Raw genomic sequence first — 57,671 nt, 5'->3', positions numbered from 1 at the left:
TCTTAAAACTAAGAATTAAGGTAATTTATGGCAAATCAATTAATTATTTCTAATATAACCATCTTAACAATAGCTGCCTTTTTTTTAGGTTTAGATAAAGGAGGGTTTAGAAATTTATCTGTTATATGTATGTATTTAATGTTAAATATCATCCCTTCTAAACAAGTTATTGGAATTTTAGCCCCTATTTACCTACTAGGAGATATAATTCCAATATACATATACAGAAATCAAATTAATTATAAAGCTGTTTTTAATTTTGTACCATTAGCAATTATTGGTATTATAATTACAAGTTTTTTTGCATCATTTATTGATGATAGATTATTCACTATTTTTATCTCATTTTTTTTATTATTAATGGTAATTATGATAACAATTGGAGAAATTACTAAAATTAAAGATAAAAGTGGTAGGATTGAAGATAAAATAAATAAGCCTTTAAATAAACCATTTACATTGTTTTTATCATTGTTATCTGGGATTACTACAGTTTCAAATGCAGCTGGTGCTATCACTTGTATTTATTTTTTTAGACAAACTAAAGAAAAAAAAGAATTTGTAGGATCTACTGCCCTTTTCTTTTTTTCACTAAATATAACTAAAGTAATAATTTTTATTTTCTTTTGGAAAAATATTACTTTTGAAACTTTAAAAATAACATTAGCTATGCTTCCAGGTTTATTTTTAGGAATATTAGCATCAATATATTTAATAAAAATAATACCACAAAAAATTTATAATTTTGTTGTGATATTAAGTGTTTATTATATTGCAATAATGTTATTTGTTAATAACATCATTTAGTTAATAAGTAAATTATAAAGCATCTTTAGTTTTATCTAATTCTTCTCTAACATACTTTAATAAAATTGGATCAACTTCTAAATCTTTTAAATTTTTTGATGTGCTAGATCTACCATTTTTTATCAAAGAATCATATACTTCACAAATATAGTCTACTGATTTATCAGGATCAATAATTGCAGTATTAATTATCATATCAAAACTATTTGTATTTTGATAATCAAATCTAAAATCAGACTCTACAAAATTTTTACGTACTTTATCATTTTCTAAAACATGGGTATAAGCTTCTTCATAACTTATATCATGCTCAGCCATTTGTCTCTTAACTCTAATTTCTAATGGGGCCTTTGTTCTAATATTTAATACATCATTATAATTTTCAAAAATACCAAAACCACCTCTACCAACAATTACTACATTATCAGCTTTACCAATAGCTTGTTCTGTTTTAGCTAAGAAATCTATTGTTTGCTCTCTAATTGTTAAAAACTTATCCCAAAATGTAGGTGTTTCATCATAAACTTCCTTAAATGCACTAAAACCATACTCTCTCATAATTTTTGAAATAAAAGCTTTATCTGCATAAGCCATGTTTAATCTTTTTGCAACTTTTCTACCAATATAAGTTCCTTCACTTCCCATTTTTCTTGAAATTGTAATAACGCCCATTTATACCTCCATGCATTGAGTAATTAAGCTTTTTACTAATTAGAAATAAATTTCAGCATAACTATAATAGATAATTTTTTAATTTAGTCTTCATTAATGAAATATCTCTAATCATTAAAATAATTTATCTAAACACAGTATTTGTACACAAACAATAATGTACCCTGTGATATCCTACACTTAATTATAACATATTGTGTAAAATTTGCTTAATGTTTTTTCTTAAAATTCAAATAAAAACTATTTTGTTAATAAAGGTACAGTAATACAACCATCTGTAAGTAAGCAAAAGGTAGCATTTTTCCCTTTAATTTTAGTTGCACAATTTATTGCATCTTGAATAGAACCAAAAGGTTGAATAAAAATATCTTCCCATAGTTTATTCTCTAATTCGCTAACTACATAAATATTTGCCCAAGTCATTACTTCAGCCATTTTTCCAGCTTTATGGTACCCTAATTTATAATTATTAGAAATATTTTCTAAAACTTCTTCAGGTGTACTACAAGATTTTAATAAATCGTAAAATGCTTTTTCCCCTACTCCTTCTAAACAAGCAGACACTAATATTAATATCCCATTATCTTTTAGTGCTAATTTACCATTATCTATAGCTTTTTGAGATTGATATAAATCTATATCCATAGGAGATGTTGCTACACTTATTACAATATCATATTTTTCATTTATTTCTTGTGTAAATACTTCATTAGCATATTTTATTGCTTGATCAAAACTATCAATTATATTACCAGATGTAATTTCATAAATATTATGGTTTCTATCCATAACACTCATAATTGAATATATCGGTTTATCACCTAAAAGAGATAATACATCTACCATATCTAAATGAACTGGATTGTCTTTTAGGTTTAATGCTTTAGCTCTATAATCTAATGCATGTTTATGATTTGCTTCTATAGATTTAAATGACGCAACACCTGGCATTATAGCTTTTCTACCACCTGTATATCCTGCAAAATAATGTGGTTCCACACTACCAATTACTATTAAGGCCTCATTATTTAATACTTCTTTATTAATTTCTAAAGGTGTACCATTACGACTTGTTCCAATATATTGTAAATCTTCTGCTTTTCTTGCTTCATGAGAAATAACTTTATCTTTTAAATTATCATATGTATTTCCTAGTATATGAATCAATTCATTTTCATTTGCTATACGATGGACACCTGTAGCAATCATTATAGTAATTTGTTTTTTCTTTATTATTGGAAAAATAGTTTCCAAAACTTTTGCAGTAGGTGTTGGGCGTGTTCCATCATTTACTATTATTAAAATTTTATCTTTATTATATATAAAATCATTTAATGATTTACTGTTTATAGGATTATTTAAACTTTTAGTGATTATACTTTCTTGATTTTTTACAAGAACATCTTTTGGTGAAATAATTTTAGTATCATCTTTTATTGTTATATTTACTATTTCTTTATTATAGTTAACTTTAAATTTCATTTTAACCTCAAAAAAAAGGAGTGAAAAATTAATCTCACCCCTTAATGTTTATTTATCTTAATTATTATTTTGAATTTTCCATTGCTGTTATTAGGGGTAATTTTTTACCAGATAAATATCTAACCATTGCTCCACCTGCAGTACAGATGTAATCCATTTTGTTTAAATCAGTAAATTTAGTAGTTGCACTAACACTATCTCCACCACCTACTACACTAAATCCATTTGAATTTGATATTGCTATAAGCAGTTCTTTAGTACCGTTTTCTAATATTGGATTTTCATACATTCCAGCTGGCCCATTTACAAAAATGGTTTTAGCTTCAAATATGATTTTTTTATAAGTTGATATCGTATTTTCACCAATATCTGCATATAAATAATCTAAAAGTTCACCATTTACTAATAGCTCTTTTCTTTGATTATCTTCTTCATAGGCTAAATCTTTTGGAACAACTATTTTATCTTCATATTTATCTAATAGTTTTTTAGCTTCTTTTATAAAGTTTTCTAAGCCTCTATCTTTTATAAATTCTTCAACTTTTTTACCAAGATAGATTCCTTTAGCAAGTAGAAAAACTTCTCCAGTTACACCACATGTTAGAATTTTATCAGCAATATTTTTACTTAAAACTTCTTCCATCATAGAAAATGCATCAGAAATTTTTGCCCCACCTAGAACGAAAATACAAGGAGAGATAGGATTATCTTTTATTTTTTTAAGTGTTGAAATTTCATCAAAGAACAGATATCCAGCAGCACTTGGTAATACTCGTTGAAAAGCAACCATACTTGGAGCAAATCTATGTGCTGCAGAAAATGCATCATTTACATATAAATCAAAATGAGGTGTTAATGATCTAACTAAATAATTACTTAATAATTGTTCATCACTCAACTTTACACTATTTTCAAATGTAGATAACTCTTCTCCTAAATATCTTAAATTACCTAAAATAATAAATTCACCACTTTTTAAATTATTTACTTTTTCAATTGCTGCAGGTCCACATACATCATCAATATAATCAACATTTACATTCATTTTTTTTGATAATATACTAGCATGCTCACTCAGAGATATTAGATTTTGATAATCTAAAGTATCTCCTTGATGAGCAATTATGGCAACTTTTGCACCATTTTCTTTTAAATAATTTAAAGTTCTTAGGGATTTATCAATTCTATTAGTATTTACAATTCTTTTAGTATTCACATCAATAGGTGAATTAATATCTAATCTAAGTAATACTTTTTTATTTTTAACATCTATTTCTTCAATAGATTTAAACCCTAAATTACTATTCATTATTTCATTCCTAAATATTTATTAGTTTCTTTTGTTCCTTCTTCTCTAGTATCTTGCATTTTAAGAGCTGCTCTAATTGCATCTATATTTTCAGGAATTACTACAGCTTCTTGTGGAATATTAATTGCGAACATAATATCATCACCACTATTTACAATAGACTCCTTAAACACTGCAATTTCATACATATCACCTCTTGGATGACCTAAATCTCTAGCATATTTAAATAATGAAGCATTCCCTTTAAAGCCATCTTCTAAGCTTACAACACGAATTCTTGGATGAGCATTAAAAATTTCTAATAATTCATCTTTACTAATTTTATCTTTAGTTGATACTACTGATGTAATAATGTGTCCATGAGTTACAGGTGTGTGTACTAAAATACCTGTAGCATCAATGTGTGGCATAATTGTCATTAAATCTAAAGCTTGATGGTTTGGAGCTGGAGCAACTTCTAAAGCATTAGTTAAGCCTCTATGGTAATCACCTGGATCTGCAACTCTTCTTATTATAGTAATTGCTGTTTTTTCAACACCAACTGCTCTATCAATAGAATCGATAGCTCTTATTAAACCTGTTGTATTACATGAAGTTAACTTTAAAAAATCAGCACCTATTCCTTTTTCATAGTTAGCATAACCATGGAAGAAAATATCTGCTACATCATTTTTTTCTCCACCTTGGAAAATTGCTTTTGTATTATATTTTTCATATAATTTTTTATTCATAGCCCCAACACCTGCATTGGTTGCATCAAGCATAATATCTACTTGTTGAACTAATTCTTCTAATGTACCACTTACAGGAATACCTCTATCTGTTAATAGATGCTTTTTTTCAGGTACTGCAGTAAATAGTTTATAAGGCATACCTTTTTCATATAATGCTTGAACAGGTAGTGTTGGTGCAACATCAGCAACTCCTACTAATTCCATATCTTCTTGAAGAGCTACACCGTCAGCTAATCTTTGTCCAATTGTACCGTATCCAGCAACACCTACTTTTACTTTTTTCATATTGTATTCTCCTACTTTTCTATTCTTATTTAATATCGTTTGTTATTTCACTGATTAATACAGGGCGATGTTCTTTTAATGATTTAGTTGCTGCAAGAGCAATTTCAACAGGTCTAATAGCATCGTCTATTCCACAAGTAATTTCTTTTCCACTTTGAACTGCATCTATAAATTCAATTATTTCATTTGCATATGAATCAATATATCTATCTAAGAAGAAATATAAAGGTTTCTCAGATTTAACACCTGTCTTTGAACTAATTTCAACTAAACTATTTCTATCATTTTCAACTTTAGCACAACCTTTTGATCCAAACACTTCTGTTCTTTGATCATATCCATATACAGCTTGTCTTGAATTATCAATAATAGCTAATGACCCATTTTTCATAGTTAACATTACCATTGCTGTATCAACATCACCAGCTTTTCCAATTTCTGGATCTATTAGAACTGCACCTGAAGCATATACTTCTTCAACTTCACTATTACTTAAAAATCTAACCATGTCGAAATCATGAATCATCATGTCTAAGAAAATTCCACCTGAAACTTTTACATATTCTGGATTTGGTGGCTCAGGATCTCTTGATGTAATTTTAATAACATGAACATCTCCAACTTCATTATTTATTACTGCATTTCTAACAGCATTATGATTATGATCATATCTTCTATTAAAACCAATTTGGAATAAAACATCATTTTCTTTAACTACATTCATAGTTTCGTTAATTCTATTTAAATCTGTATCAACAGGCTTTTCACAGAAAATATGTTTTTTAGCTTTTGCAGCTGCTTGTATTAACTCTGTATGAGTATCTGTTGGTGAACAAATTAATACAGCTTCAATATTTTCGTGATTAATGATTTTATATGGATCTTTATAAGTTTCTTTAATTCCAATACTTTTTGCCCATGTTTCTAACTTTTCACTCATAAAAGGATCAGCTAATGCAACTATTGTTGCGTTAGGAACTAAATTAGTTATGCTTTTTGCATGAACTTGTCCAATTCTACCTCCACCAATGATTCCAATATTTATATTCTTCATAAAAATTCTCCTATAATCCTGTATTTTCTCTAATATATTTTCTTGCTTTAATAGCATATTCTAATGGGTTAGCTTTTGCTGGATCTTGTTCAGCTTCTACAACCATCCAACCTTGGTAATCATTTTCTTCTAAAATTTTAAAAATGGCTGGAAAATCAATAGAACCATCGCCAGGAATTGTAAATGCACCTAATCTAACAGCTTCTAAAAAACTTAATTTTTGTTCTTTAACTTGTTTTACAATTTCTTGACGAATATCTTTTAAATGAACATGAGCAACTCTATCAATAAATAAAGACAAAGCTTTAACAGGATCTTCACCAGAGAAAGCAAAATGTCCTGAATCAAATGTTAAATAAACATAATCTTTATTTGTCATATCCATTAATTTTTGAGTCTCTTTGATAGTTTGACAACCTGTACCCATATGATGGTGGTAGCAAAGTTTAAAACCTCTATCTTTTGCAATTTTTCCAAGAGTATTTAACCCATTAGCTACAAGTTCCCATTCTTTATCACTAAAGATTGGTTTTTCATCGAAAACACTCAAATTTTTACCTTGAATAGAATTACCTTGTTCAGCAGGTCCAATTAATTTAGCTCCCACAGCCTCTAAAAAATCTAATTGTTTATTAAAATCGGATATTACTTCATCAAGACTTTGTGTTGTTAAAAATGAGCTGAACCATTGATTACAAATTGAAATTCCTCTTAAATCCAACATTGGTTTTAAAACTTCTGGATTTTTTGGATATTTATTTCCAACTTCACTACCTCTAAAACCTGCTAAAGCCATTTCACTTACACATTGTTCAAATGTATTTTCACTTCCTAAATCAGGCATATCATCATTTGTCCAAGCTATTGGAGCAATTGCTAATTTAACTTTCTTATTATCCATTTATAAACCTCAAACTTTTAGTATTGTTTTACTTTTTTAATTTCTTTTTTTAGATTATTTGAAGCTTGTACTACACTATCTTTTTCTGAAATTTCTGCAGTACCAACTCTCCACCAACTTCCATAAGAGCCACTCATAGAATCTTCATCAACTTTTATATCAATAAGAGTTGATTTATTACTATTCTTTGATTCTTTTATAGCTTGTTTTAATTCGTCGCTATTAGTAACTGTCCAAACATCACAGCCATAGCCTTTTGCAATAGTTGCATAAGAAACTTTCAATTTTGAACCCGTAGAATCTAATCTATTAGATTCTTTTCCTCTATAAACTAATTCACAACCAAATTTAGGAATTCCTTGAGATCTTTGAAGATTATCAATACAACCAAAACCATTATTATCAAATAACATAATATTAATTTTGATATTATTTTCTAAAGCAGTAAGAAGCTCTGAATGTAACATTACAAAAGAAGCATCTCCAACCATTGAATAAACTTCTACATCTTCTTTAGCTAATTTTACTCCAAGAGCACCACTAACTTCATATCCCATACATGAATAACCATATTCCATATGATAAGTATTTCTTTCATATGCTCTCCAGACTCTTTGCATATCACCAGGAAGAGATCCTGAAGCACCTACAACTATACTGTTTTTATCAAATAACTCATCATTCATAATGCCAAGTGCTCTAAGTTGTGAATATCTATTATTTGGGCCTAATTCAGTAGTATATAATCTATTTACTTCTTCATCCCATTTTAATTTTTCGACTAGTATTTCTTGTTTATAGTTTGATTTATAGTTCAATTTACTTAGCTTTGAATCTAAAGCATCTAATCCTTTTTTTGCATCACAAACTAATGGCAAGGAGTCCATTTTTATAGCATCAAAATCATTAACATTTATAGAAATAATTTTAGCTTTATCAAAGTCAAACAACCATTTACTTGATGTAGTAAAATCAGACATTCTAGAACCAACAGAAATAATTAAATCTGCTTCTTTTGCTATATTATTAGAAGCTGAATTACCGGTTACACCAATTCCGCCCAAATTCATAGGATGTGCAAATTCAACAGCACTTTTTCCAGCTTGAGTTTCACCAAATGGAATATTATATTTCATTGCAAAAGAGGCAAATTCACTGCCACATTCACTGTATCTTACACCACCCCCACAAATCATTAAGGGTTTTTTACTATCTTTTATTAATTCAACAGCTTTATCAACAACAACTTCATTAGCACTAACTCTACTAATGTAATGAATTCTTTTTTCAAAAAATTCAATTGGATAATCATATGATTCACCTTGAACATCTTGAGGTAAAGCTAAACATACCGCTCCTGTATTAACTGGAGAAACTAAAACTCTCATTGCATTAAGTAGTGCAGTCATAACTTGCTCAGGTCTATTAACTCTATCAAAATATCTACAAACTGGTTTAAAGGCATCATTTGATGTAATTCCAAAATCATTAAACTGCTCTAACTGTTGTAAAACAGGATCTGGTTGTCTACATGCAAAAGTATCACCAGGTAATAATAAAACTGGAATTCTATTAGTTGTAGCTAAGGCTGCTGCTGTAACTAAATTCATAGCCCCAGGTCCTATTGAAGTTGTAACTGCCATAATTTTTTTTCTATTATTTTGTTTAGCATATGCGATAGCACTATGTGCCATTCCTTGCTCATTAGAACCTTTATAGAATTTTAAGTTATGATTATTTTCTTCTAAAGCTTCTCCTAGCCCTACTACACAACCATGCCCGAAAATACCAAAAACACCATTTACAAACTTTTCTTCTCTATTATCAAAATTTATATATTGATTATCTAAAAATTTAACTATTGCCTGAGCTGTTGTTAACTTTATTGTAGATTTCATAATTATCTTTCTCCATTTATCTTTTTATTTTTCGAATTTTTTTTCTGGCCAGATTTTGACATCTTTATCTAATAACCATTTATGCTCATCCCTATAATATCTTGTAGTTGGCAACCATCTATCATCTTCTAAATGAGGAATCATCCAAATGTAATACATTGCGTACCCAGGAGCTGCAACTTGAGAATGAGTTGTATCTGGTTTTATTAATGAAGTATCACCATCTTTTACAACAAAGGCATCATCGTCTAACATGGAAACTCCAAAACCTTGTTTTGGGAAAAATTTATAATGATAAATTTCAGGTTGAGGATGATCGTGAGGTGGATAACTTGAGAATTTACCAGGATGATTTATAACTTCACCCATAACCATATTAGAATATGGTGCAATTTCACCATCAAAAATAGTTCTAACACTTCTAATTGAAGTATTATTAAGAACATCTTTACCAAAAATATCTGTCCTAACATTATCTTTGTTATATATCTTTGAAGGGAATATGGTTTCGTTTTGACATCTTTCAATACATATTTCACTATCATTTAGTGCAATAATTTTTATTTTTACATCTTTAGAAACATGTAAAACTATAGGTTCTTCATCAAAACAAGAATACCTTTCTGCAATATATTTTTTATCTTCATAAATAAATTCGATTTTTCCACTTATTAATAAATAAGCTCTTTCTAAATTGCTATCAGATTCAAAAATATCATCTGTATCTAATTTTAATATTCCAAAGTCTAATAACATTTCTTTATTTGTGCCATTTAATTCAGTAATGGTGGTATACCCACATTTAAATTCTTCGTTTCTTTTAACAATCATAATATAAATTCCTATTTGTTTTTGCAAACGTTTGTATTTTTATATAAATAAAAAATAAATGATATTTATTTATTATTTTGCAAACGTTTTCATAACTATACTTTAAAAACATATATTAAATTAGTCAAGAAAAAAATGAATTAATATATAAAATTTTACACTTTTTGAGTGTGATAATTAATTAAGTAGAGTCTCTTTCAATAAGTACAGGCTTGATACTTATTTTATTAGTGTTATCTAATGATCCTTCATTATTTATTTGCCTAAATAACTTGTCAACAGCAAAAAGAGCTAATTCTTCTCTTGGTTGGTGTATAGTAGTAAGAGATGGATTTGCATATTCACTAAATTCACTATTATCATAACCTACTATAGAAATATCATGAGGGATTTTTACATTTAATTTATTCAATGCTCTCATTGCTCCTAAAGCAATTAAATCATTTAAACCAAATATAGCAGTAGTTTTTAATATTGAATCTATATTAGATTCAACACATTCTTTTCCACTCCAATAATCTAAGGAACAAAATAATTTATTTATTGTACCACCATTTTTTATAATTTCGTCACAAAAAGCTGTTTCCCTTAATTTAAATTCCTTATGGTAATCATCAACAGCTAGAACAGTAAAATGTTTATGTCCCTTTTTTAATAAATGTTTAGCAACTATTTTACCACCTTCATAATGGTCTGTATAAACAATATCAAAATTTTCAGTTTTTTCAATTGGAGGATAGTGAACAAAAACAGATGGAACATCCCTATTTTTAATAAAATCTATAGTTTCCTCATTAGGATCTTCAATTAATAATATTAATCCATCAATTTTTTTTCTATTAATCAATCTAATAATATTATTATGATTTGTATAATGATTAATTTGATAAGTTACTATTAAATCTACATCTCTTTTTTCTAAATTTGTTCGTAATGAATTTAATAATATATTATGATATGCACTAATATTAATTTTTGAAAAACCCTCAGGTAAAACAATTGCAATTGTATTAGCTTTAGAAGTTATTAAACCTCTTGCATTTGCATTAAACTCAAAATCAAGTTCTTTTGCAATTTTATTAACTTTATATTTTGTTTTTTCAGAAACTAAAGGACTATCATTTAAACATCTAGATACTGTTGAATAACTAACTCCAGCAATAGCTGCAATATCTTTTATTGTAATATTATTTGACATACAACCTCTTATTAAATATATAACAAAGCTACAAAAAGAATAAACAATAATTAAATTATTTTATTCAAAATACATTAAATAGAAAATCACTTTTAGTTAAGGCATTCATTTAAATGCTATATAATAATTTTTTATTTATTATACTCACAATCTTTGTTAGCGTCCATAATAAGTTATCTTTAATATTATATAACTCAATCAAATTATATGAATAATCAATTTAATTATATAGAAAAATTGATATATCATAAATAATAACTACTATAATAAATTAAAAATATTGACATACCAATTATTTGATAATATCATATTTACATCAATGTGCAATGAATATTAAATTATAATTGATATATCAATTATAATTTAATATTTTGATTAGGAGAGTTATAATGGTTTATGATATTGTAATGATAGGTCATGTATCAAAAGATATAATGATTTACAAAGATAGTGTTCAGAAATTTTTAGGTGGACCTGTAATTTATTCTTCAATTGCTGCAACTACTAATAATAAGAATATAAAAGTAATCACAGTTGCAAACAAAGAAGCTGAAAGCGATTTAATGGTTATGAGTGATAATGGTGTTGATGTTACAAGACTTGACTCAGAAAAAACAACAAGTATTGAAAATATTTATTTTTCTGCTGACAAAGAAAAAAGAAAAGTAACATTACTTTCAAGAGCAACCAATTTCTCTATAGATAATATGATTGATTTTGACGCAAAAATAGTACATCTTGCAGGTTTGTTCAAAGATGAAATACCTGATAGTTTTATTGAATTTTATTCAAAAAAAGCTGAAGTTGCAATTGATGCTCAAGGACTATTAAGAGCAAGTACAAACAATGATTTATTATTTAAGAATTGGGACAATCTTGATGAATATAGTAAATATATTACATATTTAAAAACAGATGCAGCTGAAGCTGAAATATTAACCGGTGAAAAAGATAGAAAAAAAGCAGCTAAAATTTTAGGGGACAAAGGGATAAGAGAAGTTATGGTTACTCACAATACCGAAGTTCTTATTTACAGTGATGGTAAGTTCTACACAGCACCATTTAATCCTAATAATTTAAGTGGCAGAACAGGTAGAGGCGATACAACTTTCGCGGCTTATCTATCAAAAAGATTAGACTCTTCAATTCAAGATTCTGTAAATTATGCTGCTGCTTTATGTTCAATAAAAATGGAGACACCTGGACCTTTTAAAGGTACATATAATGATGTAATTGAAAGAATAAAAACTTTTAATTAAAGATTTTATTTAAAATTTGCTTTTTATCTTTTATAATAAATCTGAGGATACAAATGATTAACAAATTAACAATTCACAGCGGTGCAAATAATACTAAAGCTAACTCTATTGAATACTTATTATGTGCAATTAATTTTAAACATTCATATATAGAAGTTGATGTTAGAGTTAGCTTAGATAACATTTGTTTTTTGGCCCACGATAATCTTATAAATAACATTGAACTAGATTCACTTAATTTTAATGATGCAAAAATTTATGATGAACAGTTAATTACACTTGATCAAGCAATTAGTTTTGCTAAAAAATATAATACTAAGTTAAATATAGATATAAAAGATGACAAATATATAGAAAAAATCATATCTTGTATTGAAGAAAATGATTTTGTTAATAATTGTGTTATATCAGGTACTCATCTTGAAGGTGCTAAACTTATTAATAAAATTAATAAGAACATTAGAATAATTATCAATTTTGAAGAAGAATACTATGACAATATTGAATATTATGTAAATGAATATAAAAAAATTATTCTTTTTGGAATTAATATAAATTATCTATTATTAGATTCACCTTTATTTTTTAAACTAAGAGAATTGAATTTTCCAATTTTTACGTGGACAGTAGATAATTTGAAAGATTTTGAGATATGTAAAAGAAATGAAGTATTTAATATTACAACAAATTATCCAAATCTATTTTATTAATTAAAACTAATCTATATATGTAAGTATATAATTAATATTTCACCAATAATCTTTATATACTTATTAGTATTATATCACATCAATATCTCATTAAAAAAGCATCCAACCTTTTTGGATAATTTCTTTATAACTTAATTTAATTTCACCTCACTATTTCTTTTTAGCTTTAGAAGAGTATAAAAAAAAGTTAAAGTTATTACAACTTTAACTTTTTATTCACAATACAAAAATATTAATAATACTCAGGACAATAATCTCCCATACCTCTTGCTTGTGGCTTTAATTTTTCACTAGCTAAATGCGATGTATCTGCAACACATAAAGCTCTAGGGATTGCCCATTTAGAAGATCTTTGGTCAAAATAAATATCAGTAAGTGAAGATGGCCAACAATAAAAACCACTGAAAACTAATGGTAAAGGTATTTCTAACAAATACGATAAGAAATATAAACAAGTTCCATTATGAGTGAAAATAGCAATTCTATCATTATTTTCTTTGATAACTTCAAATCTACCATTCACTCTTTTATAACCTAGAGATAATAAAAACTCATCACAATTTACAACAAATTTTTCCCAGCTTTCTTTTACTCTCGGATTATCGAATGGATGCTTTGTATACCAATCATTTTTTGTTGGCATCTGATCATATTGTCTAATTGTTTCACCATATGTATCCCAAATACAATATTCTTGATTAGATTGAACTATCTTTAATTCTTCAGGTTCCATTAGCCATTTATGAATATTTACATCAATATTTAATAGCTTTGATGTAGGTTCTGCTGTTAATTTTGCTCTAACCATATTTGAGCTATATATTTTATTTACGCCATAATCTTTTAATCTGTTAGCTAAAACTTTACTTTCTTTATATCCATTTTCAGTTAATCCATCTGGATTATAGCTTGGATCTGCATGTCTAATAATATATAAGTGCATTAATATTTCCCTATCAAGACATCTACCTATTTAATTAAATAAATAGGTAGATATTGAATTAATTATCTTTGTTGTTGAATCCAAGCGTCTGTATCGTTTTGAGCTTGATCCATTGCTTCCATTGGAGTTTGTTCACCTAATAATGCTTTTTCAACTTGAATAGCGAAAATTGATCTTGGTTCACTTGCTCTATATGGATAACGTGGTACCCATAAATTTTCCATAGTTTTTAATACTTCAGAAATTTGAGGAATTACATTGATAGAATCCCAATCTAAAGCGCTATTAATTGTTGGAAGTGATCTATATTCTTCCCAGAAATATCTTTGGAAAGTTTCACTTGATGAGAATTTAATCCATTCCCAAGCAATATCTTTAACTTCAGATGAGCTACCAATAGCACAAGGAGAACCTGCAAACATATTACCCATATTATATTCAGGATTAACAAAAAGATGTGAAATACCAATTCTATCATCCCAATTTAAAGCTTCAATTTTTGATAAACTTTTTGGATCATCTCTTAAGTTAATTGCAATATTATTGTCAGGAGTATAAAGTTTTTCATCACCTTGTCTTGAAACATTTCCAGGTGGGCAATATTTTAGATTTTCTCTCATCCAATCAACAGCAGCAACCATTTCGTCAGTATTAAAGTTTACACTCATATCATCCCAAGAAAAACCAGAACCCCATGTATTACCTAAACCTTCACTAATATTCATAGCTGTATCAGCTAAATAACTACCACCGAAATATCTAAGACCATAGTTTTGTTCACCAGTTTTTGGGTTAATACCAGTCATCATAGCTGCTTTTGTTTCAATTTCTTCTAAAGTTGGATATTGTGATAAGTATTCTACACCCCAGTCATCAAATAATTTTTTATCATAAGAAATATATCTTGTATCACCAATAAAAGGTAAACCATATATACTTAAATCATCATCATTAGGTCCAATTGCTTCCCAACCTTTTACTTGGTTACCAATATATTTATTTAAATCAAAATTATCTTTTTCAATGTATGGAGTCAATGGTTCTAATAAACCCATTGCTGCAATTGATGCGATACCAGGAACTTGATATACGTCAGAATCGTTATTCTGTAGCATAGCAATAGTTTTTTGTGTATAACTATCCCAACCCATAATTACAAACTCAACATCAACTTCAGGATGAAGTTTCTCAAATTCTTCTTCTAGGTAATGAACACCAACTATTTTTTTACCACTAATTGGATCTGTTGTGTCTTCTTCTTTAAAAGAACCGATTAATTGAATACGTAAAGGTGTTTTTTCAACCTTTGCTGTTTGACTTTCTTCAGAACTACCTGAAGAGAAAATTGAATTAGATATTAATACTAATAATATCATTGAAAGAGTTAAAAACTTCTTTTTCATACGAACCTCCTATTCGCCTTTAATGCCACTCATAGCGACACTTTCTATAATATATCTTTGGAAAATTAAGAATACGATAATAACTGGAACAATACTTGAAGCAGACAATGCCATTGAAAGTCCAGCATATGCAGTTCCATCTTCTAGTGAGAATTTTGATAAATATATAGGTATTGTTTGTAACTTCTGGCTAGTTAATACAATTAATGGCCATAAGAAATCATTCCAAGATCCCATAAATATCAAAATAATTAAGGTAGCAATCATTGGACCACTTAATGGTAAAAATATTTTATTAAATATTTTATACTCTGTAGCTCCATCAATCCATGCAGCTTCTCTAATAGTATTTGGTAAATTATCAAAATATTGTTTTGATAATAAAACAGCAAATCCTAATTGTGGCATAGTTAAAACTAGTGGAAAGAATGTGTTTGACATATTCCAAGCACTAAACATCATATACATTGGTATTAATCGACTTTCTAAAGGTATCATCATAGTCCCTAAAACTAAAAAGAATAATATTTTTTTACCTTTAAATGTTCCCTTTGAAAATGCATAACCACCTAATAAAGCAGTAAATAATGTTGTTAAAACAGTAAAAAATGCAATTATAAACGAATTAGCATAGGCTTTAAATAAAGTTCCATTTTCAATTACTAACTTATAATTAAACATGGATGGTTCTTGTGGAATCAAACTTGGTGGAAATGGTGGCTGTAAATTTGCATATCTTTCTAATGAAACACTTATCATCCAAATAAATGGTGCAATTAATAGTATTGAAAAGGCAATTAATAAAGTAATTGCAAATATATTAAAGCTTAAATTATTTTTTTTACTCATTTAAATCCCCTACTATAATTTCATTTTCGATGACTTAATATTTATAAATGTGATAATAAATATTAAAGCAAATTGAACATAAGCTGCAGCTGATGCAACTCCAAATTCATTTCCCATAAATCCACGATTATAAATATACGCTGTCATTGTTGTTAATGCTCCACCTGGAGACCCATTCCCTCTTCCTAAAATGTAAGGTTCTGTAAATGTTTTTAAACCTTCAATAGTTCCAAGGATTAGAAGGAAAATAAAAGAATTTCTCATTAAAGGGACTGTTATATAAAAGAATGTATGAATTTTTTTTGCACCATCTATTAATGCTGCTTCATATATATCTTTAGAAATAGTTTGTAAATTAGCAATAAATATAATTATTACAAAACCAAGCCAGTGCCAAACCATCAATAAAATAGTTCCCCATCTAGCAGATCTAGCATGAGCTAAATATTGAATCGGTTCAAATCCAAATATTCCTATAAATGAATTTAATAATCCTTCTTCAGGATGTAAAACAAATATAAATATCATACCAGCAGCAACAACTGATGTTACATATGGAATAAAATATACTATTTTAAATAAGGTTTGAAAAAATGAAGATAATTCATTTATACAGTAAGCAATAACAAATCCAAGTGGTATAGAAATTAATAATTTAAAAAAACTTAAATAGATTGTTGTATATACAGCGTTCCAAAAAGTTTTATTAGTAAGAATTATTTTGTAATTTCTTAAACCTACAAAATTTTCTATTGTTCCATTGGATTTAAAAAAACTAAGTCTCAATGCTTCTAATATCGGGTACGCCATAAAAAATGCTAACGCTAATATGGTCGGAAGCAAGAAAGAATACCAAATTAAGGTTTGATTATGTTTTGTTTTAAGCAATATGGTCTCCTTTTGTTTATCAATGATATATCAATAATATTTTTTATATATATCTAATATTTATTAATGTGACTATATATTATTTCAAAAATGTAAAATGTCAAGAAAATTTATTATTTTTTTTAATTATTTTTAATCCTAATAAAAATTAGTAATAATATTTGACTTATTAACATATATGATATATAAATAATTGATATAACAATAAATTTAATTAAGGATTTAAAAATGGAATATAAATACTTATCAATAAAAAAAGATATTATTAAATGCATTAATGATAATATTTTCAAATCTGATGAAAAGCTTCCTTCTCAACTACAACTTCAAGAAAAGTATAATGCTAGTAGAATCACTATCATTAGAGTTTTAAAAGAATTAGAAAAAGAAGAATTCATATATTCCAAACCAAATAAAAAAGGAATGTTTATTAAATCATTATTTGAAAACATTAATAAATACATTTTAGTTATTTTAGGAGATATTACATCTCATTATGATTCTAACTTACTAAAGGGGATAGAAGATCAATTACATATCAATGGATATAAAACAATAATATGCAATTCAAATAGAAACTCAATAAAAGTAGAAGAATTTATACAAAGTCAAGATTTTTCTAGTATTGATGGTGTAATTTATATTCCTGCTATTGAAAATAAATTTGAAAAAAACAACAAGAAGATATTAGAATATTTTATAAAAAATAATATAAATTATGTATTAATTGATCAAAACGTAGCTTCAATTAATTCTAATATAGTAACAACAGATCATAAATTATGCTCTTATAATATAACAAATATTATGCTAAATAAGGGCCTAACAAAGGTATTAATCGGTAGTGGCGTTTATTGTTATTCAATTCAAGAAAGAATTCAAGGAATAGTTAATGCTTATAATATCAATGATAAAAAATTTAATTATTCACAAATAATTACTATTAATGATTCAAATTACCCAATAGATGAAACTCACAATTCTAAAGAATTTGAGGAATTAAAAAAACAATTAATCGCTTTCGGTAAGATAGATGCCTTTTATGCGTTAAACAACAGGATCTTAAACATTTTTTTAAAAGCAATGTTGTCATTAAATATTGATGTATCAAATATCAAATTATTCTTACACAATGAATTAAATAAACCTGTAGATCCTTATACTAATTCAATTTGCTATGTAGACCCTCATTTAACAAAAATGGGTAGAGAGTCTGTTTCGCTATTAATCGATAATATTAATAAAAACAATGATGATGTTTTTATTACTAAAATAATTAAATCAACAATACACGAGAGGTAAATTATGGCAAGCTTTACAAAAGATGGATTCAAACCAACTTACGTTGGTAACATTTTTGTAAGTGAAAATTGTTTTAAATCAAAACATTATGATGATAATCATGATATTTTGACTTATGAAGAAAATAAAGGGATATTACCAAATATAACTTGGGACAAACATGAAAATATTGTTAAAATGTATGAAAGAGTTTGGCAATTAGCTTTTGAGCATATATATTATCCTAAAAAAGGCTCATCTTTTGCTAGTGCATATATTGATACTGCATATAATAAAAATATTTTTATGTGGGACTCTTGCTTTATTACAATGTTTGCAAAATATGGAAATAGAGCATTCCCATTTCAAAATACATTAAATAACTTTTATAGTTCACAACATCCTGATGGTTTTATTTGTAGAGAAATAGATGACAGTGGAAAAGATGAATTTCATAGATATGATCCTGTAAGTACTGGTCCAAATATATTAGCATTTGCAGAAAATGATTATTATAAACTATTCGGTAATAAAGAAAGATTAAATGATGTTTTTACCCCTCTAGTTGCATACCATCAATGGTTAAAAAATAACCGAAGATGGAAAGATGGTTCTTATTGGTCTAGTGGTTGGGGCTCAGGCATGGATAATATACCTAGAGTTGATAAAAAATACCATATTAGTTATTCTCATGGTTTTTTAAGTTGGGTTGATGCAACTCTTCAACAATACATAAATGTATCTTTACTAGTAGATTTCAGCTACGAGCTTGAAAGATGGCAAGAAATATTAGATATAAATAATGAAAAGAAATCATTAAAGAATTACATATTGAACAATATGTGGGATGAAGAAAAAGGATTTCTATTTGATATTGACGAAAATGGAAATAAAATTGACACAATGCATATTGGTGCATTTTGGATTTTACATACCGATATATTAAACAAATCCCAATTAGATAAAGTTGTAAGTAAATTAAAAAAAGGTGGAGCTTTCTATAATAAATATATGGTACCATCAATTCCTCCATCTCATGAAGAATTTAAAGATGATGGTTGTTATTGGCAAGGTGGAGTTTGGGCGCCTATGACCTACACTATTATAAGTGGTCTAATTAAAAATGGTTATTATAATGAAGCTTTCGATATTTCTAATAAATGTCTAAAACAAGTAGAACAAGTTTTTAATAAAACAAATACATTTTTTGAATACTATTCTCCAACAACAGCAGATCCAGGACTATTTGCAAGAAAAGACTTTATAGGATGGACTGGATTAATACCTGTTTCAGTATTATTTGAATCAATTTTTGGAGTTATTTGCGACAAATCTAATAATAAGATAAAATGGAATATTAAATTAAAAGAAAGTTTCAGTCTTTCTAATTTACCATTTGGGAATAATATTATTTCATTAAAGAGCAAAGGTATCATAAACGATAAATTAACATTAGAAGTAGAAAGCAGTGATAATTTTATTCTAGAAGTTACTTATGATAATAAAATTTCATCTTTTAATATTACAAAAAAGAAAGAATCAATTACACTCTAATAATATTTTAATATATTTAATAACCACTATAAAATTTATAGTGGTTTTTTAGGATAAAAAAGTTGCTCTATAAATAGAGCAACTAATTCAATATAGGTAAATTGGGGGGGGTATATATTTAATTTTAAATTAAATCAATTATTTTACAATTTTAGTACCTTGATCTCCATGAAGAGCATCATAAAGGTTAGATGGATCTGTAATTAAGCCCATATTTCCAGTACTTTCTACAAAATCAACAATAGCTTGAACTTTCGGAAGCATTGAACCTGGAGCAAAATGACCTTCATCTACATATTGTTTTGCTTCATCAGTTGAAATAGTATCTAATGTTTTTTGATTAGGTTTACCGAAGTTTAAACAAACTTTTTCTACTGCTGTAGAAATTACAAATAAATCAGCACCTAATTGCTTTGCCATAAGAGCTGCAGCTAAATCTTTATCAATAACAGCTTCTTTACCACTTAGCTTACCATTTTCACCTCTAACAACAGGGATACCACCACCACCTGCAGCAATAACAGTAATTCCATTGTCACCTAATACTTTAACAGTATCAATTTCAACAATTGATTGTGGTTTTGGTGAAGCAACAACACGTCTCCATCCTCTTCCTGAATCTTCTTTACAAATCCAACCGTTTTTTTCCATTCTTTCTTTTGCAACTTCTTCACTCATAAAACTACCAATAGGTTTAGAAGGGTTATTGAAAGATGGATCATCATCTGCAACTTCAACTTGAGTAACAATAGTAGCAACTTTATTAGTTAGACCAACTTTTGCAAATTCATTATCTAAAGCCATTTGTAATTGGTAACCAATAGCACCTTGAGTGTCAGCTACACAAGAATCTAAAGGAACTGAATGTAAAATATCTGTTGAATGTTCAGCTCTTAATAAAATGAATCCAACTTGAGGTCCATTACCGTGTGCAATTACTACTCTATGTCCATCTTGAACTAATTTTGCAATATGTTCTGCTGTTTTTCTTGCTGCTTCATATTGAGATTCAACTGTTACATGTTTTGAATCTTCAATTAAAGAGTTTCCTCCAATTGCAATAACTATTAATTTACTATCCATAATTCCTCCACTAAAGTATTTTAGCTTTATCATTTTTCTAATTTTTATCTTTGTGTCTGTATAATATCACAATTGCAACAAAATGCAACACTTATTTTATTAAATTGTGATTTTTTTTAAATTTAATAAAAATACTATATAAATATTAAGATATATCATTAAAAAATTTAGTAAAAATTTAGAATAATCTAAAAATAGATAAAATTAGAATATAAATTCTACTGAAATAATAGATTTTTAAATTGTAAAAATAAATAAAGAATATATTATCCCTTCTAAATAAAAAAAATGATATAACTCTATTGTTATTTATGCTTTATTCATGTTATTAATTTGAACAAATGTTTTAGGAGAGTAACAATGGATATTGAAAAGAAAGAACTTTTTTTATTTGCACTTTTTATTACTGCTATGGTATTAGTAAATACGGTAGGAACTAAAATTATATCATTATTTGATATTAGACTTTCTGTTGGTATATTCTTTATGCCTGCCTTGTATTTAGTAACTGACATTATTGGAGAAGTTAAAGGAAAAGATAGAGCTCTTTTCTTTGTTAGAGTATCAATAATAATGTTAATTTTTCTTTTTGCTATGGTTGCTTTATGTGTTGCTATCCCACCACATTCAAGTTATCATTTAAATGAAGAATATAAACAGATTTTTGGATCAACACTAAGAATGACATTCGCTTCTTTGATTAGTTTTGCTATTTCTCAAAATATAGATATTTTTATTTTTTCATTTGTAAAAAAAATAACAAAAGAAAAACATCTTTGGATAAGAAACAATGTTTCTACTATGATAAGTCAGTTTTTTGACACAACGATTTTTATGTTCGTAGCATTTTATCATCTTACTCCTAAATTTAATGTTTCTTTTATCATTTCATTAATAATACCATATTGGATTTTTAAAATTATTTTTGCACTAATAGATACACCTTTTTGCTATTTAGGAGTAAAATGGTTAAAAAAAGAATAAATTACCACTATTCTCTTGGTGACTTTATTATTATTTTTATTATATACATAGATATTACAAATTTTTGGAGGAAATATGAAAGATATAGATCTATTAGATGAAGAAAAAGACTTACCTTCAAACCTATTTATTTTACCTGTAGGACCTGTACCTGTTTTCCCTGGCCTATTAACACATCTTATGTTTACTGAAGCACAAGATATAGATGTTATAAATAAAGCAATTAAACATGGTGGTATGATTGGATTATTATTATCAAAAGATACTACTAATGAAACAATAGAAGATGATGAGTCATTATATACAGTCGGTACGATTGCAAAAATAATAAAACAAATCAAGCTACCTGAAGGTGGTGTACATGTTTTTATTTCAACTATTAAAAGATTTGAAGTCTCTTCATTCTTAAATAGTGGAAAATACTTAATAGCAGAAGTAAATTATTTAGAAAATGAAGAATACAATAAAGAAGATTTAATTCCTTGGGCAAGACAATTATTTACTGAAATAAAAAAACTTGCTGAACAAGACCCTATGTTAAATGAACAACTTAAGTTGAATATGATTAATATAGAAGAACCTGGTAAGCTTGCAGACTTCTTAATTTCTAATTTAGAAATTTCAGGAGAAGATCAACAAGTTTTATTAGAATGTCTTGATATAAGAGAAAGAATTGAAAAATTATTAATTCATATTAAAAATGAACAAGAAATTTCTAGAATACAAAAATCCATTCTTTTCAAAGTAAATAAAAAAGTTGAAAGACAACAAAGAGAATATTTCTTACGTCAAGAATTAAAAACTATTCAAATGGAACTTGGTATGGCAAGTGATCCAAAAATGGCTTTAATTAGTAAACTTGAAGAACAAATTAAAGAAGTTGAACCATATTTCAATGATGAAGTTAGAGATAAAGTTGCAGATGAAATTGAAAAACTTAAAGGAATTGAAATGATTGTTCCTGATTTCAATGTAACTAGAAATTATCTAGAAAATATTCTAAAACTACCTTGGAAACCAAGTAAAGAAACTAATGTTTCTATAACAGCAGCTAGAAAAATTTTAAACAGAGATCATTATGGAATGATGGATGTAAAAAATAGAATTTTAGAATATCTTGCTGTCAGAGAGCTAAAAAACGATAACAAAGGTGCAATTATTTGTTTTGTTGGTGCTCCTGGTGTTGGTAAAACAAGTATTGGTAGATCTATAGCAACAGCATTACATAAAGAATATTTTAGATTCTCTGTTGGTGGTATGAAAGATGAAAGTGAAATAAAAGGTCATAGAAGAACTTATGTTGGTGCAATTCCTGGTAAAATAATCAAAGGTCTACAAACGGTTAAAACTAACAACCCTCTTTTCTTAATTGATGAAATAGATAAGATGGGCCAATCTTTCCAAGGCGATCCAGCATCAGCTCTTCTTGAAGTTTTAGACCCTGAACAAAATTTCTCATTTAGAGATAATTATCTTGATTTACCTTTTGATTTATCAAATGTACTATTTATAGCTACAGCAAATAGCATCAACGGAATTCCAGGTCCTTTATTAGATAGAATGGAATTAATTGAAGTTGGTGGCTACACTTCTGATGAAAAAGTTCAAATTGGTAAAAAGTATTTAGTCCCAAAATCTTTAAAAAAGATGGGATTAAAGAGATCTGATATAAATTTTTCGAACAAGATATTAAGAAAAATTGCTGAAGAATATTCTAGAGAAGCCGGTGTTAGAAACTTTGAAAAGAATCTTAATAAGATTAACAGAAAAGTTGCTATGAAAATTGTAGAAAATCCAGAATTAGAATTACCTATAAAAATACAAGAACAAGATGTTATTGAATTTTTAGGAATCCCATATTTTACAAGCGATAACATTATTGTTGCAAATAAACCTGGAATGGCGGTTGGGCTTGCTTGGACAGCTATGGGAGGAGATACATTAGCTATTGAAGCACAAGCTGCTAAAGGTAATGGAAAACTTCAATTAACTGGTCAATTAGGTGATGTTATGAAAGAAAGTATAAATATTGCTTATACATATCTTAAATGTCATACAAAAGAATATAGAATCAATCCTGACTTTTTTACATTACATGATATTCATATCCATGTACCTGAAGGAGCTATTAAGAAAGATGGACCTAGCGCTGGTGTTACAATGACAACTGCAATTTTTTCTTTAATTACTAACCAAGTTATTAAACCAAAACTTGCAATGACTGGTGAAATTTCATTGATGGGTAAAGTAATGCCTATTGGTGGATTAAAAGAAAAAGTATTAGCTGCTAAAAGAAATAAAATTAAAGAAATAATTATTCCAAAACAAAATAAAAAAGATCTTGATAAGCTAGATGATAAAGTCAAAAAAGGAATAGAATTCCATATTGTTGATGAAGTATCTAAAGTTTTAGAGATTGCTTTCCCTAATGATAAAACTAATGAAAGACCTATTATAAACAAGTATGATGATAATTCTTCCCAACAAGCTAAAATAATTAGTGATGCTGTTTCAACGGCAATTAAGGAGGCTTTACGTGGTTGAGCTATTAAGCCCTGCAGGTGATATTAGAAAACTTAAGACTGCATTTGATTTCGGAGCAGATGCAGCTTATATGGGTCTTCCTAAATTTTCTCTTCGAGCTAATGCTAAAAATATTGATAAAAATCAACGAGAAGATTTATTTAAGATCAAAGAATTATATCCTAATAAAAAATTATATTGTACTTTAAATATTATTTTTCATGAAGGCCAATTAAAAGATTTAAGAGAACAAGCTAAAGAATTAAACAATTGGCCTTTTGATGCTTACATAGTTACAGATGTAGGTGCAATGGATATAATAAAAAATGAAATTCCTAATGCAGAAGTTCATCTTTCGACTCAAGCAAGTTGTATTAATTCAAGTGCTGCTAAAGTCTATTCTAAAATAGGTTTTTCAAGAATAATTTTAGGAAGAGAAGCTTCTTTAGAAGATATTAAGAGAATAAAACAATCAGCTCCTGAATTAGAATTAGAAACATTTGTTCATGGAGCAATGTGTATGGCATATTCAGGAAGATGTTTATTATCTTCTTATTTCTCTTCAAGAAGTGCAAACCAAGGGGATTGTGCTCATTCTTGTAGATGGAACTATAGGCTTATGGCAAATGAAGGACTTGAAAAAGTCTTAAAAAGCGAAACATTAGCTTTAGAAGAATATGAAAGACCTAATCAATACTATCCAATCAGTGAAGAAGATGGGTTCACAACAATATTGAGCAGCAAAGATTTATGCATGATTGATCATGTTCATGAGCTAATTGATGCAGGAGTTAACAGTCTTAAAATAGAAGGTAGAATGAAAAGCCTTTACTATAATGCTGTAGTTACAAGAGCGTATAGAAAAGCTATTGATAAAGATCCTTTATTAGAAGAATACAGAAAAGATTTATTCAATATTAGTCATAGAAAATATTCTACTGCTTTTTTCTTCAATAACAAAGATGAAGATGATATTAATGTTCCAACAATTGATGGATATGAAAGAAATTTCTTATTCATTGGTATAATAAATAAAGAAGTTAAAAAAGGAATTTGGGAGTTAGATGTTAGGTTCCAAGTTAAAAAAGGACAAACTATTGAATATATCGGAAAAGATGTTTTAAACATAATTGATAACGATTATACTTTATTAAATAGTGAGTTTGAAGAAATTGACCAAATTGACCATGGAAAAGTTCAATATTTAAAAACTGATAAACCTGTAAATGAGGGTTATATTATTAGAAGATTAAATAATGGAGAAATAAAATCTACAAGAATATTAAATTCTGAAAGAACATAAATAAAAAGGCAACCTAAGTTGCCTTTTTTTGTCACTTATTGCTCAACATAAATTTCAAATTTTAAAAATGATAACTAACACCTACAGAAGGCATTATATTTACTAACCAACCACCACTTAATTTTTCTAATTCATTAGTTGTTGTATTTGTCATCCAAACAACTGGATCAAATCCTAAAGTTAAAGATCCTACAAGATTAATTTTATCCATCAATATGTATTCAAAAGCTCCAAAAGCTCCAACACCTATAGATAAAACTATATCTTCATCACCTGAAACAGTTTCTTTTCCAGCTAGTGCTGAAAGATCTAAAGCTACACCTACTTTTACTAACATATTCTCTTGAATTGGAATTATATAATATGGTCCAGATTGAATGCAAACTGCTGTTGTACTTGAAAAATCACTTACATTATCTATTTCTAATGATAAAGGCTTACCAACTCCTCCATTAGCATAAATTCCAATATTATCACTCATTTTATTTTGATAAAAAGCGGCAACACCTATTGATGAAGCTTTAAAATCACTACCAATTGATCCTAAGTAAAATAAACTACCTATAACTTGATTTTCACCGTGAGAAGCCTCTAATGGAACATTTAAGTTCATCGCTGCAAAAACTGAAGATATTGTAATAATACCTATTAAAAATAAACTGATTAATCTTTTTTTCATAAATTACTCCTTATTAATCACAAACTAAGCGATTTTAAATATAACACATAGATTAATATTTTGTAAATAAAAAAAATTTTATACTAACAAAATTTTAATTTAGTTACATTTTTGATTAATAATAGAAATAATCATTTTGAATTTATTAATACGCATATTTACCTTAAAAATAAATCGTATAAATAAATATAAAAAAAGATCATTGTTAATTATCTTAGAGATAAACAATGATCTTTAGATTAGTTTTATATATTAATTATTTTAATGATTTCAATAAAGAAATATGTTTAGTGGCTTTTTCAATTTTTTCTTCGAATTCAGCTTTTTTATTATATTCTTTATCTACAGCAGCTTTTGCAGCATTGTTAATAAACTTTTCATTAGATAATTTTCTTAAAGTACCATCTAAACTTTTTTTACTTTTAACTAATTCTTTTTCTAGTTTAGAAATTTCTTTATCCACATCTATTGCATCACCAACAAAAACAAAAGATTCAAATCCACTTCCAGCAACAGGAACAGCTTTTGAGGTATCAATAATATCATTTCTATCAATTTCTACACTACTTGCGTTTACAAAATTCATTAACAAACTTTTCTTCTCTTCAAAGAAATCTGTAGCTATAAAATCACTAGAGGCTTTAATAACTACTTTAACTTTCTTTTCTTGAGTAATTTGCAAATCTGCTCTTAGAGCTCTAATTCCTCTAACTGCATCTTGTAATGCATAAACCAATTTTGTATCTTTTTCATGAATCCTATTTTCCCTAAAACTTGGATATTCACTAATAATTAATTGATCATCTACATTAGGTAATTTAGAATAAATTTCTTCTGTTAAGAAAGAAAGATATGGATGCATTAATCTCATTGATTCAGCTAATAAATCAACTAATACGCTAATAGCTTTATCTTTAACATCATTATCATCGCTATATAATTTTTCTTTAGAAGATTCAACATACCAGTCACAGAAATCATTCCAGAAGAAATCATAGACAGCACTTGCACCATCATTAAAGCGATAATTCTTCATAGATGTAGCAACTTTTTTAGAAGCTTCATTTAGACTATTATATATCCACTTATCCATAGTATCTAATTCAATATTTTCTAAAGGAACTAAATTTCTATCTTCTAGGTTCATTAATAAGTATCTTGTTGCATTCCATACTTTATTGGCAAATCTACTACCCAATTTAAAAGAATCCATATCAATTAAAATATCTTGTCCTTGAGTAGCCATATAAGCTAATGTAAATTTCATAGCATCTGCACCATATTGATTTACAACATCAATTGGATCAATACCATTACCTAAAGACTTACTCATTTTTCTGCCTTGTTTATCTCTAACAAGACCTGTTAAATAAATATCTCTAAAAGGAACTTCTCCAACAAATTCAAGACTAGCCATAACCATACGAGCAATCCAGAAGAAAATAATATCATAACCAGATACTAATGAAGTTGTTGGGAAAAACTTATCAAAATCAACAGTCTTTTCAGGCCATCCTAAAGTAGAAAAAGGCCATAACCAAGAACTAAACCAAGTATCTAATACATCAGATTCTTGATATATATTTTTAGATTTACATTTTTCACATTCACATGGATCTTCACGAAGAACCATCATATGACCACAATCTTTACAATACCAAACTGGAATTCTGTGTCCCCACCATAATTGACGTGAAATACACCAGTCTCTAATTGAAGTTAACCAATGTGAATAAGTATTTTCCCATCTTTTAGGATAGAATCTAATTTTATCATCTTTCCAAGCTTGTAATGCTTTATCAGCCATACTTTGCATGCTTACAAACCATTGTTCAGATAAATATGGTTCTACAACATGATGACATCTATAACAATGTCCTACTTCATGATTATGCTCAGTTTCTTTAATTAAATAACCTAATTCACGTAAGTCTTCAACAACAATTTTTCTAGCTTCAGCTGCATCAATATTTCTATATTTTTCAGGACAATTATCATTTAATGTACCATCAGGATTTAAAACATTAATAATTTCTAAATTATGTCTCTTTCCACATTCCCAGTCATTAGGATCATGAGCTGGTGTTATTTTTACCATACCAGTACCAAATTCTAATGAAACAAAACTATCAGCTATTATTGGAATTACTCTATCAGTTAATGGTAATAATAATTCTTTTCCAACTAGATCTTTATATCTTTCATCTTCAGGATTTACTGCAACAGCAATATCACCGAACATTGTCTCAGGTCTTGTTGTAGCTACTGTAATTGAACCACTTCCATCAGCATATGGATATTTTACATCATATAACTTACCTGGAGTTTCTTCATGTTCAACTTCATCATCAGCTAAAGCTGTTCCACAATGTGGACAATAATTTACAAGATATTCACCTTTATAAATTAAATTTTTCTCATATAAAGTTACAAAACATTCTCTTACAGCTTTAGATAACCCTTCATCCATGGTAAATCTTTCTCTATCCCAATCACAAGAAGCACCAATAGTTTCTAATTGTTTTTTTATTGTTGAATGGTGTTTATCTTTAACTTCCCAAGTTTTTTCTAAGAATTTTTCTCTTCCTAAATCTTGTCTTCTTTTACCTTCTTTCAAAAGTTGTCTTTCAACTACATTTTGAGTTGCAATACCTGCATGATCAGTACCAGGTACCCATAAAGATGGAACACCTCTCATTCTATTATATCTTATTAAAATATCTTGTAATGAGTTATTTAAAGCATGTCCCATATGTAAAATACCAGTGACGTTTGGTGGGGGCATGACAATTGAATAGTGTTCCTTATCACTATCTTGTGGACTAAATAATCCTTTATCTAACCATTGTTGGTAAATTCTCTCTTCAAAATCTTTCGGATCATAGGCTTTTTGTAATTCAACGGCCTTCATCTACTATCCTCCTACCAAAATATACTGTTTGCTATATTACCAAAAAGTATATTTGTTAACAACAGATTACAACAAATTTTTATAAAATAAAAAATAAATACAAAAAAAAGGAGCATAAGCCCCTTTATATTTAATTTAATAATTATTTACTCATCTTGTGATAAATCTTCTAAAGGATTAACTGCCTTTACTTCTAATTTAACAGCATAACCTTGAGAATCTAAATAATGTATAATTTCTGATAAAGAATAATCATCTAGTGAACTTTTTTCATTTACACTAACTTGTTCAACTTGATTAGATTCAATAGGCATCATTACTTCAGGTAATATTTCACTTGTTTGTTTATTATTTGATCCAAACAATACAAAAGAACCAATAAATACAACAACAACAGCCGCTGCACTTGTTAATAAAGCAGGTACTAAGTTAATTTGGACCTTTCTTTTAAAAAAACTTTTTTTAACTTCAGTATTAAATCTATTATTCTCAAAAAATTTAATAACTCTTTCAGAACGTTCTCTAATATCTTCATCAGAAAATGAAGCATTTTTTAACTTATTATCTAATTCTTTTAGTTGATTCAATCGTAACTGACACCCATTACAATATGAAAGATGTTCTTCAACTTGAGTCTTCCATGGTTCTTGTAACTCGCCATCTAAATATGAATTTAATAATGCATCGTCTAAACACATAAATTAATTACTCCTGGCTTAGAATTTTTTCAAGCATTTTCCTTGCTCTAAAAACTCTTACTTTAACATTACTTTCAGATATATTAAGGGTCTCACCTATCCCTTTATAATCTAAATCAGTATAAGTTTTTAATGTAATTACCAATCTTAGTTTTTCAGGCAATTGTGAAATAGCATCCATAACTTGTTCACAAACTACATCTTCAACTAATACTTCTTCTCCTGTTTTCTCATGATGATGAGGTTCTTTTTTCACCCTATCAATCATTTTTAACTCCCTAGTTTTTCTTTTGACTACATTAATTGAGAGATTTTTAGTCACTCTGATTAACCAATATTTAGCATCATTTTCACTTGGGAAAACTTTTGCTTGGTCAAAGAATCTAGTAAAAGCTTCCTGACATAATTCTTCAGCTCTGTCTGGATTTTTCACTATATTATTTGCTACACGAAATAACATAGAGAAAGTTTTCTCGTACATAAACCTAAAATCATGTTCATTATTACTTTGTATCTTCATAACTGTTAACAACCCTATTACACTTCGGTTACATTTTTTTTGATAAAATCGGACCTTTAGGGGTATCTTTTAAAAGATATCCAAGTTTATTAATTTCTTCACGTATCATATCTGCTTTAGCAAAATCTCTTTCTTTTTTCGCAGTTATACGATTTTCTACTAATTTTAAAACATTTTCAGGAATATCATCCTTACTTTTTTCCACTTCATCAAAACGCAAACCAAAAACTTCATCGTAATACAAAATAAGAGAATACTTTTCACTTTCAAACAAATCACTCTTAATTGTTTTATATAAAACAGCCAAAGCTTTAGGCATATTTAAATTATTATTAACACAATCATCAAATTCATTTTTTAATTCAACAACTTTTTCATTTGATAATTCAATTTTATTTGCTCCATTATCTAAATATTCTTGAATTTTAGATACAATAGTTAATCTATTTTTTCTAGCTGTATCTAAATTATCAAAATTAAATCTTAATTGAGAGCGATAATGACCACCTAAAACAAAGAATCTATAATCCATTGGATCATATCCTTTAGTTTTCAATAGGGATAAAGTTAAAAAATCACCTTTTGATTTACTCATTTTACCAGTTTCATCTAATAGAAATTCACCATGTACCCAATAATTAACCCATTTATGATTAGTTGCAGCTTCACTCTGTGCTATTTCATTTGTATGATGAACAGGAATAGCATCAATACCACCACAATGAATATCAAATGATTCACCTAAATATTTCATACTCATAGCAGAACATTCAATATGCCAACCTGGATATCCTCTACCCCATGGAGAATCCCACATCATTTGCTGTTCACCAAATTTACTATTAGTAAACCATAGAACAAAATCCTTAGGATTTTTTTTATTGTTATCAATACTAACATCATCTCTAACAGCAGTTTTTAAATCATCTAAATTTTGATTAGCTAATTTACCATAATCTTTAAAAGTATCAATAGAAAAATATACATTACCACCACTTATATAAGTATGACCATTTTCTTCTAACCGTTTAATCAATTTAATCATATCACCAATATGATCAGTTGCTTTACAAAGTACATTAGGCATTACTAAATTTAAATCAGAAGCATCAGATAAAAAAGCATCAGTATAAAAAGAAGCAATTTCCCATACACTCTTACCACTTTCTTTAGCTTTTTTAGTCATTTTATCATCACCTGAGTCTCCATCATCTGTTAAATGACCAACATCAGTAATATTCATAACATGCTTTACTTTATAATTTGAATGAGTTAAAACTCTCTTTAAAATATCTTCAAAAATAAATGTTCTAAGATTTCCTATATGTGCATAGTTGTAAACAGTGGGACCACAAGTATATAAACCTACTTCTTTTTCATCTATTGGTTTAAACTCTTCTACTTTTCTTCCCATCGTATTGTATAAATTTATTGCCATGAATTTTTCCTTTCTATATGGTTACGTAATAGTATAACAAATAATAGTATTATTATAAATATAATTACAAATTATAATAATGAAAATACATAAATACATATTTTTGATTGCTATAATATCCTATCATTGATAATATATTAATCATGAATACTAATTTAAGTCATCAAGATGAAAAAATCAAGTTTGAAGAAATCATTAAAGAAAACGTTTCTTTATCAAAGTTTACAACATTTAAAACTGGTGGGATTGCTGAATATTATTGCGAACCTGGTAGATTTGAAGAATTAATAACAGCATTAAATTTTGCTAATATTAATAATTTAAAAATTAATATATTAGGAGCTGGTTCGAATGTTATAATAAGTGATAAAAAAATCAAAGGTTTAACAATTAGAACTCACAAACTATGCAGATATTCAATTCGAGGAAATATTTTTTCATGTCGGACTGGAATGTCGTTAGACAGAGCGATAAATATAACACAAAATGACGGAATGCTAGGCTTAGAGGGATTAAGTGGAATCCCGGGATCCATTGGTGGAGCTGTTCATGGTAATGCTGGAGCTTATGGTTATACTATTAGCGATAGACTATTATATATTGACTATATTACATTTGATGGAAAAACTCATAGAATGGATAGAAATGGAGAAGATTTTGGCTACAGAGACTCACCATTTAAACATATGGAAAATGCTATTATTTTTGAAGCTGGTTTTTTCTTAGATAAAAATAATTATAGTGCTTATGCTAAAGCTGTAAAAGATGAAAATACAAAAAATAGAATAGATAAAGGTTTATTAAAATACCCAAGTGCAGGAAGTATTTTTAAAAATCCGGATGGATATATTGCAGGAAAACTAATAGAGGATTGTAATCTTAAAATAAAAAATATTAATGATGCTTTTATTTGCGAAAGTCATTGCAACTACATAATGAATAAAAAAAATGCAACAAGTAAGGATATATATGAATTAAGTAAAATGTGCAAAAAAGCTGTAAAAGATAAATTCAATATAGAATTAGAATATGAAGTTCAATTTATTGGAGATTTTTCATAAAGATATTATAATTGAGAATTCAAATAAACCATTAGAAGTTAGATTAATATTATAATTTACATTTTCTTTTTTCATATTATATGAAATTTCTAATATTATTTCTTTATTTTTAACTAATAATTTTAGATTATTAATTTTTATATAAAACTCGCATAATTTATTATACTCAAAAAAAAGATGGACAGTGTTTTTTTTATATTGATAAACATTAGATACACTATAATAGTTAATATACTCTCTTTCTAAATACTTATTATAATCTATTTCATGATGTATTTTTACTATTAATTTGTTATCCATTGTTTTAAATTTATAATTAAAACAAAGTTTTGAATCAATTGTAAAATTTCTTTTAACACCTTGCCCTCCATATATTGAGATTGGATAAATTTTATCTGAAATTTTAAAATTAACTATTTTATCTTTAAATTTTATCCCATATATATATTTTTCATTCATATTTTTTCTTACAAGAAACAACAATAGTTTCTTGAATTTATAGGAAATAAAACTACTATATAATAAACCAAATTTTGAATAAGCGACTTCTTGCTTAATATCAAAATTATAGAATGAATAGTCTATATAATTTATAAAGCCATTATTAGTGAAATTTAAATTTGAAAAATCATAATAAAAAGAATTATTGTCTTCATTTTTTATAGAATAATTCACAAATTCTAGCCTTAATTTTTTGTATGAACATACTAAAGAATTTATTTTATTTTTACTAACATCAAATGATGAATAATTCGTAAAAAATTCTAAATTATCATTAATAATATTTATGTAATAATTTATAGAATTATCAACATAAATTTCACGATTAATAAACTTTGCTTCTTTTTTGATAATTAAAGAATTTACTTGAAAATTTGAGATATCTACACTATCAATTTTGTTATCTTTAAGTTTTATGTTAAATTTATTGATATTATCATAAATTGTTAAATCAAAAGAGTTCTCATTTTTTTTGTATTTCATACTAACATTTATCGAAAACAGCCCCCATGAAAATATAAATAATAGACTAAAAATAATAATAACTCTTTTGTACATATTTACTTAATAAAAATATTATTATTTTTGCATTATCTTAGTTGAATATCACTTAATTTTATGTGATAATTTATAACATATTTTTCTAAATAAAAATCTTAGACATTTTTAAGGAGCCAAACAAATGGTTATTCTAACTCTTAATTGCGGAAGTTCTTCTGCAAAATATCAAGTTTTCGACTGGACACAAAAAGACGTTTTAGCTGTAGGTGTTGTAGAAAGAATCGGACTTGAATATTCAACAATTGAACATAAAGCTAAAGGTAAAGATGAATACAATGAAAGATTCTCTTCTCCTTCTCACAAAGAAGCAATAGAACTAATTATCAAAATGCTTGTCGACAAAGAATATGGAGTAATTGATGATTTATCACAAATTGGTGCTGTAGGACATAGAGTACTACACGGTGGTGAAACATTTAAAAAATCAGCTTTAGTTGATGATCATATTATCGAAGAATTAAAAGAATTAATTCCTTTAGGTCCTTTACACATGCCAGCTAATATCATGGGTATTGAAGCTGCAAGAAAAGTTATGCCTAATGTTCCTCATGCAATTGTTATGGATACTGCTTGGCATCAAACAATGCCTGAAGAAGCTTATATGTATGCAGTACCTTATAAATGGTATGAAGACTTTAACGTAAGAAGATACGGTTTCCATGGTACTTCACATCTATATTGTGCAAAAAGAGCTGCTGTTTTATTAGGTAAAGAAAACAAAGATACTAACGTTATTATTTGTCATATTGGTAATGGTGCATCAGTTTGTGCTGTTAAAGACGGTGTTTGTATTGATACTTCAATGGGATTAACTCCTTTAGAAGGTTTAGTAATGGGTACAAGAAGTGGTGATTTAGACCCTGCAATTTTACCTTTTGTTATGAATAAAACAGGCATGAGTCCTTCTGAAATGGATACTGAATTAAATAAAAAAAGTGGTTTATTAGGTATTTGTGGACTAACTGATAGAAGAGATGTCCATACTCAAGCAGATAAAGGTGATGAAAAAGCTCAACTAGCTGTTAAAATGGAAACTCATAGAATCAAAAAATATATTGGTTCATATGCTGCTCTTCTTGGCAGAGTTGATGCTGTTGTATTTACTGCAGGTGTTGGTGAAATGGGTGAACATATTAGAAGAGGTGCACTAGAAGGACTTGCAAACTTAGGTATCGATGTAGATGTAGAAAAGAATGATAATTGTAGATGTAGAAATGGAGAATTTGACATCTCTAAAGATAATTCTCCTTCTAGAATTTATGTTATACCTACAGATGAAGAATTAGTAATGACTGAAGATGCATATGCTCTTATGAACAAGACTTATGATATTCATACCAATTTTACATATTCTTTTGAAGATCCTAATTATGAAAACAAAGCTAGAGCTAGAGCTCTTGTAAAAAATATTGAAGATAAACCTTTCTTAAAAACTATTTTAGTTAAAGCTCCAAAAGCTACTAAATAATTTAGGTTTACCTTAATTTTATTTTCAGTTTATGACTATTGTCAAAAAAAAATGACAATAGTCTTTTTTTTGCTTTCAATGATTATGTTTTTTATGATATAATGGGATTTATGAAAAATAATAACTTATCACCATATAAAATTGCTTATGAGTTAGAAAGCAAAAATATCCCATTTGCATGGGTTTCTTTATGTGATCACAAAGGTGTGGTTACTAGAACTAGTGGAAGAATGCTTGTTAAAAATGATGGCCAATATTATGGCACCATAGGTGGTGGCTTAGTAGAATATAAGGCAATCGAAAAAGCAAAAGAAGCATTAAAAGTACAAAAAGGTGGATTATTTACTATCTATCGTGATGATGAAAACAAAGATAATTATATAAAAATTTCTATCGATGTTGGTGAATCTTCTTCAAAAATGATAATAATTGGAGGAGGTCATGTTGGAAAAAGTGTAGCACAAATAGCTTCTCAATCTGGATTTGAAATTGAAATTATTGAGACTAGAGAAGAATTTACAAAACCTGAAGATTTTCCAATGGCAAGCAATATTTATCTTTCATCTAATATTACAAAGACTTTAAACGAAATTAACACTAACAATAGTGCCATTTTAGTTTTAAATAATTCTTTGCTAAGTACTGAAGATTATCAGTGTGCACTAAAATCTAATGCTTGGTATGTTGGAATTATGACAAGTAATCAACACATGTATTCTCTTATTGAAAATATTGATATAAATTCTGAAGAAAACCTAAAATTACACTGTCCTATTGGCTTAAATACTGGTGGACAAACACCTTATCAAGTTGGACTTAGCATTGTATGTGAAGTTCTAGGAGAAAAGAATAATAAATCTCTAGAAAAGAGGAATACCATTTTTAGACCAATTATTGTAAGAGGTGCTGGAGACTTAGCAACAGGAACAATTCTTAAACTTCATAGAGCAGGATTTAAAGTTATAGCTCTAGAAGTTGAAGAACCGACTGTAATTAGGAGAACTGTCTCATTTGCGCAAGCTATGTTTGATAATCAATATACTGTTGAAGATACAACTGCAATAAAATGCGATAAAGATAATATAGATTTAATATATAAAACATTAACAGATGGAAAAGTTGTAGTAGTTTCTGATAAAGATGCAACTTTAATTAAAAAAATAAAACCATTAATTGTAGTTGATGCTATATTAGCAAAGAAAAACCTAGGTACAAAAATCACTGATGCACCATTAGTAATAGCATTAGGCCCTGGTTTTGAAGTTAACAAAGATTGTCATTGTATCATAGAAACTAAACGTGGACATTATGTTGGTAACGTTTTATATAAAGGACAAGCTATAGCAAATTCTGGCATTCCTGGAATAATTGGTGGTTATGGTAAAGAAAGAGTAATTCACTCTCCTGTAGCTGGAACATGGTACAATCTTAGTAAAATTGGAGACATTGTAAAACAAGGTGATATAATTGCAAAAGTTGATGAAACTTTAATTGAAGCTACTATTGATGGAAAAATAAGAGGCTTATTAACCGAAGGTATAAAAGTTCCAAAAGGATTTAAAGTTGCCGATATAGACCCTAGAGGAGAAGAAGCAGACCATACTACTGTCTCTGATAAGGGAAGAAATATAGCAGGTGGTGTATTAAGTGCAATATATAAGTTTTTATATAAGTAAATTTTATTAAGATAGTTTTAAATCTCTCCAAAGTAGATTATTAAATTATAGCCTACTTTGGATTATTTTTTTTATTTTTTATTACGGCTAATCCACCAAGAGATGTTTCTCTATAGAGAGGAGGTAAAGCTTGCCCAGTTTCGTTCATTACTTTAACAACTTCATCATAGGACACTTTATGTCTTCCATCTCCTAATAAAACATATGAACAATGATCTATTGCTCTAACAGCTCCCATAGCATTTCTTTCAATACAGGGAATTTGAACTAAACCTAGCATTGGATCACAAGTTAAACCTAAATGATGCTCTAATCCCATCTCTGCCGCATATTCTATTTGATAAATTGATCCACCCATAATTTGAGTTGCTGCAGCACTAGCCATTGCACAAGCAACACCAACTTCACCTTGGCACCCTACTTCTGCACCACTAATTGAAGCATTTTGTTTTGCAATATTTCCAATTAATCCTGCTGTTAAAAGAGCATTTACTATTTTTCTTTCTTTTAAATCATGATTTTTATATAAATAATATAAAACACTTGGAACAATACCACAGCTTCCACAAGTTGGAGCAGTAACAATTTTATTTCCACTAGCATTTTCTTCGCTTACAGCTAATGCATATGAAATTAATTCACTATCAAACTTTAAAGAACCGAAAAGATTTTGACTTTTAGAATAGTACATTGAAGCTTTTCTTTGTAATTTTAAGCCTCCTGGTAATACGCCTTCAGAATCTAGACCTTTTTGAATTGAAGAAATCATCACATTCCAAATTTCTTTGATATATTCAGTAATATTTTCACCTTCAATATATAAAACAAATTCCCATAATTGCATCCCCTCATCTTCACAAAATGCAAGAATTTTATCTAAAGAATCAAATCTTTCATCATACAATTCAATTTTATTAATCTTGTTTTCACCTTCAACTTCTACAGTTCCACCCCCTACACTATAATAGGTTTTACTTCCTAAAAGGTTGTTCTTTTTATCATATGAATAAAAAGTTAAAGCATTAGGATGATATATTTTAAATTCTTCTGGTTTCCAAATAACATTTATTTTTTTATTAATCTTTTGAAAAACACTTTCTATTGCAACATTTGTTAAATGACCTTTACCTGTAGCAGCTAAAGAACCAAACAATTCTACAGAATAATTATCTGCATTAGGATAATCCTTTAAAAACAATTTTGTAGCTAATCTTGGCCCCATTGTATGACTACTAGAAGGGCCATATCCAATTTTATATAATTCACGTATTGATTCCATATTTTTACTTTACACTGATTCTCTAAAAAAGAAAATTATTATTTTACATATTTGTAATTTTAATTACTGATAAATAGCAAAAACAAACAAAGTATTATATAATTTAATCATCGAATAAGGAGATTTTATGAATACCTATTTTAATACTATAACCAAAAACTTGAATAAAAAAATAGAGAGAAGAACTAGAATTGATGAAAACAATCTAGGAAACGAAGCTATATATGATACTAAAAATAACTTACTTGCTAAAAATAGTGAAGATTTAATTAATGACGGTGAATATTTATGCGAATTCATTTCTGGAAAATTAGAACTTGTAATGTGTGGTGGTGGTCATATCGGTAATGCAATATATAAATTAGCACTTATGCTAGATTATAAAATTACAATAATTGAAGATAGATCTGATTTTTGTACACCTGAATTATATCCAAAAGCAAATTTAATTCTAGGTGATTATAGTGAAGAATTAAACAAATTAGACTTATCAAACTGTGCAATAGTCATTGCAACAAGAGGGCATAAACATGATAAAACATGTCTTGAAACAGCACTTAGTAAGAAAAATTATAAATATTTAGGAATGATTGGATCTAAAAGTAAAGTAGCTGCAACAAAAAATGAAATATTAAACGAAATAAAAAATAATAAACTAGACTGTAGTGAAGAAGAATTAAATTCTATTTACTCTCCAATTGGAATAAATATTAATGCTCAAACTCCTCAAGAAATTGCTATATCTATTGTAGCAGAAATTATTAAAGCTACAAAAATGGATAAAAATCAAATAGAATTAGATGTTGAATTATTGAGAAAATTAGCTAAAGAAAATAATCCTTTTGTTGTTGCAAGAATAATTGAAAAACATGGTTCTGCACCTAGAGAACAAGGTTCTTTTTTAGCTGTTTTTAGTAATGGTAAAACTGAAGGCACTATAGGTGGTGGAGCTATTGAATATCAAGTAATAAAAGACTCAAAAGAATTGCTTAATAATAAAAATAAAAATTCCCAACTTTTTTACCATGATTTATCAAATTCTAAGGCAAGTAAATTGGGAATGATTTGTGGTGGTAATGTAAAAGTACTACTTACAAAATTTATTTCATAATTTCTAAGAAGATATTATAATCTACTACAGTTCTTTCATAAAGACCACTGTTTGAATAATACTTTGAAGCTCTTAATGCTTCACACAATTCACTTAATGATTCAAACAGTGGGCTAATACCTAAATTACCAGCCACCCCTTTTAGCGTATGTACATATGTAAAAGGTACTCTTTGATCTTCATCATTAATATGCAATTTTAATGAAATGAAATTGTCATCATCAACAAACATAGTTAGACATTCATAATACAAATCTTTATCATTTAAAAAACGATCTAATGCGCCTTGAATGTCACAACCCCAATTCTTTAATTTAATAAGTTTTTCTTCCATCTTTGTTTCCCCTTTAAGATTTTAAAAACTAACTAAAATAGTTTAAATTGAGAATGAGACTTTTTCAAGTTAAAAATATTGATATTAAACAAAATTTATCTTTTTTATTAAATAAAAAACCAATTTGATATATTATTATTATAACAAATTAGTTTAATAAAAATTTTTTGTTTAAATTGTAATCTACTGTACTAATGATAACACAATTTTCGAAATTTGTTTTAATTGATTAGCTGCAGGAGTATTAACATTTGCTAAAGAAGTTTTACTATTAATTATCTTAGAAACATTATTATCATAATTAATTTCACCTGCTAAATACAAATTTTCATCATTAATATATTTAACAATTATTTCTTTAACTTCATTATTTAAATCTGCCTTATTTATTACTATTGCGGTTTTTGTTTTAAAAACTTGTGCTGTTTTTACAATTCTCTTTAAATCACTTAATCCAGATAAAGAAGGTTCTGTGACTATTAGTGCTAAATCAACACCAGTTAGTGATGCAATAACAGGGCATCCTATACCAGGCGAGCCATCAATTATTGCAATTTTTTCATCTTCAACATTATCATCTAAATTTTTCTTTACCTGAGATACCAATTTCCCACTATTTCCACTTCCCATAGTCAATTGAGCAGTAGAAAATAATTTGTCTGTTTTAAAAACTTGTGTTACACCTACGTAATTATCTACAGGAGATATAGCATTAACAGGACAAACAAATTCACATACACCACAGCCCTCACATGCTAAAGGATTGATTTTAAAAACCCCATCTACTATATCAATAGAATCAAATTTACAACTCTGTTGGCATTTACCACATTTAATACATTCACTTTCATTTATTTTATAAATATCCATTCCTTTATATTGATCTTCATATTTAAGAGAGGAACTATCAAAAGAACTTACTAAGTGTAAATTTGGGGCATCAACATCACAATCAGCTAAAGCTTTAATATTTAACATATCTATTAATGTTGAAGATATGGTAGTTTTTCCTGTACCACCTTTACCTGAAATAACTAATACTTTTTTCATATTAATACCTTCTCTTTAACATTATTTAACAATGAGTTAAAAATATTATTTACTTCTCTAATCTCATTAGTTGCTAATTTACCTTCAGAAGTAATTTCTGCAATTTCTTTTGAAAAAGGAATTTTAGCAAGTATTTCTTTATCAATTGATTTCACATAATCTTCAATTATATGATCTAACTTATCATTACTTTTGTTTATAACAAATCCGTAAGGAATCTTAAATAATTCAACTAGTTCAACTATCATTTTTATATTATGTAATGAAAAAATTGTAGGTTCTGTAACTAATATACAATAATTAGCACCTTTAATTGCTTCCATTGTTGAACATGCACTTCCAGGAGGACAATCTATTATAGAATTATCTCCAACTTCTGTTAAAACTTCATTAATTAATGAAACAGCAGAAGCTTCACCAATTTTCATTTCACCACTAACAACTTTTTTATTATTATTATCAAAAATCGATAATTTACCAACTTCAGATTTAACTAATTTAATTGCATCATGTTTACAAACTAATTCACAACCACCACAACTATGACAAACTTCATTAAATAATATTGGAGCATCTTTAATATAAGCTAATGCTGAAAATTTACAAAAATTAACACAATCTTTACATCCTACACATTTAGAACTATCGAATTTTGGAATTTCTCGATACACCTTTTTTTCGCTAATTAAATTAGCTTCACTAAAAAAAATATGTCCATTAGGTTCTTCAACATCACAATCTAAATATGTAGAATCTTCTATAATATTTGATAAATTAGTAGAAACAAATGTCTTTCCACTACCACCTTTACCACTTAATACTGCTATTCTATTCATTTAATTAACCGTGATGATATCCACTATGTATATCTACTAAAGATTCTAATTTATCATTTAATAATAAATCTATATTTTCTTGAAGACTTTTTTCATATACAGCTGAATATAAAGTAATACCTGCACCTGTTAATACTCTTACAGCATTTTCACCTAAACGGAAACTTATTACTGCTTCAATTTTTTGATCAACTAGAAATTGGGAAGATTTAATTCCTGCTCCACCAGATGCACCCATAGCTCCATTTTCAACAAATTCTACATCTTTAGTTTCTGTATCATAAATTGCAAAAAGAGGAGCTCTTCCAAATGTTTGATTAATTTCACTATTTAAATCTTTTTTAGCCGCTGCTATCGCTACTTTCATTTTCTTTACCTCGTAATAATAATATATTTCTTTTAAAACATACTCTTGAAAACAACATATGTCAATAACATGTTAGTAAAAAATAACATTTTTTTTCGACATAAGTCGCATTGTTTAATTATTTTCAAGCTAGCAATAGATTTATTTTGTTACACTAAAAAAATAGTAATTTAATAAGTTATTTTACTAATTTCTGCAAATTTATTAAGTTACAAAATAATGTGAATAAATGGACATACATGCAAATATATTCTTGAATTATCTCAATTCATATTTTCAAAAAAATCAATAAAAAATAATAAATACTATTTGTTAAAAGTATAATTCCCTTTATATATAAAAAAAGATTTATTGAACATTTAACTAATCAATAAATCTTATATTTTACATTTTCTCGTTTCGAAGCATTTCTATAAAGACTTTCTCCTCAACAGGTCGTGAGAATAAAAATCCTTGACCTACTTCACATCCAATTTCTCTTAAAAAATTTTCTTGCTCTTGAGTTTCTATGCCTTCAGCTACAACAGGAAGTTTTAATAATTTATTCATATCCATAATTGATTTTAATATAATAGCAGCTCTTTCATTTGACTCTAAACCTTGAATAAAGTTTAAATCTATCTTTAATACATCAAAAACTAAATCTTTTAAAACATTTAATGAAGAATAACCGCTACCAAAGTCATCCATATGAACACATAATCCAGATTCTTGACATTTATTAACAATATTTTGAACTTGATCGGGATCATTCATATAAGAAGTTTCAGTAATTTCTATATTAATATATTCAGGAGTAATTCCGTGTTTACTAATTAAATCTAATATTTCAACCCATAATTTATCTCGATAAAAATTATTTCTAGAAACATTTACAGAAACTGGAATTTTTTTCAATCCCATTTTTTGCCATTTTGCTACATACTCACAAGTCTTATCCCAAACATAATAATCTAGTTGATGAATAACACCATTAGCTTCTAAAATCGGAATAAATACTCCAGGGCTTAACATTCCTAATGATGGATGTTGCCATCTAACTAAAGCTTCTGCTCCAACAATACTTTTATCATTTAAAGAATATTTAGGTTGGAAATAAATAAGGATATCACCATTTTCAATTGCTAAATCAATCCCTGAAACTACAGCTTGTTCAATTTTTAACCATTTATCTAACTTATCGTTATAAATAACATAAGAGGTTTTAATATTTTTACTTTGCTTTGCTTTAGTTATTGCATATGCAGCTCTATCGCAGATACTATCGATCGATAAAGTCCTATCATCAATTTTAAAAACTCCAAAAACAGCAGTTAAAGTAATATCAATTGGATAATCTTTTAAAAATTCTTCAATTTTAATTAAATCAAATTTTAAATCTTCTTTATCCTTTTTTACTAAACCAACAAAATCATCATCAGAAAAACGTGAGATTAAGGCATCTTTTCCTAATAACTCAACTAATAATATAGCATATGCTTTTAAAAAAGTATCTCCCTCTTTCTTTCCATAAAGTTCATTTACAAGTTTAAATTTTACAAAATCACCTCTAATTAAATAATAATTTTCATACGGATTATTATTCAATATTTCAGAACTTATTTTTAAGAAAGCTTCTTTTGAAAAAAGACCAGTCAATTTGTCGATTTCATTAGCATAAGCTAATTGTTTAGCAGTCAAATTGAAGTAATTATTATCTTGTGTAACTTTTAATAGTTGATAAGAATGAATTATTTGACTTACTTTATTCAACAACTTTTTTGCATCATATGGTTTTGGCAAAATATCATTTGCCCCTAATTCTAAAGCTCTATATAAGCTTGAAACTTGATCATCGCTAGTTAAAACGATTATTGGGATATCATTAAAAAGAAAATTTTGTTTTGCAGCTTCTAAAAATTCAAATCCATTCATTACTGGCATAGATAAATCTAATAGGATTAATGAAATTTCTTTATATTTTTTTACTGCAATATCCAATCCAACTGATCCATTTTCAGCTTCTATAGTATTATATTTATTATTTAAAATTCCCACCAACATTTTTCTTTGAATGTTGTTATCATCAATAATTAAAATTGTTCTACTATTTGGCATTTATGTCTCCAGTTGATTATTTTTATATTAACAGTATAACACCAAATATAGAATAATCAAGACATTAAGAACACATTATATATAAATTCATATAAAAAACTTCAAAAACATATAACAAAGTAACATTTTGTTATTACGCAGTTGTGACATAAACTCATTTAAAATTTTATTATAATTTTTTATATTATATTTTTTCACATTCAAATTAATAAAGTAGGTAAAACTATTTCACCTAGAACTTTCTTTCCATTTATTAATTCAATTAATTTTAATAAACTTTTTTCATAAATAATACTAATATTAAAATCAATAGATGCTACATCCTCAATTAAAGAAATATATGGAGCTCCATCATATCCAATAATAGGTATATTCAAGTTTAACTTCGAAATTGTTTTTACTAATACAAGATCATTAACAAAGGCAATACCATCACAATTCTCTTTCTTTACTATATCTAAAATATGATTAATCATTTTTTTGATTTCAAGTTTATTTAGAAAATCAAAGTCTAAAATATTAATATTAGGATAAATATTTTTAATTCCCATTAATCTTTGAGTATGAGATAAAACTTGATCTATATAACCACTTATATAAAGAGGATTTTTCACATTTTTATTTAATAGAAATTTACCTTGTAGTTCTCCACCAAATATATTATTTGTAGAAACATGAATCATTTTATTATTAGGTTGAATATGATGTGCTAGAACACAGGGAATGTCTAACTTTTCAAAAAGAAGTTCTTCTTCCTTAGTATCAATATCATAACCTATTACTCCATCTACTCTTCTAGAAATATCTATTAATTCTTTTTTATTTTTTATATTGTAAAAACTAAGTTGATAACTTGTATTTTCAATAGCATTTAACAATCCTTTTTGAGCTTGTGCATAAAACCAATCAAAAAGTTTAAAACTTCCCCAATAATAAGCACGATTACTCTTTTCTACTTTTACAACAGCAATAACGCCTGTACCACTACGTCTTAACTGAGAAGCTGCTTTATTAGGTATGTAATTTAATTTTTTAGAAACATCTAATACTTTTTTTCTTAATTCAGGAGAAACTGCATTTGGGTTATTAAAAACTCTACTAACCGTAGCACTACTTACATTAGCCTCTTTAGCAACTAAATCTCTTGTTATTCCCATTAATTCCTCCAAAAAAATCTTGACATCAGATATAATATATTATAATGTACACGTGTACATATCAATATTATAGGAGCAATTATGGAAAAATTACAAGAGTCTACACATAATAGATATAACCCTCTTACAGGAGAATGGATCAAAGTATCTCCCCATAGAACAAAAAGACCTTGGCAAGGTCAAGTAGAAGATCCACAAATACCAAGTAAAATACAATATGATAAATCATGTTATTTATGCCCTACCAATACAAGAAGTAACAATGAACAAAATCCTGATTATAAAGAAACATTTGTATTTACAAATGATTTTTCAGCTTTATTAGATGATAGTGACAGCACAAGTGAAGAGTTTGGACCTAATAACTTATTAAAATCTAAAGGTGAAAAAGGAATATGCAAAGTAATTTGTTTTTCACCTAGACATGATTTAACAATAGCTAGAATGGAAGTTAAAGACATTGTTAAAATAATTAAAGTTTGGAAAGAACAATATAACGAACTTGCAGAAAAAGATTTTATTAATCATGTTCAAATATTTGAAAACAAAGGTTCTATAATGGGATGTTCAAATCCACATCCACATGGACAGATTTGGGCTGAAGAAGTAATTCCAAATCTACCAAAAATAGAATTAGAAAAACAAGAAGAATATTTTTTAGAAAATAAATCTTCTCTATTATTAGACTATGCTAAATATGAAATAAATGAACAATCTCGTGTTGTATATTCTAATGATGATTTTTTAGTTGTAGTTCCTTTTTGGGCAACATGGCCTTACGAAACTATGATTTTACCAATCAATAAAGAAATTAAATCTCTCAATGATTTATCAGAAATTAATATGGAAAATCTAGCAAAAGCAATAAGCGCACTAACTATAAAATATGACAACTTATTTAAAACAAATTTTCCTTATTCAATGGGAATACACCAAAATCCAACTGATAATATCAAGCATTTAGGTAATATAATGCATTTCCATTTTTTACCACCACTATTAAGATCTGCAACTGTAAAGAAATTTATGGTAGGATATGAATTATTAGCAATGGCTCAAAGAGATATAACAGCTGAAAGTGCAGCTAAACAATTAAGAGAATTAAGCACAACTCATTATTTGAAATTACTATAAAAAGGAGATTATTATGATAAGTATTAATGAAATTAAGGATAAAGCTTTACACTCTATTTATCCAAACCTTTATGGAAAAAATATTGATTTAGATTATTATGATAATAGATTTATTTCTCTTTTAGAAAATCATTTTGAATTATTCAAGAATGAAAAAGCATCAATTTTTTCTACAGCTGGAAGAACTGAACTTGGAGGTAATCATACTGATCATAATTTAGGGAAAGTATTAGCCGCTTCAATTAATCTTGATACAATAGCTGCAGTTAATAAAACTGATGATAATATTGCGACTATAATTAGTGAAGGATTTGATCCTGTAAGTATTAATCTAAATAATTTAGATTATTCTAAAAATGAAGAAAATACGACTCAAGCATTAGTTAGAGGCATAGCTTATTCTTTTAGTAAAAGGAATTTAAAAGTTGGTGGTTTTGTTGCAAATACTACTACAAATGTATTAAAAGGAAGTGGTTTATCATCTTCTGCCGCAATTGAAGTTTTATGTGCAACTATTTTTAATCATCTTTATAATAATGATATTCTTACTCCATTAGAATTAGCTCAAATTGGTCAATTTGCTGAAAATAACTATTATGGTAAACCTAGTGGTTTAATGGATCAGTTAGCTTGTGCAAGTGGTGGTATTATCTCAATAGATTTTAAAGAAAAAGAAACTCCAAAATTAATTAACATACCTTTTAATTTTAACGAAATGGGTTATGACTTAATAATAATAGATACTAAAGGATCTCACGACGATTTAACCCACTGCTATAGCTCTATTCCTTTTGAAATGAAAGAAATAGCTCAATTTTTTAATAAAGAAGTATTAAGAGAGGTATCATTTAGTGATTTCTTGAATAATTTACCATTATTAAAAGCTACAATTAAGAATGATAGAGCTATTTTAAGAGCTTTCCATTATTTTAATGAAAATTTAAGAGTTGAACAAATGTGTAAATCTTTAGAGCAAAAAGATGTAAATACTTATTTTAAATTAGTAAAAGAGTCAGGAAAAAGTTCCTATGAATATTTACAAAATTTATATGATAACACAAATCCTAAAGAACAAAGCCTTGGTGTTGGGTTAGCTTTACTAGATACTTTATTAGGTGACAAAGGTGCTTATAGAGTACACGGTGGTGGTTTTGCTGGAACTATTCAAGCTTATATTCCATTATCAGAAAGTGAACTAATTATAAGTAAAATAAAATGTTTATTTGGTAAGGATTCAGTTACAAAATTACATATAAGGAAAAAAGAAACTATTTGTTTTGCATAATAATCAATAATAAACCATAATTAGTTGTATATGGTTTATTATTGCACTACTTAATATTTATAGTATTAAATTTATAAAAATTAATAACAATTTTATTTTACACCTCTAGTTATATTTGTAACTCTTAAAACTTGTAATATTACTACTAAAAGTGGATTTTTGGTTATTTTTATTATATCTTAATAACAAGTTCGTTATTTATCTACCTATATTACCATTATATTATATAGTATATTCTTTTTTTTTGACTTTACATATTATGTTTGATAATATTTTTTATAGAACAATTATGTTAGGAGTAAAATTGTGGATAATAAACAACTAAATTATAAAAAAGCTCTATTTTTCATTATAGATAAGTCAGGGTTATCTATTGATGATTTTGCAGAAAAAGCAAAAATTTCACCTAGTTTAATAAGACATACAAAAGATGATTGGAATCCAAAATTTGAAACTGTAGATAAAATATGTTCAGTTCTAAATATATCAATAGTAAGTTTTTTTGCAATTGCAGAACATGAATCTGGATATTCAAATTCAATTACTTTGAAATATTCAATTAATAGAAAAGAGATTTCTCAAGAAGAGGTAAATAAAACATTAAAAAATCTAAGAGAAAAAGCACAACTTTCTAAAGCTCAATTAGCTAAAAAATCTGGAATAAATAAAACAAATATTTGTAATAGAGAACATTTAAAAATTAACAATCATATATTATGTTCAACCTTAGAAAAATATGCCAAAAGCTTTGGATTATCCATGAGTAAATTTTGTGAAAAACTGGACGAATATGAATAAATTTAAAATATAAATTATTTTGATTTATTAAAATATTCTATGAAATTATTTATAGTTAAGGGTTTACTATAATAATACCCTTGAACTAATTCACACTTTATAGAAGATATATAATTCAACTGCTCCTCGGTTTCAACTCCTTCTGTAATTACTTGCAAATTTAGCACACTTGCCATATTCACTATTATTTTTGCTATAATACCTGAATCTTTAGTTGGATAATCTTTTATAAAACTCCTATCAATTTTAATTTTATCAATTTTTAAATTTCTTAGATAACTTAATGAAGAAAAACCAGTACCAAAATCATCAATAGCTATACTAATACCCAATTGTTTAAATTCATCAAGTTTTTCATTAATTTTTTTAAAATCTGATAAAATAATACTTTCAGTAATCTCAATTTCAAACTTAGATAAATCAACATTATATTTATTTGCTAATTCAATAATTTTCGTTGTTAAATTTTTATCACTGAATTGTAGTGGTGAAATATTAATACTAATTTTAAAAGAAGGTGGTAAAATATCTTTAATATATTTATAATCACTAAATACTTTTTCAATTACCCAATATCCTAAATCAATTATAAAACCAGATTTCTCTGCAATGGGTATAAAAAAGAAAGGAGAAACTACACCTAAGGTTGGATTATTCCACCTTAACAAAGCTTCAATACCAACTACTTTATTTCCACTAATTTTAACTTGTGGTTGATACTTCATATTTAATTCTTCATTATCTATAGATTTTCTTAACAAAACACTCATTAAACTCTTTTCTTCAATTTTTTCCTTTATTTCTCTATTGAAAAAACAATAATAATCATTTTTTTCAATTGCTTCTGTTAATGCCATGTTAGCACTTTGTAATAATCCTTTTGCTGACAAATTATCTTTTGGATAAATTGAAACACCACCTCTTATATCAATAATAATAGGATTATCGATATTAATTGTTTTTTTATTATTATATTCAAAAAAGTTTTGTATATATTTTTTAATTTGATTTAAATTATTGAATGAAGATAAACCAATTACAAATGAATCTTTAGAAATTTGAGCAAATATATCATCTTTTCTTAAATAAATTCTAAGCTCATTCAAGTATTGATTTAAAATTTCATTTTTATTTTTTTCGCTTGTATTTATAAATATTTGATTATAATTAATAATAGAAAAGCAAAAAAGACCAAAAACGTTTATTTTTGTTTCTAATATGTTATTAACCAACTTAATTAACAATCTTTCATTAGGTAGTTTTGTTAATTTATCAAAATTATCAACTAAATCATAATTATGAACTTGTTCTTCAATTCTTTCTATATCTGAATATATTGCAATATATTTATCCGCTGTATTAGAATATTTTTTTTGAGTTTCATAAATTTTTAATAATTTTGGGAATAATAAACCATCTTTTTTCTTATTCCATATCTCTCCTTCCCAATAATCTAAAGTAGATAAAGAATTAATTATATTACTATAAAATTCTTTTGGATGCATTCCTGATTTAAATGAATTAATTTTTTTACCTATTAATTCATGTTCTTCAAATCCCATCATATTCTTATATGCTTTATTCACATATATTATGTTAAAATTATTATCTGTAATTACTATACTATCATTTGTTACATCAGATATTTTAGAAATTAGAGAAATCTGTTCTTTATCCTTATTTCTTAAATAAAAGATTATCACTAAAGCGACTATAAAAATTTGAACTAATAAAATAAATATTAATTGATTTTTATTCATATTGAATATGAATGATTCTTTTACAATAGGAATATCATCAATTATAAATGAAGAAACTAAATACCAATGATCAATTGTATCTACTTCAATATCTTTAAATTTATCTAATTGTACAATTGAAAATATTTTATCTTCTTCTTCATAATATTTTATACCACTCTCTTTATTTATATTGAACAATAGTGAATCTTTATTTAAGTTATAATCTTTATCATCAAACATAAAAGAAAAACTTTTTTCTATATCTTTATTATATAAATAATATCCTTCTTCATTTACTAAAGACATTGAAACAAAATCATGTGAAAGTTTATTTATTTGTTCATCACATAAATCTAAAATAACTTGAGCTTTATAGTTGATTATTAAAATACCATTAAATTCATTATTTTCATTATATATAGGTGAAACTACTCTTATTATCGGAAGGTACGGTTCTACAACTTTATTGTTTTCTATATTTAAATCTAATTTTGAAAAATAAATATTATCTTTTTCTAGTTTTTTCGCTTCTTGAAAATAATAGCGATCCCCTTTATATTGCAAAGATTGTGAATCAACAATATCAACTCCTGAAACAGTATTATTTACTCTTAAGGCTTCATATCCATTCTTATCAATATATCTTATTTGATCAAATTCATTTTTATTTAAAGCAATTCTATAAAATAATTGATTAGCTTTTTCGATATTTTCAACATTTGGATTATCAAGAAAATCATTAAATTCTTGTGCTTTTTTTACAACCAACAAATCAACAACTACATTTTTTTTGATATAGCTTACTATCGAGCTAATGGTATTAGCTCTCTCTTCAGTTTCTTCAACTATCAAATTAATAGTATTTTCTTTTTGTATTTTAAAAGTGTAATTATATAAAGATATAGAAATCAAAGAAAATGGAATAATAAATAATAATGATATCTTTATAATTCTAATTAAATCTTTTTTGTGTAAAACACCTTTATTTGTAATAATCATCAATTAAACTCCACTTATTTATTTATATAATAAATCATGTGGTGGAAAAATAAAAGTTTTTATTAACAATTGAATAATTTATTTTCATTTTTTGTTTTTCTAAAAAGAATTATGTTGAGAAATAAAAAAGCACCAAAGGTGCTTTTTGTATTTTATAAAAATAAGTCTTTATAATTTGTTGAAACGCTTTTATATTTCTCTTCTTTTGAAAGTAAATCCTTTAAATTAGTAGGAATAGGAATTTCTTTATTAATTAAAGGTTCTACTATTGTTTCAAATTTAGCAGGATGAGCTGTAGAAACTAAAATTGAAGGTTGATTTTTATAATGAGTTTCATATACTTTTTTAGCACAAGCTGTATGAGGACACATAATATAGGATGTTTCATCATATGTACTTTTAATAGTTTGTTCAATTTCTTTATCACTTACACTATATGATCTAACAAATTGTCTAAATATATCAACATCACCATATAAATCTAACAATCTCTCCATATTACTAGGAGAACCAACATCCATCGCATTTGCCAATGTTTTAACGCTAGCTCTTGGAGTATATACTCCACTTTCTAAATAATCAGGAATTGTTTTATTAGCATTAACAGCTAAAACTATAGATTCTATTGGAACACCAGTACTAAAAGCCCAATATGCGGCACAACTATTTCCTACATTGCCACTTGGTATAATAATATTAGGATTTACACCATACATAGTTCTAAATAAATGACTAGCATAAACATAATAAACACTTTGAGGTAATAATCTTCCTAAATTAATAGAATTAGCACTTGTTAAACCATATTTTTCACTTAATTCTTTATCCATAAATGCATCTTTAACCATTTTTTGACAATCATCAAAAGATCCATCTACTTCATATGCTTCAATATTTTCACCTAAAACTGTTAATTGTTTTTTTTGTCTATCACTAACTCTATCTTTTGGGAATAAAACTTTAACTTTAATTCCTTCTTTCTTGTAAAATGCTGATGCAACAGCACCACCTGTATCACCACTTGTAGCTACAAGTATTGTTAATTCTTTTTGAGTTTTTTTAATAATTTTTTCTAAGGAAGAAGCTAAAAATCTTGCACCAAAATCTTTAAATGCAGCTGTAGGCCCATGAAAAAGTTCTAATACACTTAATTTATCACCTAATTGAATTAATGGCACATTAAAGTTAAAAGAATCCATACATATTTCTGCTAAATCATTAATTTTAATTAATTTATCATCTTCAAAATATGGAGCTAACACTTCAAAAGCCATTTCTGGATAAGATGAAATACCACTAACATTCATTTTTACTAATGAAGGAAACTTTTCAGGAACATAAAGTCCTCCATCATCAGCCAAACCTTTTAAAATTGCTTCTCCAGCTGTTACTTTTTTAGATAATCTTCTTGTTGAAACAAAATCCATTTTTCTCTTCTCCTTATACTCTTGCACCCAAATATGCTGCTAATCTTAATATATCTGAAAATACTCCTGCAGCAGTAACTTCACGTCCTGCACCTGGTCCTTTAATTACTAAAGGTTGAGTAGAATATCTTTCAGTTGTAAAACATATAACATTATCAGTTCCACTAGCTTGTGAGAAAGGATGAGTCATAGGATAACCTTGTAGTTTAACACTACATTTACCCTTTTCATCAACACTTCCAACATAACATAGTCTTTTATTTTCTTTTTTAGCTTGTTCAAATTTATCAAAAATTGGTTTATCTAATTGTTCTAATTTATCCATAAACTCTGAAACTGGAAGTTGAGCTAAATCTTGAGGAACAAGACTTTCAATAGGCATATCACCTACTTCGACATCATAACCTAATTCCCTAGCTAAAATAACAGTTTTTCTTGCAACATCCATTCCTGATAAATCATCACGAGGGTCAGGTTCTGTATATCCCATTTCTTTAGCATCTTTTACTAATTTGCTAAAAGCTGTACTTCCGTCATAATTATTAAATAACCATGCTAATGTACCTGAGACAATACCTTCTATTGATTTTACTTTATCTCCTGTTTGAACTAAATCTTTTACAGTTTTAATAACAGGAAGGCCAGCACCTACTGTTGTTTCATAATAAAATCTTCTACCAGTTGTTAAACAAGTATCAAATAGCTCTTTATAATATTCTAAATTTGCAGTTCCTGCTTTTTTATTTGGAGTTACTATATGCATACCATTATGCATCCACTCTATATATTTAGAAGCAAGCTCACTTGATGAAGAACAATCCACTATTGCTCTATGTGGAAAATATGTTGCACCTACATGTTTAGCAAACTCATTCATGTCCAAGTCAATACTATTATTTTTAAAATGTTCTCTCCATGAAGATAAATCTATACCATCTTCATTAATTAACATTTTTTTGCTACTTGCAATACCTCTTATTCTTAAATCAATACCAAATTTTTCATATAAGAAATCTGATTCTTTAGCAATTTGATCTAATAAAGTACCCCCAATATTACCTGGACCTATTAACCCAATTGATAAAGCTTGTTTTGATAAAAAGAATGCTGCATGTAATGCTCTAAGTGCTCTTTTACTATCACTTGATTCAATTACAGCACTAATATTTCTTTCACTAGCACCTTGAGCTATTGCTTTAACATTAACATTAGCTTTTCCTAAAGAACTAAAGAATTTTCCAGCTACGCCTTTTTTCCCAGCCATATTATTTCCAACTGCAGCAATTACAGCTAAATTGGTAACACAATCAATAGAGTTTATAATATCTTCTCTTAATTCTTCGTTAAAATTAATACTAATAGCTTCAATTGCACTATCAGCTTGATTCTCTAAAACAGCTAAAGAAATTGAATATTCAGATGAGGCTTGAGAATATAAGATTACAGAAACACCGGCACTTTTTAAAGCATCAAATACTTTAGATGAAAAACCAATCCTTCCACTTAAACCAGCGCCTTCAATGTTAATTAAAGCAACATTATGTACAATGGAAAACCCTTTGACACTTTGACCATTTTTAGACTTTTCTTCATTATTAATTAATGTACCTTCGTCTTCAAAGTTTTTCCAACATCTTAATCTTACATTTATACCTTTAGAAATTGCATATACTATTGCCTTTGAATTAATTAACGAAGATCCAAAAAATGATAATTCAGTTGCTTCACTATAACAAAGATTTCGAATTACAGTAGCACTAGGTACTTCACTTTCATTTGCTGTTGTTAATAGAGATTTAGAATTCCAAAATACTAAATTTTTTGTTTCAAACTTAACGGCCATCTTTGATGCAAATATTTCTGCATTAAAGCTTTCTTTTATCTTATGTATAGATGATGTAACTATAATAAAATCATCTAAATCAGTTGATTTCATTACTTCTATTTCTTTCGAAGTACATGATGTAATTATATCATTAGCTTCTTTTATAAATATTTTTACTATATTACTTAACCAATTACCAACAATATAATCAAAATATCCTAAAGTACCATAGGAAATATCTCCTACTAACCATACACTTTTTAAGATATCTTCAATATTGGTAAAATCTTTTTTCAATAAATCAGATAGATATGCTCTATGTTCTAAACCAACTAAATTATAAATTACTTTATTTAAATTAGTTTCTTTTTCTTCTAATTTAACCCACAGTAATTCATCTTTATTTTTTGCTAGTTCTAATAATTCTTTTGCACCTATTATATTTTCTCTATCACTCGATACAACTAAAATTAATTTATCACCAGTATTATTATTTCTTAGTTTAAGTAATTTTTCTTTTCCGTCTTTATTTAATAACATAGATGCTTCTAAAGCATGTATATTTATATTCTTCAATCTTAACCCCCGTTTAAAATATTGAACATTCTAGTGAACAAAATCCCTAATATGAGAAAAAGAGCCCACAAGGGCTCTTTCACATACAGGTTTGCATTCAAGAAACAAATTATAGTTTATCTACTGCACCACTACGTAGGCAACGTGTACAAACTTTTACAGTACGTGGAGTACCGTTTACTGTAGTTTTAACAGTAACTAGATTTGGGCGGAAGACACGTTTGGATTTTACACCAATATGTTGACCTACACCACCCTTCTTTTTTGCTTGACCTTTTCTGGTAACATTGTTGCCTGCAACTGTTCCCTTTCCGCAAATTTCACATCTACGAGCCATACTATATCCACCTTATAAAAAATATTGATTTATTAAAACGTTGTTGCTATCCAAAATAAACTTGCCCAAGTCTTTACTTGTGAGCATTCTGCAAGGTCTTATGGAAAGCGCAGTTCAACTCTATGCAAATTAACAAATATTGAAGATTGTGTAAATACCTTTTTGATTACTTATTAAAAAAGAATTAACTTTTATTCAAATTTGTTGCATAAAATCAAAACAACATGAGTGTATTGTATTAAATTAAAACCAATTATTCTATACCTATTTTAGATAATTTTAAATTTATTTATTTTTTTTCTTTAAAATACTAGTCTTATAATTTAAATTTAGATAATATAATTAAATATGAAGAGTAATTATATAACAATCGATATTCTTGATAGTGATTTAAAGTATATAAAGAATTTAAAGAAAAGTTTATATAAAATATCTAACGACCCATCTTTTAATATTTTTCCTTGTTTAACAATAATTGGAAAAACAAGATTAAATTCATTCAAAAATACTAATATTAATATTATAAAACCCTATATAGAATTTGAAAAACAAATCTCAAATAATAATAATTGCACCTTTATTAATTCTATTAATAATGAATTTATTAATGAATTAATAACTAGTTTAAAATTAGAAAGAATAGAAAATCATAAATCTAAATATTTCTCTTTATCATCTGAAAAAATGCATTTTCCAATTATCCTTCTAGGGAATAATACTAATTTTAATAAAGACATAAAGAAAATCATAATTAAAGATATTAGATTAAATATTATCGAAATTGAAGAAAATAATAATTTTATTTCTTATAAAAACTTATCTTCTATACATCTCTCGATGGACAAATATTCTTCAAAAAACATTGCTCACAATTAGGTTTTCTAGCAAAACAATATCTACGGCCATGAAGATTAACAGTCATAGAAAACCTGTATAGATATTTATCTTCTAAAAGAGATCTTACTTTCATTTCTATTTTAGTTGGATCTTTTTCTTCAACTATCTCTAATCTGTTTAATACTCTTTTAACATGAGTATCTACTATTACAGCACCTTTATTATAAATATCACCAATTACACAATTCGCTGTTTTTCTACCAACTCCAGGAAGTTTAACTAATTCATTTATTTCACTAGGTATCGGCTTTCCTACTAAAGATTTAGAACAATTAATTATATTCTTACTTTTTGCTTTATAAAAACCAGTTGGTTTTATTATTTCTTCAACCTCTAAAATATCTGCTTTAGATAAAGATTCAGCATCAGGATATTTAATAAATAGATCTTTAGTTACTATATTTACAATTCTATCGGTTGTTTGAGCCGATAAAATTACTGATATTAAAAATTGAAAAGGATCTTTATTATCTAAAAAAACAATTTTTTCTTCGCTATTTTTATCAAGTAAATGATAAATCTCTAATATATATTCTTTTTCATTCATATAAAAAAATTACACTATATGCAAAAAAAAACCAAGAATAAAATTCTTAGCTTTTAATATAATATCTATTGAAGAGTGTTAATTTATTAACGTTTTTATATCATTATAACTTGGAAGAGAATTAATTACACCTTTTTTACTCGCTACAAGAGAAGCACCTGCATTTGCAAAAATTAATGTATCTTTTAATTTTTCCTTATCCAAATTATTAAGTCCATATTCTAAAATTTTATGCATTGAACAACCCATAAAGCTATCGCCAGCTCCAGTTGTATCTACACATTTAACTTCTAAGAAAGTTGGAGCTGATACACATATATCTTTATAATAAGCTTTAGAGCCATCTCTTCCTAATGTTAAAAAGATTAAGTCAATATCATATGCATCTCTAAATATTCTAATAGCTTTT

General features: G+C 27.0%; 50 protein-coding genes (1 of these 50 running past the window's edge). 17 read left to right on the top strand and 33 right to left on the bottom strand.

Features of this window, described 5'->3' with window-relative positions:
• Together ACPKM0_RS05975 and ACPKM0_RS05970 are read left to right on the top strand one after the other, a co-directional pair.
• Positions 1–19: the final stretch of a lipoprotein N-acyltransferase Lnb domain-containing protein gene (locus ACPKM0_RS05975; protein ID WP_472474252.1), read on the top strand. 1,283 nt of this gene lie to the left of the window's left edge; only the last 19 of its 1,302 coding nucleotides appear in the window; its start codon lies off the left edge, out of view; its stop codon occupies positions 17–19.
• 8 nt (positions 20–27) lie between these two features.
• On the top strand, positions 28–807 hold the full coding sequence (locus tag ACPKM0_RS05970; RefSeq protein ID WP_472474250.1) for a sulfite exporter TauE/SafE family protein: 780 nt from the start codon (positions 28–30) through the stop codon (positions 805–807).
• A 12-nt stretch (positions 808–819) separates the two neighbouring features.
• Here ACPKM0_RS05970 and ACPKM0_RS05965 read toward each other — a convergent pair whose 3' ends face one another.
• The 9 genes from ACPKM0_RS05965 to ACPKM0_RS05925 all read right to left on the bottom strand — a co-directional run bounded on the left by ACPKM0_RS05965 (position 820) and on the right by ACPKM0_RS05925 (position 11,171).
• On the bottom strand, positions 820–1,479 hold the full coding sequence (locus ACPKM0_RS05965; RefSeq protein ID WP_472474248.1) for a cytidylate kinase-like family protein: 660 nt from the start codon (positions 1,477–1,479) through the stop codon (positions 820–822).
• Positions 1,480–1,719: 240 nt separating this feature from the next.
• Positions 1,720–2,961, bottom strand: coding sequence for a nickel-dependent lactate racemase family protein (locus ACPKM0_RS05960; RefSeq protein ID WP_472474246.1), 1,242 nt, complete (start codon positions 2,959–2,961; stop codon positions 1,720–1,722).
• Positions 2,962–3,025: 64 nt separating this feature from the next.
• A complete protein-coding gene (locus tag ACPKM0_RS05955; RefSeq protein ID WP_472474244.1) occupies positions 3,026–4,270 on the bottom strand; it encodes a phosphoglycerate kinase in 1,245 nt (414 codons plus the stop codon).
• The gene (locus ACPKM0_RS05950; RefSeq protein WP_472474243.1) at positions 4,270–5,289 is read right to left on the bottom strand and encodes a type II glyceraldehyde-3-phosphate dehydrogenase; all 1,020 of its coding nucleotides are present in this window, start codon (positions 5,287–5,289) and stop codon (positions 4,270–4,272) included. Before ACPKM0_RS05950 ends, ACPKM0_RS05955 begins: the two co-directional genes overlap by 1 nt.
• A 25-nt stretch (positions 5,290–5,314) precedes the next feature.
• Entirely contained in the window at positions 5,315–6,343 is a 1,029-nt protein-coding gene (gene iolG, locus ACPKM0_RS05945) for an inositol 2-dehydrogenase (RefSeq protein WP_472474241.1), read from the bottom strand.
• 10 nt (positions 6,344–6,353) lie between these two features.
• On the bottom strand, positions 6,354–7,244 hold the full coding sequence (gene iolE, locus ACPKM0_RS05940; RefSeq protein WP_472474239.1) for a myo-inosose-2 dehydratase: 891 nt from the start codon (positions 7,242–7,244) through the stop codon (positions 6,354–6,356).
• A gap of 17 nt (positions 7,245–7,261) precedes the next feature.
• The gene (gene iolD / locus ACPKM0_RS05935) at positions 7,262–9,142 is read right to left on the bottom strand and encodes a 3D-(3,5/4)-trihydroxycyclohexane-1,2-dione acylhydrolase (decyclizing) (protein ID WP_472474237.1); all 1,881 of its coding nucleotides are present in this window, start codon (positions 9,140–9,142) and stop codon (positions 7,262–7,264) included.
• A gap of 24 nt (positions 9,143–9,166) precedes the next feature.
• Positions 9,167–9,973 (bottom strand): 5-deoxy-glucuronate isomerase, encoded by an 807-nt coding sequence (locus tag ACPKM0_RS05930; protein WP_472474235.1) that lies wholly within the window; start codon positions 9,971–9,973, stop codon positions 9,167–9,169.
• A gap of 181 nt (positions 9,974–10,154) precedes the next feature.
• Entirely contained in the window at positions 10,155–11,171 is a 1,017-nt protein-coding gene (locus ACPKM0_RS05925; RefSeq protein WP_472474234.1) for a LacI family DNA-binding transcriptional regulator, read from the bottom strand.
• A 389-nt stretch (positions 11,172–11,560) separates the two neighbouring features.
• Here ACPKM0_RS05925 and ACPKM0_RS05920 point away from each other — a divergent pair, with 389 nt between their 5' ends.
• Together ACPKM0_RS05920 and ACPKM0_RS05915 are read left to right on the top strand one after the other, a co-directional pair.
• On the top strand, positions 11,561–12,430 hold the full coding sequence (locus ACPKM0_RS05920; protein ID WP_472474232.1) for a PfkB family carbohydrate kinase: 870 nt from the start codon (positions 11,561–11,563) through the stop codon (positions 12,428–12,430).
• A 53-nt stretch (positions 12,431–12,483) separates the two neighbouring features.
• Complete coding sequence (locus tag ACPKM0_RS05915) at positions 12,484–13,140, top strand: glycerophosphodiester phosphodiesterase (RefSeq protein ID WP_472474230.1); 657 nt, start codon at positions 12,484–12,486, stop codon at positions 13,138–13,140.
• A gap of 232 nt (positions 13,141–13,372) precedes the next feature.
• Here the strand turns inward: ACPKM0_RS05915 and ACPKM0_RS05910 are convergent, their stop codons facing one another.
• From ACPKM0_RS05910 to ACPKM0_RS05895, 4 genes are all read right to left on the bottom strand, one after another.
• On the bottom strand, positions 13,373–14,083 hold the full coding sequence (locus ACPKM0_RS05910) for a histidine phosphatase family protein (RefSeq protein ID WP_472474228.1): 711 nt from the start codon (positions 14,081–14,083) through the stop codon (positions 13,373–13,375).
• Positions 14,084–14,145: 62 nt separating this feature from the next.
• A complete protein-coding gene (locus ACPKM0_RS05905; protein WP_472474226.1) occupies positions 14,146–15,486 on the bottom strand; it encodes an extracellular solute-binding protein in 1,341 nt (446 codons plus the stop codon).
• A gap of 9 nt (positions 15,487–15,495) precedes the next feature.
• Positions 15,496–16,335, bottom strand: a complete 840-nt coding sequence (locus ACPKM0_RS05900) for a carbohydrate ABC transporter permease (RefSeq protein ID WP_472474224.1) — start codon at positions 16,333–16,335, stop codon at positions 15,496–15,498.
• 12 nt (positions 16,336–16,347) lie between these two features.
• Positions 16,348–17,223, bottom strand: a complete 876-nt coding sequence (locus ACPKM0_RS05895; protein WP_472474222.1) for a carbohydrate ABC transporter permease — start codon at positions 17,221–17,223, stop codon at positions 16,348–16,350.
• Positions 17,224–17,451: 228 nt separating this feature from the next.
• On the opposite strand from ACPKM0_RS05895, the gene ACPKM0_RS05890 reads away from it, so the two are divergent.
• The gene (locus tag ACPKM0_RS05890) at positions 17,452–18,525 is read left to right on the top strand and encodes a GntR family transcriptional regulator (protein ID WP_472474220.1); all 1,074 of its coding nucleotides are present in this window, start codon (positions 17,452–17,454) and stop codon (positions 18,523–18,525) included.
• 3 nt (positions 18,526–18,528) lie between these two features.
• Positions 18,529–20,058, top strand: a complete 1,530-nt coding sequence (locus ACPKM0_RS05885) for an MGH1-like glycoside hydrolase domain-containing protein (RefSeq protein ID WP_472474218.1) — start codon at positions 18,529–18,531, stop codon at positions 20,056–20,058.
• Between the two features lie 138 nt (positions 20,059–20,196).
• On the opposite strand, the gene arcC is transcribed toward ACPKM0_RS05885, so the two are convergent.
• Positions 20,197–21,141: a carbamate kinase gene (gene arcC / locus ACPKM0_RS05880; RefSeq protein WP_472474216.1), complete on the bottom strand. Its 945-nt coding sequence runs from the start codon at positions 21,139–21,141 to the stop codon at positions 20,197–20,199.
• Positions 21,142–21,501: 360 nt separating this feature from the next.
• On the opposite strand from arcC, the gene ACPKM0_RS05875 reads away from it, so the two are divergent.
• From ACPKM0_RS05875 to ACPKM0_RS05865, 3 genes are all read left to right on the top strand, one after another.
• The gene (locus ACPKM0_RS05875) at positions 21,502–22,125 is read left to right on the top strand and encodes a queuosine precursor transporter (RefSeq protein ID WP_472474214.1); all 624 of its coding nucleotides are present in this window, start codon (positions 21,502–21,504) and stop codon (positions 22,123–22,125) included.
• A gap of 75 nt (positions 22,126–22,200) precedes the next feature.
• Entirely contained in the window at positions 22,201–24,669 is a 2,469-nt protein-coding gene (lon, locus tag ACPKM0_RS05870; RefSeq protein WP_472474213.1) for an endopeptidase La, read from the top strand.
• Complete coding sequence (locus ACPKM0_RS05865; RefSeq protein WP_472474211.1) at positions 24,662–25,951, top strand: U32 family peptidase C-terminal domain-containing protein; 1,290 nt, start codon at positions 24,662–24,664, stop codon at positions 25,949–25,951. The genes lon and ACPKM0_RS05865 overlap by 8 nt, the downstream gene beginning before the upstream one ends.
• Before the next feature lie 61 nt (positions 25,952–26,012).
• On the opposite strand, the gene ACPKM0_RS05860 is transcribed toward ACPKM0_RS05865, so the two are convergent.
• The 5 genes from ACPKM0_RS05860 to cysS all read right to left on the bottom strand — a co-directional run bounded on the left by ACPKM0_RS05860 (position 26,013) and on the right by cysS (position 32,197).
• The gene (locus ACPKM0_RS05860) at positions 26,013–26,630 is read right to left on the bottom strand and encodes a hypothetical protein (protein ID WP_472474210.1); all 618 of its coding nucleotides are present in this window, start codon (positions 26,628–26,630) and stop codon (positions 26,013–26,015) included.
• Positions 26,631–26,886: 256 nt separating this feature from the next.
• Positions 26,887–29,541, bottom strand: coding sequence for a valine--tRNA ligase (locus ACPKM0_RS05855; RefSeq protein WP_472474208.1), 2,655 nt, complete (start codon positions 29,539–29,541; stop codon positions 26,887–26,889).
• A gap of 146 nt (positions 29,542–29,687) precedes the next feature.
• Entirely contained in the window at positions 29,688–30,239 is a 552-nt protein-coding gene (locus tag ACPKM0_RS05850) for an anti-sigma factor family protein (protein ID WP_472474206.1), read from the bottom strand.
• 7 nt (positions 30,240–30,246) lie between these two features.
• Entirely contained in the window at positions 30,247–30,759 is a 513-nt protein-coding gene (locus tag ACPKM0_RS05845; RefSeq protein WP_472474204.1) for an RNA polymerase sigma factor, read from the bottom strand.
• 28 nt (positions 30,760–30,787) lie between these two features.
• Complete coding sequence (cysS, locus tag ACPKM0_RS05840; protein ID WP_472474202.1) at positions 30,788–32,197, bottom strand: cysteine--tRNA ligase; 1,410 nt, start codon at positions 32,195–32,197, stop codon at positions 30,788–30,790.
• 143 nt (positions 32,198–32,340) lie between these two features.
• On the opposite strand from cysS, the gene murB reads away from it, so the two are divergent.
• Positions 32,341–33,258 (top strand): UDP-N-acetylmuramate dehydrogenase, encoded by a 918-nt coding sequence (gene murB / locus ACPKM0_RS05835; RefSeq protein ID WP_472474199.1) that lies wholly within the window; start codon positions 32,341–32,343, stop codon positions 33,256–33,258.
• Here murB and ACPKM0_RS05830 read toward each other — a convergent pair.
• A complete protein-coding gene (locus ACPKM0_RS05830) occupies positions 33,253–34,242 on the bottom strand; it encodes a hypothetical protein (RefSeq protein WP_472474197.1) in 990 nt (329 codons plus the stop codon). The genes murB and ACPKM0_RS05830 overlap by 6 nt on opposite strands.
• Before the next feature lie 199 nt (positions 34,243–34,441).
• On the opposite strand from ACPKM0_RS05830, the gene ACPKM0_RS05825 reads away from it, so the two are divergent.
• Both ACPKM0_RS05825 and yqeB read left to right on the top strand, forming a co-directional pair.
• Positions 34,442–35,788, top strand: a complete 1,347-nt coding sequence (locus ACPKM0_RS05825; RefSeq protein ID WP_472474195.1) for an acetate kinase — start codon at positions 34,442–34,444, stop codon at positions 35,786–35,788.
• Positions 35,789–35,898: 110 nt separating this feature from the next.
• Entirely contained in the window at positions 35,899–37,464 is a 1,566-nt protein-coding gene (yqeB, locus tag ACPKM0_RS05820) for a selenium-dependent molybdenum cofactor biosynthesis protein YqeB (protein ID WP_472474193.1), read from the top strand.
• A gap of 52 nt (positions 37,465–37,516) precedes the next feature.
• Here yqeB and ACPKM0_RS05815 read toward each other — a convergent pair whose 3' ends face one another.
• Positions 37,517–38,743 carry an L-serine ammonia-lyase gene (locus ACPKM0_RS05815; protein WP_472474191.1) on the bottom strand — a complete coding sequence of 409 codons (1,227 nt, stop codon included), beginning with the start codon at positions 38,741–38,743 and terminating at the stop codon, positions 37,517–37,519.
• Positions 38,744–38,870: 127 nt separating this feature from the next.
• Here ACPKM0_RS05815 and ACPKM0_RS05810 point away from each other — a divergent pair, with 127 nt between their 5' ends.
• Entirely contained in the window at positions 38,871–39,854 is a 984-nt protein-coding gene (locus ACPKM0_RS05810) for an XdhC family protein (protein ID WP_472474189.1), read from the top strand.
• Here the strand turns inward: ACPKM0_RS05810 and ACPKM0_RS05805 are convergent.
• From ACPKM0_RS05805 to ACPKM0_RS05780, 6 genes are all read right to left on the bottom strand, one after another.
• Complete coding sequence (locus tag ACPKM0_RS05805; protein ID WP_472474187.1) at positions 39,844–40,188, bottom strand: Hpt domain-containing protein; 345 nt, start codon at positions 40,186–40,188, stop codon at positions 39,844–39,846. The genes ACPKM0_RS05810 and ACPKM0_RS05805 overlap by 11 nt on opposite strands.
• A 183-nt stretch (positions 40,189–40,371) precedes the next feature.
• Entirely contained in the window at positions 40,372–41,238 is an 867-nt protein-coding gene (locus ACPKM0_RS05800; protein WP_472474186.1) for a nucleotide-binding protein, read from the bottom strand.
• Entirely contained in the window at positions 41,235–42,074 is an 840-nt protein-coding gene (locus ACPKM0_RS05795) for a nucleotide-binding protein (RefSeq protein WP_472474184.1), read from the bottom strand. The genes ACPKM0_RS05800 and ACPKM0_RS05795 overlap by 4 nt, the downstream gene beginning before the upstream one ends.
• 4 nt (positions 42,075–42,078) lie before the next feature.
• A complete protein-coding gene (locus ACPKM0_RS05790) occupies positions 42,079–42,441 on the bottom strand; it encodes a NifB/NifX family molybdenum-iron cluster-binding protein (RefSeq protein ID WP_472474182.1) in 363 nt (120 codons plus the stop codon).
• A gap of 384 nt (positions 42,442–42,825) precedes the next feature.
• A complete protein-coding gene (locus tag ACPKM0_RS05785) occupies positions 42,826–44,538 on the bottom strand; it encodes a two-component system response regulator (RefSeq protein ID WP_472474180.1) in 1,713 nt (570 codons plus the stop codon).
• A 200-nt stretch (positions 44,539–44,738) separates the two neighbouring features.
• The gene (locus ACPKM0_RS05780; protein WP_472474178.1) at positions 44,739–45,695 is read right to left on the bottom strand and encodes a LacI family DNA-binding transcriptional regulator; all 957 of its coding nucleotides are present in this window, start codon (positions 45,693–45,695) and stop codon (positions 44,739–44,741) included.
• 81 nt (positions 45,696–45,776) lie between these two features.
• Here ACPKM0_RS05780 and ACPKM0_RS05775 point away from each other — a divergent pair, with 81 nt between their 5' ends.
• The 3 genes from ACPKM0_RS05775 (at position 45,777) to ACPKM0_RS05765 (ending at position 48,912) form a co-directional block, all read left to right on the top strand.
• On the top strand, positions 45,777–46,829 hold the full coding sequence (locus tag ACPKM0_RS05775) for a UDP-glucose--hexose-1-phosphate uridylyltransferase (RefSeq protein WP_472474176.1): 1,053 nt from the start codon (positions 45,777–45,779) through the stop codon (positions 46,827–46,829).
• A gap of 13 nt (positions 46,830–46,842) precedes the next feature.
• Positions 46,843–48,114, top strand: a complete 1,272-nt coding sequence (locus ACPKM0_RS05770; RefSeq protein ID WP_472474174.1) for a galactokinase — start codon at positions 46,843–46,845, stop codon at positions 48,112–48,114.
• A gap of 306 nt (positions 48,115–48,420) precedes the next feature.
• Positions 48,421–48,912: a helix-turn-helix domain-containing protein gene (locus ACPKM0_RS05765; protein ID WP_472474172.1), complete on the top strand. Its 492-nt coding sequence runs from the start codon at positions 48,421–48,423 to the stop codon at positions 48,910–48,912.
• A gap of 14 nt (positions 48,913–48,926) precedes the next feature.
• Here ACPKM0_RS05765 and ACPKM0_RS05760 read toward each other — a convergent pair whose 3' ends face one another.
• The 4 genes from ACPKM0_RS05760 to rpmB form a co-directional block, all read right to left on the bottom strand.
• Positions 48,927–51,653: an EAL domain-containing protein gene (locus tag ACPKM0_RS05760; RefSeq protein ID WP_472474171.1), complete on the bottom strand. Its 2,727-nt coding sequence runs from the start codon at positions 51,651–51,653 to the stop codon at positions 48,927–48,929.
• A gap of 152 nt (positions 51,654–51,805) precedes the next feature.
• Positions 51,806–53,080, bottom strand: a complete 1,275-nt coding sequence (gene thrC / locus ACPKM0_RS05755) for a threonine synthase (RefSeq protein WP_472474169.1) — start codon at positions 53,078–53,080, stop codon at positions 51,806–51,808.
• Positions 53,081–53,093: 13 nt separating this feature from the next.
• Positions 53,094–55,481: a bifunctional aspartate kinase/homoserine dehydrogenase I gene (gene thrA / locus ACPKM0_RS05750; protein WP_472474168.1), complete on the bottom strand. Its 2,388-nt coding sequence runs from the start codon at positions 55,479–55,481 to the stop codon at positions 53,094–53,096.
• Between the two features lie 109 nt (positions 55,482–55,590).
• Positions 55,591–55,818: a 50S ribosomal protein L28 gene (gene rpmB / locus ACPKM0_RS05745; protein WP_464627183.1), complete on the bottom strand. Its 228-nt coding sequence runs from the start codon at positions 55,816–55,818 to the stop codon at positions 55,591–55,593.
• A gap of 348 nt (positions 55,819–56,166) precedes the next feature.
• Here rpmB and ACPKM0_RS05740 point away from each other — a divergent pair, with 348 nt between their 5' ends.
• Complete coding sequence (locus tag ACPKM0_RS05740; protein ID WP_472474166.1) at positions 56,167–56,694, top strand: hypothetical protein; 528 nt, start codon at positions 56,167–56,169, stop codon at positions 56,692–56,694.
• Here the strand turns inward: ACPKM0_RS05740 and ACPKM0_RS05735 are convergent.
• Both ACPKM0_RS05735 and ACPKM0_RS05730 read right to left on the bottom strand, forming a co-directional pair.
• Entirely contained in the window at positions 56,642–57,262 is a 621-nt protein-coding gene (locus ACPKM0_RS05735; RefSeq protein ID WP_472474164.1) for an endonuclease III domain-containing protein, read from the bottom strand. The two genes, ACPKM0_RS05740 and ACPKM0_RS05735, sit on opposite strands and share 53 nt — an antisense overlap.
• Before the next feature lie 78 nt (positions 57,263–57,340).
• The coding region (locus ACPKM0_RS05730) for a PfkB family carbohydrate kinase (RefSeq protein WP_472474162.1) at positions 57,341–57,671 on the bottom strand (331 nt) is incomplete at its 5' end.

It is taken from the genome of Pleomorphochaeta sp. (genome assembly GCF_050031695.1).
In the GTDB taxonomy this organism is placed as follows: Bacteria; Spirochaetota; Spirochaetia; order Sphaerochaetales; family Sphaerochaetaceae; genus Pleomorphochaeta.
The sequence above is the reverse complement of the archived record's forward strand: the minus strand, read 5'-3'. Positions and strand labels throughout refer to the sequence as shown.

What these genes read in the sequence shown, in the direction of transcription:
- ACPKM0_RS05950 (WP_472474243.1), bottom strand. Translation starts at nt 5,289, where the DNA reads ATGAAAAAAGTAAAAGTAGGTGTTGCTGGATACGGTACAATTGGACAA.
- thrC (WP_472474169.1), bottom strand. Translation starts at nt 53,080, where the DNA reads ATGGATTTTGTTTCAACAAGAAGATTATCTAAAAAAGTAACAGCTGGA.
- ACPKM0_RS05920 (WP_472474232.1), top strand. Translation starts at nt 11,561, where the DNA reads ATGGTTTATGATATTGTAATGATAGGTCATGTATCAAAAGATATAATG.
- ACPKM0_RS05805 (WP_472474187.1), bottom strand. Translation starts at nt 40,188, where the DNA reads ATGGAAGAAAAACTTATTAAATTAAAGAATTGGGGTTGTGACATTCAA.
- yqeB (WP_472474193.1), top strand. Translation starts at nt 35,899, where the DNA reads ATGAAAAATAATAACTTATCACCATATAAAATTGCTTATGAGTTAGAA.
- ACPKM0_RS05965 (WP_472474248.1), bottom strand. Translation starts at nt 1,479, where the DNA reads ATGGGCGTTATTACAATTTCAAGAAAAATGGGAAGTGAAGGAACTTAT.
- ACPKM0_RS05845 (WP_472474204.1), bottom strand. Translation starts at nt 30,759, where the DNA reads ATGAAGATACAAAGTAATAATGAACATGATTTTAGGTTTATGTACGAG.
- ACPKM0_RS05905 (WP_472474226.1), bottom strand. Translation starts at nt 15,486, where the DNA reads ATGAAAAAGAAGTTTTTAACTCTTTCAATGATATTATTAGTATTAATA.
- ACPKM0_RS05890 (WP_472474220.1), top strand. Translation starts at nt 17,452, where the DNA reads ATGGAATATAAATACTTATCAATAAAAAAAGATATTATTAAATGCATT.
- cysS (WP_472474202.1), bottom strand. Translation starts at nt 32,197, where the DNA reads ATGGCAATAAATTTATACAATACGATGGGAAGAAAAGTAGAAGAGTTT.
- ACPKM0_RS05735 (WP_472474164.1), bottom strand. Translation starts at nt 57,262, where the DNA reads ATGAATGAAAAAGAATATATATTAGAGATTTATCATTTACTTGATAAA.
- ACPKM0_RS05930 (WP_472474235.1), bottom strand. Translation starts at nt 9,973, where the DNA reads ATGATTGTTAAAAGAAACGAAGAATTTAAATGTGGGTATACCACCATT.
- ACPKM0_RS05795 (WP_472474184.1), bottom strand. Translation starts at nt 42,074, where the DNA reads ATGAATAGAATAGCAGTATTAAGTGGTAAAGGTGGTAGTGGAAAGACA.
- ACPKM0_RS05855 (WP_472474208.1), bottom strand. Translation starts at nt 29,541, where the DNA reads ATGAAGGCCGTTGAATTACAAAAAGCCTATGATCCGAAAGATTTTGAA.
- ACPKM0_RS05955 (WP_472474244.1), bottom strand. Translation starts at nt 4,270, where the DNA reads ATGAATAGTAATTTAGGGTTTAAATCTATTGAAGAAATAGATGTTAAA.
- ACPKM0_RS05800 (WP_472474186.1), bottom strand. Translation starts at nt 41,238, where the DNA reads ATGAAAAAAGTATTAGTTATTTCAGGTAAAGGTGGTACAGGAAAAACT.
- ACPKM0_RS05815 (WP_472474191.1), bottom strand. Translation starts at nt 38,743, where the DNA reads ATGGAATCAATACGTGAATTATATAAAATTGGATATGGCCCTTCTAGT.
- lon (WP_472474213.1), top strand. Translation starts at nt 22,201, where the DNA reads ATGAAAGATATAGATCTATTAGATGAAGAAAAAGACTTACCTTCAAAC.
- ACPKM0_RS05760 (WP_472474171.1), bottom strand. Translation starts at nt 51,653, where the DNA reads ATGATTATTACAAATAAAGGTGTTTTACACAAAAAAGATTTAATTAGA.
- ACPKM0_RS05925 (WP_472474234.1), bottom strand. Translation starts at nt 11,171, where the DNA reads ATGTCAAATAATATTACAATAAAAGATATTGCAGCTATTGCTGGAGTT.
- arcC (WP_472474216.1), bottom strand. Translation starts at nt 21,141, where the DNA reads ATGGATAGTAAATTAATAGTTATTGCAATTGGAGGAAACTCTTTAATT.
- rpmB (WP_464627183.1), bottom strand. Translation starts at nt 55,818, where the DNA reads ATGGCTCGTAGATGTGAAATTTGCGGAAAGGGAACAGTTGCAGGCAAC.
- ACPKM0_RS05960 (WP_472474246.1), bottom strand. Translation starts at nt 2,961, where the DNA reads ATGAAATTTAAAGTTAACTATAATAAAGAAATAGTAAATATAACAATA.
- ACPKM0_RS05810 (WP_472474189.1), top strand. Translation starts at nt 38,871, where the DNA reads ATGAATACCTATTTTAATACTATAACCAAAAACTTGAATAAAAAAATA.
- iolG (WP_472474241.1), bottom strand. Translation starts at nt 6,343, where the DNA reads ATGAAGAATATAAATATTGGAATCATTGGTGGAGGTAGAATTGGACAA.
- ACPKM0_RS05775 (WP_472474176.1), top strand. Translation starts at nt 45,777, where the DNA reads ATGGAAAAATTACAAGAGTCTACACATAATAGATATAACCCTCTTACA.
- ACPKM0_RS05900 (WP_472474224.1), bottom strand. Translation starts at nt 16,335, where the DNA reads ATGAGTAAAAAAAATAATTTAAGCTTTAATATATTTGCAATTACTTTA.
- ACPKM0_RS05970 (WP_472474250.1), top strand. Translation starts at nt 28, where the DNA reads ATGGCAAATCAATTAATTATTTCTAATATAACCATCTTAACAATAGCT.
- murB (WP_472474199.1), top strand. Translation starts at nt 32,341, where the DNA reads ATGAATACTAATTTAAGTCATCAAGATGAAAAAATCAAGTTTGAAGAA.
- ACPKM0_RS05830 (WP_472474197.1), bottom strand. Translation starts at nt 34,242, where the DNA reads ATGAAATACAAAAAAAATGAGAACTCTTTTGATTTAACAATTTATGAT.
- ACPKM0_RS05885 (WP_472474218.1), top strand. Translation starts at nt 18,529, where the DNA reads ATGGCAAGCTTTACAAAAGATGGATTCAAACCAACTTACGTTGGTAAC.
- ACPKM0_RS05875 (WP_472474214.1), top strand. Translation starts at nt 21,502, where the DNA reads ATGGATATTGAAAAGAAAGAACTTTTTTTATTTGCACTTTTTATTACT.
- ACPKM0_RS05860 (WP_472474210.1), bottom strand. Translation starts at nt 26,630, where the DNA reads ATGAAAAAAAGATTAATCAGTTTATTTTTAATAGGTATTATTACAATA.
- ACPKM0_RS05780 (WP_472474178.1), bottom strand. Translation starts at nt 45,695, where the DNA reads ATGGGAATAACAAGAGATTTAGTTGCTAAAGAGGCTAATGTAAGTAGT.
- ACPKM0_RS05850 (WP_472474206.1), bottom strand. Translation starts at nt 30,239, where the DNA reads ATGTGTTTAGACGATGCATTATTAAATTCATATTTAGATGGCGAGTTA.
- iolE (WP_472474239.1), bottom strand. Translation starts at nt 7,244, where the DNA reads ATGGATAATAAGAAAGTTAAATTAGCAATTGCTCCAATAGCTTGGACA.
- ACPKM0_RS05790 (WP_472474182.1), bottom strand. Translation starts at nt 42,441, where the DNA reads ATGAAAGTAGCGATAGCAGCGGCTAAAAAAGATTTAAATAGTGAAATT.
- ACPKM0_RS05785 (WP_472474180.1), bottom strand. Translation starts at nt 44,538, where the DNA reads ATGCCAAATAGTAGAACAATTTTAATTATTGATGATAACAACATTCAA.
- ACPKM0_RS05915 (WP_472474230.1), top strand. Translation starts at nt 12,484, where the DNA reads ATGATTAACAAATTAACAATTCACAGCGGTGCAAATAATACTAAAGCT.
- ACPKM0_RS05910 (WP_472474228.1), bottom strand. Translation starts at nt 14,083, where the DNA reads ATGCACTTATATATTATTAGACATGCAGATCCAAGCTATAATCCAGAT.
- ACPKM0_RS05770 (WP_472474174.1), top strand. Translation starts at nt 46,843, where the DNA reads ATGATAAGTATTAATGAAATTAAGGATAAAGCTTTACACTCTATTTAT.
- iolD (WP_472474237.1), bottom strand. Translation starts at nt 9,142, where the DNA reads ATGAAATCTACAATAAAGTTAACAACAGCTCAGGCAATAGTTAAATTT.
- ACPKM0_RS05740 (WP_472474166.1), top strand. Translation starts at nt 56,167, where the DNA reads ATGAAGAGTAATTATATAACAATCGATATTCTTGATAGTGATTTAAAG.
- ACPKM0_RS05825 (WP_472474195.1), top strand. Translation starts at nt 34,442, where the DNA reads ATGGTTATTCTAACTCTTAATTGCGGAAGTTCTTCTGCAAAATATCAA.